The 57671-nt window shown below is 72.4% G+C and carries 43 protein-coding genes, 2 tRNA genes and 4 pseudogenes (2 of these 49 only partly in view); 30 read left to right on the top strand and 19 right to left on the bottom strand.

The features are described from left to right. A protein-coding gene (locus ACTMS2_RS15490; protein ID WP_441175986.1) for a GH1 family beta-glucosidase crosses the window boundary here: on the bottom strand, positions 1-674 show its beginning. Its footprint begins 784 nt before the window's first position; 674 of the gene's 1458 nt are visible here — the first part of the coding sequence; the start codon lies at positions 672-674; its stop codon lies off the left edge, out of view. A 958-nt stretch (positions 675-1632) separates the two neighbouring features. On the opposite strand from ACTMS2_RS15490, the gene ACTMS2_RS15485 reads away from it, so the two are divergent. Further along, positions 1633-4524, top strand: a complete 2892-nt coding sequence (locus ACTMS2_RS15485) for a glycoside hydrolase family 48 protein (protein ID WP_441176023.1) — start codon at positions 1633-1635, stop codon at positions 4522-4524. Between the two features lie 285 nt (positions 4525-4809). Here the strand turns inward: ACTMS2_RS15485 and ACTMS2_RS15480 are convergent, their stop codons facing one another. After that, positions 4810-5502, bottom strand: a complete 693-nt coding sequence (locus ACTMS2_RS15480; protein WP_441175985.1) for a DUF3159 domain-containing protein — start codon at positions 5500-5502, stop codon at positions 4810-4812. 84 nt (positions 5503-5586) lie between these two features. On the opposite strand from ACTMS2_RS15480, the gene ACTMS2_RS15475 reads away from it, so the two are divergent. Beyond that, positions 5587-6483, top strand: a complete 897-nt coding sequence (locus tag ACTMS2_RS15475) for a phosphatase PAP2 family protein (protein WP_441175984.1) — start codon at positions 5587-5589, stop codon at positions 6481-6483. A gap of 4 nt (positions 6484-6487) precedes the next feature. Here ACTMS2_RS15475 and ACTMS2_RS15470 read toward each other — a convergent pair whose 3' ends face one another. Then, a complete protein-coding gene (locus ACTMS2_RS15470; RefSeq protein ID WP_441175983.1) occupies positions 6488-6940 on the bottom strand; it encodes a YbhB/YbcL family Raf kinase inhibitor-like protein in 453 nt (150 codons plus the stop codon). A 109-nt stretch (positions 6941-7049) separates the two neighbouring features. On the opposite strand from ACTMS2_RS15470, the gene ACTMS2_RS15465 reads away from it, so the two are divergent. Further along, positions 7050-7718 (top strand): maleylpyruvate isomerase N-terminal domain-containing protein, encoded by a 669-nt coding sequence (locus ACTMS2_RS15465; RefSeq protein ID WP_441175982.1) that lies wholly within the window; start codon positions 7050-7052, stop codon positions 7716-7718. A gap of 73 nt (positions 7719-7791) precedes the next feature. Here the strand turns inward: ACTMS2_RS15465 and ACTMS2_RS15460 are convergent, their stop codons facing one another. Genes ACTMS2_RS15460 through ACTMS2_RS15450 form a run of 3 tightly spaced genes read right to left on the bottom strand, consistent with a single transcriptional unit; the run spans position 7792 to position 10179 of the window. Next, positions 7792-8676 (bottom strand): DUF1028 domain-containing protein, encoded by an 885-nt coding sequence (locus ACTMS2_RS15460; RefSeq protein ID WP_441175981.1) that lies wholly within the window; start codon positions 8674-8676, stop codon positions 7792-7794. A 10-nt stretch (positions 8677-8686) separates the two neighbouring features. Further along, entirely contained in the window at positions 8687-9451 is a 765-nt protein-coding gene (locus ACTMS2_RS15455; protein WP_441175980.1) for an ABC transporter permease, read from the bottom strand. Continuing rightward, complete coding sequence (locus ACTMS2_RS15450) at positions 9448-10179, bottom strand: ABC transporter ATP-binding protein (RefSeq protein WP_441175979.1); 732 nt, start codon at positions 10177-10179, stop codon at positions 9448-9450. Before ACTMS2_RS15450 ends, ACTMS2_RS15455 begins: the two co-directional genes overlap by 4 nt. Positions 10180-10291: 112 nt before the next feature. Here ACTMS2_RS15450 and ACTMS2_RS15445 point away from each other — a divergent pair, with 112 nt between their 5' ends. The 4 genes from ACTMS2_RS15445 to ACTMS2_RS15430 all read left to right on the top strand — a co-directional run bounded on the left by ACTMS2_RS15445 (position 10292) and on the right by ACTMS2_RS15430 (position 14010). Next, the gene (locus ACTMS2_RS15445; protein ID WP_441175978.1) at positions 10292-11398 is read left to right on the top strand and encodes a sensor histidine kinase; all 1107 of its coding nucleotides are present in this window, start codon (positions 10292-10294) and stop codon (positions 11396-11398) included. A gap of 53 nt (positions 11399-11451) precedes the next feature. After that, positions 11452-12096, top strand: coding sequence for a response regulator (locus ACTMS2_RS15440; protein WP_441175977.1), 645 nt, complete (start codon positions 11452-11454; stop codon positions 12094-12096). A 151-nt stretch (positions 12097-12247) separates the two neighbouring features. Then, positions 12248-13222, top strand: a complete 975-nt coding sequence (locus ACTMS2_RS15435) for an LLM class F420-dependent oxidoreductase (RefSeq protein WP_441176022.1) — start codon at positions 12248-12250, stop codon at positions 13220-13222. Continuing rightward, positions 13219-14010, top strand: a complete 792-nt coding sequence (locus ACTMS2_RS15430) for an SDR family oxidoreductase (protein ID WP_441175976.1) — start codon at positions 13219-13221, stop codon at positions 14008-14010. Before ACTMS2_RS15435 ends, ACTMS2_RS15430 begins: the two co-directional genes overlap by 4 nt. A gap of 53 nt (positions 14011-14063) precedes the next feature. Here the strand turns inward: ACTMS2_RS15430 and ACTMS2_RS15425 are convergent, their stop codons facing one another. Further along, the gene (locus tag ACTMS2_RS15425) at positions 14064-15824 is read right to left on the bottom strand and encodes a substrate-binding and vWA domain-containing protein (protein ID WP_441175975.1); all 1761 of its coding nucleotides are present in this window, start codon (positions 15822-15824) and stop codon (positions 14064-14066) included. Positions 15825-16468: 644 nt separating this feature from the next. On the opposite strand from ACTMS2_RS15425, the gene ACTMS2_RS15420 reads away from it, so the two are divergent. The 4 genes from ACTMS2_RS15420 to ACTMS2_RS15405 all read left to right on the top strand — a co-directional run bounded on the left by ACTMS2_RS15420 (position 16469) and on the right by ACTMS2_RS15405 (position 21440). Then, positions 16469-17290: a DedA family protein gene (locus ACTMS2_RS15420; RefSeq protein ID WP_441175974.1), complete on the top strand. Its 822-nt coding sequence runs from the start codon at positions 16469-16471 to the stop codon at positions 17288-17290. A 53-nt stretch (positions 17291-17343) separates the two neighbouring features. Beyond that, positions 17344-19548 carry an MMPL family transporter gene (locus ACTMS2_RS15415; RefSeq protein ID WP_441175973.1) on the top strand — a complete coding sequence of 735 codons (2205 nt, stop codon included), beginning with the start codon at positions 17344-17346 and terminating at the stop codon, positions 19546-19548. Between the two features lie 81 nt (positions 19549-19629). After that, the gene (locus ACTMS2_RS15410) at positions 19630-20805 is read left to right on the top strand and encodes a sensor histidine kinase (protein WP_441175972.1); all 1176 of its coding nucleotides are present in this window, start codon (positions 19630-19632) and stop codon (positions 20803-20805) included. Next, positions 20796-21440, top strand: coding sequence for a response regulator (locus ACTMS2_RS15405; RefSeq protein WP_441175971.1), 645 nt, complete (start codon positions 20796-20798; stop codon positions 21438-21440). The genes ACTMS2_RS15410 and ACTMS2_RS15405 overlap by 10 nt, the downstream gene beginning before the upstream one ends. A 61-nt stretch (positions 21441-21501) precedes the next feature. On the opposite strand, the gene ACTMS2_RS15400 is transcribed toward ACTMS2_RS15405, so the two are convergent. From ACTMS2_RS15400 to ACTMS2_RS15375, 6 genes are all read right to left on the bottom strand, one after another. Continuing rightward, positions 21502-22569, bottom strand: coding sequence for a DUF2855 family protein (locus ACTMS2_RS15400; protein ID WP_441175970.1), 1068 nt, complete (start codon positions 22567-22569; stop codon positions 21502-21504). Positions 22570-22657: 88 nt separating this feature from the next. Further along, on the bottom strand, positions 22658-24895 hold the full coding sequence (locus ACTMS2_RS15395) for a transglutaminaseTgpA domain-containing protein (RefSeq protein WP_441175969.1): 2238 nt from the start codon (positions 24893-24895) through the stop codon (positions 22658-22660). A 170-nt stretch (positions 24896-25065) separates the two neighbouring features. Then, positions 25066-26232, bottom strand: a complete 1167-nt coding sequence (locus tag ACTMS2_RS15390) for a DUF58 domain-containing protein (RefSeq protein ID WP_441175968.1) — start codon at positions 26230-26232, stop codon at positions 25066-25068. 12 nt (positions 26233-26244) lie between these two features. Further along, on the bottom strand, positions 26245-27240 hold the full coding sequence (locus ACTMS2_RS15385) for an AAA family ATPase (RefSeq protein WP_363900769.1): 996 nt from the start codon (positions 27238-27240) through the stop codon (positions 26245-26247). Positions 27241-27267: 27 nt separating this feature from the next. Beyond that, positions 27268-29841 carry a fibronectin type III domain-containing protein gene (locus ACTMS2_RS15380; RefSeq protein ID WP_441176021.1) on the bottom strand — a complete coding sequence of 858 codons (2574 nt, stop codon included), beginning with the start codon at positions 29839-29841 and terminating at the stop codon, positions 27268-27270. A gap of 219 nt (positions 29842-30060) precedes the next feature. Beyond that, positions 30061-30852 carry a fibronectin type III domain-containing protein gene (locus ACTMS2_RS15375; RefSeq protein WP_441176020.1) on the bottom strand — a complete coding sequence of 264 codons (792 nt, stop codon included), beginning with the start codon at positions 30850-30852 and terminating at the stop codon, positions 30061-30063. Between ACTMS2_RS15375 and ACTMS2_RS15370 the strand changes: the two genes are divergently transcribed. Beyond that, complete coding sequence (locus ACTMS2_RS15370) at positions 30830-31912, top strand: hypothetical protein (protein ID WP_441176026.1); 1083 nt, start codon at positions 30830-30832, stop codon at positions 31910-31912. The genes ACTMS2_RS15375 and ACTMS2_RS15370 overlap by 23 nt on opposite strands. Positions 31913-32640: 728 nt before the next feature. Here ACTMS2_RS15370 and ACTMS2_RS15365 read toward each other — a convergent pair. Then, a pseudogene (locus ACTMS2_RS15365) lies at positions 32641-33090 on the bottom strand (tetratricopeptide repeat protein); the annotation flags it as partial. 221 nt (positions 33091-33311) lie between these two features. Here ACTMS2_RS15365 and ACTMS2_RS15360 point away from each other — a divergent pair. The 10 genes and pseudogenes from ACTMS2_RS15360 to ACTMS2_RS15315 all read left to right on the top strand — a co-directional run bounded on the left by ACTMS2_RS15360 (position 33312) and on the right by ACTMS2_RS15315 (position 40466). Next, positions 33312-33395 (top strand) — tRNA-Leu (locus tag ACTMS2_RS15360). A gap of 298 nt (positions 33396-33693) precedes the next feature. Further along, positions 33694-34047, top strand: coding sequence for a nuclear transport factor 2 family protein (locus ACTMS2_RS15355; protein WP_441175967.1), 354 nt, complete (start codon positions 33694-33696; stop codon positions 34045-34047). A 211-nt stretch (positions 34048-34258) separates the two neighbouring features. After that, positions 34259-34475 (top strand): annotated as a pseudogene (locus tag ACTMS2_RS15350) (hypothetical protein); the annotation flags it as partial. Between the two features lie 235 nt (positions 34476-34710). Beyond that, positions 34711-35094 carry a PadR family transcriptional regulator gene (locus ACTMS2_RS15345; protein ID WP_441175966.1) on the top strand — a complete coding sequence of 128 codons (384 nt, stop codon included), beginning with the start codon at positions 34711-34713 and terminating at the stop codon, positions 35092-35094. 29 nt (positions 35095-35123) lie between these two features. Then, complete coding sequence (locus ACTMS2_RS15340; RefSeq protein ID WP_441175965.1) at positions 35124-35987, top strand: hypothetical protein; 864 nt, start codon at positions 35124-35126, stop codon at positions 35985-35987. A 445-nt stretch (positions 35988-36432) separates the two neighbouring features. Next, on the top strand, positions 36433-37269 hold the full coding sequence (locus tag ACTMS2_RS15335; protein ID WP_441175964.1) for a lysostaphin resistance A-like protein: 837 nt from the start codon (positions 36433-36435) through the stop codon (positions 37267-37269). Continuing rightward, positions 37266-38423 carry a sensor histidine kinase gene (locus ACTMS2_RS15330; protein ID WP_441175963.1) on the top strand — a complete coding sequence of 386 codons (1158 nt, stop codon included), beginning with the start codon at positions 37266-37268 and terminating at the stop codon, positions 38421-38423. The genes ACTMS2_RS15335 and ACTMS2_RS15330 overlap by 4 nt, the downstream gene beginning before the upstream one ends. After that, complete coding sequence (locus tag ACTMS2_RS15325; protein ID WP_441175962.1) at positions 38420-39079, top strand: response regulator; 660 nt, start codon at positions 38420-38422, stop codon at positions 39077-39079. Before ACTMS2_RS15330 ends, ACTMS2_RS15325 begins: the two co-directional genes overlap by 4 nt. 11 nt (positions 39080-39090) lie before the next feature. Further along, positions 39091-39312: pseudogene (locus ACTMS2_RS15320) on the top strand (ISL3 family transposase); the annotation flags it as partial. 821 nt (positions 39313-40133) lie between these two features. Continuing rightward, positions 40134-40466, top strand: a complete 333-nt coding sequence (locus ACTMS2_RS15315) for a hypothetical protein (RefSeq protein ID WP_441175961.1) — start codon at positions 40134-40136, stop codon at positions 40464-40466. A 330-nt stretch (positions 40467-40796) separates the two neighbouring features. Here the strand turns inward: ACTMS2_RS15315 and ACTMS2_RS15310 are convergent, their stop codons facing one another. Together ACTMS2_RS15310 and ACTMS2_RS15305 are read right to left on the bottom strand one after the other, a co-directional pair. Further along, positions 40797-41018 (bottom strand): hypothetical protein, encoded by a 222-nt coding sequence (locus ACTMS2_RS15310; protein ID WP_441175960.1) that lies wholly within the window; start codon positions 41016-41018, stop codon positions 40797-40799. 105 nt (positions 41019-41123) lie between these two features. Continuing rightward, the gene (locus ACTMS2_RS15305) at positions 41124-42173 is read right to left on the bottom strand and encodes a sporulation protein (RefSeq protein ID WP_441175959.1); all 1050 of its coding nucleotides are present in this window, start codon (positions 42171-42173) and stop codon (positions 41124-41126) included. A 511-nt stretch (positions 42174-42684) separates the two neighbouring features. Between ACTMS2_RS15305 and ACTMS2_RS15300 the strand changes: the two genes are divergently transcribed. The 5 genes from ACTMS2_RS15300 (at position 42685) to ACTMS2_RS15280 (ending at position 49538) form a co-directional block, all read left to right on the top strand. Beyond that, on the top strand, positions 42685-44055 hold the full coding sequence (locus ACTMS2_RS15300) for a hemolysin family protein (protein ID WP_441175958.1): 1371 nt from the start codon (positions 42685-42687) through the stop codon (positions 44053-44055). After that, on the top strand, positions 44052-45116 hold the full coding sequence (locus tag ACTMS2_RS15295; protein WP_441175957.1) for a hemolysin family protein: 1065 nt from the start codon (positions 44052-44054) through the stop codon (positions 45114-45116). The genes ACTMS2_RS15300 and ACTMS2_RS15295 overlap by 4 nt, the downstream gene beginning before the upstream one ends. A gap of 440 nt (positions 45117-45556) precedes the next feature. Then, the gene (locus tag ACTMS2_RS15290) at positions 45557-46642 is read left to right on the top strand and encodes a serine hydrolase domain-containing protein (RefSeq protein ID WP_441176019.1); all 1086 of its coding nucleotides are present in this window, start codon (positions 45557-45559) and stop codon (positions 46640-46642) included. A 548-nt stretch (positions 46643-47190) separates the two neighbouring features. After that, positions 47191-47263, top strand: a tRNA-Ala gene (locus ACTMS2_RS15285). 139 nt (positions 47264-47402) lie between these two features. Next, positions 47403-49538 carry a hypothetical protein gene (locus ACTMS2_RS15280; RefSeq protein ID WP_441175956.1) on the top strand — a complete coding sequence of 712 codons (2136 nt, stop codon included), beginning with the start codon at positions 47403-47405 and terminating at the stop codon, positions 49536-49538. Between the two features lie 642 nt (positions 49539-50180). Here ACTMS2_RS15280 and ACTMS2_RS15275 read toward each other — a convergent pair. Together ACTMS2_RS15275 and ACTMS2_RS15270 are read right to left on the bottom strand one after the other, a co-directional pair. Then, positions 50181-51548 carry an RICIN domain-containing protein gene (locus ACTMS2_RS15275; RefSeq protein ID WP_441175955.1) on the bottom strand — a complete coding sequence of 456 codons (1368 nt, stop codon included), beginning with the start codon at positions 51546-51548 and terminating at the stop codon, positions 50181-50183. A 437-nt stretch (positions 51549-51985) separates the two neighbouring features. Beyond that, entirely contained in the window at positions 51986-52294 is a 309-nt protein-coding gene (locus ACTMS2_RS15270; protein WP_441175954.1) for an AAA family ATPase, read from the bottom strand. Between the two features lie 385 nt (positions 52295-52679). Here ACTMS2_RS15270 and ACTMS2_RS15265 point away from each other — a divergent pair, with 385 nt between their 5' ends. From ACTMS2_RS15265 to ACTMS2_RS15255, 3 genes and pseudogenes are all read left to right on the top strand, one after another. Beyond that, positions 52680-54980: an ATP-binding protein gene (locus tag ACTMS2_RS15265; protein ID WP_441175953.1), complete on the top strand. Its 2301-nt coding sequence runs from the start codon at positions 52680-52682 to the stop codon at positions 54978-54980. Positions 54981-55335: 355 nt separating this feature from the next. Continuing rightward, positions 55336-56667: an MFS transporter gene (locus ACTMS2_RS15260; protein WP_441175952.1), complete on the top strand. Its 1332-nt coding sequence runs from the start codon at positions 55336-55338 to the stop codon at positions 56665-56667. Positions 56668-56722: 55 nt separating this feature from the next. Further along, positions 56723-57342, top strand: a pseudogene (locus ACTMS2_RS15255) (response regulator). A 141-nt stretch (positions 57343-57483) separates the two neighbouring features. Here the strand turns inward: ACTMS2_RS15255 and ACTMS2_RS15250 are convergent. Continuing rightward, positions 57484-57671: the 3' end of a GNAT family N-acetyltransferase gene (locus ACTMS2_RS15250; RefSeq protein ID WP_441175951.1), read on the bottom strand. It continues 370 nt past the right edge of the window; the window shows 188 of its 558 coding nt (coding positions 371-558); its start codon lies off the right edge, out of view; its stop codon occupies positions 57484-57486.

Here is a 57671-nt window from a genome sequence, read left to right as displayed (position 1 = left end):
TGGCCCACGAGGTAGCCGTTCTGCACCACGGTCTTCGGCTCGTTGACGGTCAGCCAGACCGGGACCTGGTCGCCGAGCGCGCGGAAGACGATCTCGGCGTAGTCGGCGAAGCGGTGGGCGACGTCGCGCGACTCCCAGCCGCCGGCGTCCTGGAGGGCCTGCGGCAGGTCCCAGTGGAACAGCGTCGCCATGGGTGCGATGCCCCGCTCGTGCAGCCCGTCGACGAGGCGGCGGTAGAAGTCCAGCCCGCGCTGGTTGGGCGCGCCGGTGCCGTCGGCCTGCACGCGTGGCCAGGAGATGGAGAAGCGGTAGCTGTGCAGCCCGAGGTCGCGCATCAGGTCGAGGTCCTCGGCGTAGCGGTGGTAGTGGTCGGCGGCGACGTCGCCGGTGTCGCCGTTGCGCGTGCGGCCGGGCGTACGGCTGAAGGTGTCCCAGATGGATTCGCCGCGGCCGTCCTCCTTGGCGGCGCCCTCGATCTGGTAGGCGGAGGTGGCCGCGCCCCAGCCGAAGCCCGGGGGGAAGCGCAGGGCGGCCGCCGGCGTCGCGTCGGGGCCGGCGGGCCGGTCCGCGTCGCCCGCCACGGCGGTGGCGTGCGTGCCGGCGCCGGCCGGGTCGGCGGGGGCGGTGGCGGAGAGCGCGGCGCCGTGGGGCGGGCGCGGGGTGGGCATCGACATCGGTTCTCCTCATGGTCTGCGTGGCCACCGCCGGGCCGGGAGCGCTCCCAGCATAGGGCAGGAGGCCCCGGGCGGTCGCCTCCGCCCGACGCTGGCGGGTGGGGCGACCGAAGGTGGAAGAGGGGTGCGTCGTACGCCCGTGACGGCGGTGCGGGAGCGGGGGCGCGGGTGGCGCGCCGGCGCTCGGGGCGACCGGCCGCGGGACGCCGGGGCGCCGGGGGCGCGGGGCGTCGACCGGGCGGTACGGGCGGACAGCGTGCGAGGCCGGTCGGAACGGCGACACGGCCAGTCCCGTCGGCCTCTTTTCCCATCGTGCAAGGGGGTTTAGTGTGGGGACGGGGGAGGGCAACCCCCGTCCCCACCATTGCTGCACACGCACGGGCGGAATTGGCGTCCTGACGTGCGTGTCGCGCGGGAGCCGGGCCACGCGAGTGGCTAGAGGATCCACCTCCCTCCGTGTTGGCGGGATGGCTGACGGCGGTGTCCGGGCTGGCCCGCCGTCAGCCTCGGGCTGACTCCCCGGGTTCCGTCGTCCGACGGACCCCGGGTGATCTTCTAGTTGCAACTCCGTCGATGGAAGCGCTCCCATCGACCGATGCTGCGACTGTAACGCCCGTCACGGCTTTGTGAAAGCCCCAAAACGAGATCGAAACATGTTGCTGCACCAGCGCGCGGCCGACCATTGTGGGAGCGCTTCCATGCATGGCACACTGTCGCCACCGCGACGCGGAGCCAGATCGCGCATGCGTGGGTCGCCGAGGGCAGCCGGTGTCTCCGGTACGGCATCCGACGCACCGGTGGAGTCGCCGCCCCGCACGGGGCGCCGCCCGCCGCACCCCGGCCTCGGGCCGGGGCGACCACCATCCCGGGCGCCCGGACCACCTTCGCGGGCAGGGCGCCCCGCCGGGGCCGCACCGTCCCCGGCCAGGTCCGAGGAGACACCGCGCACATGAGAAATCTGGCAAGACGTCGCCGCCTGGCGATGGTCGCCGCCGCCGCGCTCGCCGTGGGCGGGGTGACCCTGCCGGCCGGCGCCGCGCAGGCCGCCCCCGCCTGCGACGTGGTCTACGCGACGAGCGACTGGAGCAACGGCTTCACCGCCAACGTCACCATCAAGAACCTCGGCGACCCGATCAACGGCTGGACGTTGAAGTTCGCCTTCCCCGGCGACCAGAAGGTCACCCAGGGCTGGTCGGCCAAGTGGAGCCAGAGCGGCAACCAGGTCACGGCCACCAACGAGGCGTGGAACGGCAGCATCGGCACCGGCGCCTCCACCAGCATCGGCTTCAACGGCACGCACAGCGGCGCCAACCCGAAGCCGACCTCCTTCTCGGTCAACGGCGTCACCTGCGGGGGCACTCAGCAGCAGCCGCCGACGGTCGCGCTCAACGTGCCGGCCGGCCCGTTCGAGGCCCCCGCCGACGTGCCGCTGAGCGCCACCGCCAGCGACCCGGACGGCACGATCAGCAAGGTCGAGTTCTACCGCAACGGCCTGCTGGTCAACACCGACACCACCGCCCCGTACGGCTACACCCTCGAAGACCTGCCCGCCGGCGCGTACACGGTGCAGGCCAAGGCGTACGACAACGCCAACCTGACCGCCACCGCCGAGAAGTCCTTCACCGTCACGGCGGCGTCCGGGCCGGTGCTGGTCGCCACCCCGTCGGCGGTGAGCGTGACCGAGGGCGGCAGCTCGACGGTCAACCTCAAGCTCAGCGCGGCGCCCACGGCCAACGTGCCGGTCTCGCTGGCCCGCACCGGCGACACCGACATCACCGTCTCGCCGGCCTCGGTGACGCTGACCCCGAGCAACTGGAACACCGGGGTGAACGTGACCGTCGCGGCGGCCGAGGACGCCGACACGCTCGGCGGCACCGCCACCGTCACCGCCTCGGCCACCGGCTACGCCCCGCTGGCCATCACCGCCACCGAGATCGACAACGACACCGGCGGCGGGGACAACACCTACGTCAAGCGGTTCCTCGACCAGTACGGCAAGATCAAGAACTCGGGCTACTTCAGCCCCGAGGGCGTGCCGTACCACTCCATCGAGACGCTCATCGTCGAGGCGCCCGACCACGGCCACGAGACGACCTCCGAGGCGTTCAGCTTCTGGCTGTGGCTGGAGGCCCAGTACGGCCGGGTGACCCAGAACTGGGCGCCGTTCAACAACTCCTGGACGGTGATGGAGAAGTACATCATCCCGTCGCACGCCGACCAGCCCACCGCGGGCGCGGCCGGCACCGCGCAGTACGCCGCCGAGCACGACCTGCCCAGCCAGTACCCGTCGCAGCTCGAGCCGTCCGTGCCGGTCGGCCAGGACCCGCTGCGCGCGGAACTGCAGAACACGTACGGTACCGGCGACATCTACGGCATGCACTGGCTGCTCGACGTGGACAACACCTACGGCTACGGCCGCTGCGGCGACGGCACCACCCGGCCGGCGTACATCAACACCTTCCAGCGGGGCACCCAGGAGTCGGTGTGGGAGACCGTGCCGCAGCCGTCCTGCGACACCTTCGCCCACGGCGGCCCCAACGGCTACCTCGACCTGTTCGTCAAGGAGGCGAACGCGCCGGCGAAGCAGTGGAAGTACACCAACGCCCCCGACGCCGACGCCCGCGCCGTGCAGGCCGCGTACTGGGCCCTGACCTGGGCCAAGGAGCAGGGCAAGGAGGCCGACGTGGCGGCCACCGTGGCCAAGGCCGCCAAGATGGGTGACTACCTGCGCTACGCCATGTTCGACAAGTACTTCAAGAAGATCGGCAACTGCGTCGGGGCGTCCACCTGCCCGGCCGGCACCGGCAAGGACTCGGCGCACTACCTGATGTCCTGGTACTACGCCTGGGGCGGCGCGTACGAGCCGAACCAGAACTGGTCGTGGCGCATCGGCTCCAGCCACAACCACTTCGGCTACCAGAACCCGTTCGCGGCCTGGGCGCTGACCAACGTCAACGAGCTGAAGCCGAAGTCGCCGACGGCCGTCACCGACTGGACCAAGAGCCTGGAGCGGCAGCTGGAGTTCTACACCTGGCTCCAGTCCGCCGAGGGCGGCATCGCCGGCGGCGCGACCAACAGCTGGGGCGGGCACTACGGCCAGCCCCCGGCCGGCACGTCGACCTTCTACGGCATGTACTACGACGTCGACCCGGTCTACAACGACCCGCCGTCGAACCAGTGGTTCGGCATGCAGGCCTGGTCGATGCAGCGCATCGCCGAGCTGTACCTGGAGACCGGCAACGCCAAGGCCAAGGCCCTGCTCGACAAGTGGGTGCCGTGGGCGATCGCCAACACCACGCTGGGCACCAACTGGTCGATCCCGTCGGACATGAAGTGGACCGGCCAGCCGACCACCTGGAACCCGGCCAACCCGCAGCCCAACACCAACCTGCACGTCGAGGTCACGGTGAAGGGCCAGGACGTCGGCATCGCCGCCGCCTACGCCCGCACCCTCATCGCGTACGCGGCGAAGTCGGGCAACGCGGCGGCGAAGACCACCGCCAAGGGGCTGCTGGACGCGCTGCACGCGGCCAGCGACGCGCAGGGCGTCTCCACCGTGGAGAAGCGCGGCGACTACCGCCGCTTCGACGACGTCTACGACGCCAGCACCGGCCAGGGCCTGTACGTGCCGCCGGGCTGGACGGGGACCATGGCCAACGGTGACGCCATCGCCGCGGGCAAGAGCTTCCTCGACATCCGCTCCTTCTACAAGAACGACCCGGCCTGGCCGAAGGTCCAGGCGTACCTCGACGGCGGTCCCGAGCCGGAGTTCAAGTACCACCGGTTCTGGGCGCAGGCGGACGTCGCCATGGCGTACGCCGACTACGGCAAGCTGTTCCCCAACGGCTGAACCGACTCCTCCGGGTGGGCGGCGCGGCCCGCCCACCCGGAGGCCGACCGGGGGCCTGGGGGAGCGGAGCCACCCGGTCGGCGGACGGCCTGACTCCCACGGTCAGGCCGGGGTGGGTCGGCCAACCGGCCGACGCAGCGGGGCAGCCGGCCCACCCCACCACACCCGGATACGCACCGGGCGCGAAAACGCCCGAAAAACCGGCCACCACGGGATCACGTGCGAGGCCGTGACGGAGTAACGTACGTCACCGGAGAGGCCGCTCCCCCCGTGGCGGCCTCTCCCTTACTTTCCCGCCGGCTCCACCGACGCAGTGGCCGGCACGACCGGGTGACGCAGCCCCGGATGGCCGGCCGGCAGCGACCGGCGCACCACCACCCAGCTCACGGCGAGCACCGCCGCCACCAGCGGCCAGGACAACGCGACCCGGGCCACCGTCAGCGCGACCACCTGACCGCCGAGCCACAGCGGCAGGAACACCGCCACCCGCAGCACGTAGGACACCGCCCACACCCAGCTGCCCCGGCCGTACGCCCGCAGCAGCGCCGGATCCCGGCGCCACCGGGTCTTCTGGCCGAGCGCGGCGCCCACCACCACCCCGAGCAGCGGCCAGCGCACCACGATGCTGACCACCCAGGCGAGCGTGCTCGCCGCGTTGGACAGCAACTGGACCAGGAAGAAGTCCTCGGCGCGACCGGTGCGCAACGCGACCAGCGCCGCCACGCAGACGGCCAGCAGCCCGATCAGCACCGAACGCGGCCGGCCGCCCCGGTGCAGCCGCCAGCCGGCCAGCGCCGCGCCGGTGAGCACCGCCGCGCCCACCCCGCCCCACAGCGAGTGCCCGCCGAGCAGCCAGCCGAGCGCGAACGCCACCGGCGGCAGGCTGGCGTCGACCGCGCCCCGGCGACCGCCGAGCAGGTCAGCGAGCGTCTCCGGCCGGTCCGCCGGGGCCGCCGCACGCTCCGGTGTACGCGTCACCGCACCCTCCTCACGTCCGCCACCAACCTAGCCGTCCCCGACCGGCAGGCCACCCGCCGACCGGGGTGCGCCTGCCGCTACGGTGTGCGGGTGCGAGCGACGCCGAGGGGTTGGACCGCGGTCTGGTTGGTCGTCCTGGCGATCGTCCAGGCGGCGGCCTTCATCGCGGTGTGGCGGGTCGCCGTGCACGTCGAGATCGGCCAGTGGGTCGACACCGTCGCCCTGACCGGCAACCGGATCGGGCAGGACCACATCGAGGAGCCGGTGGACCGGATCCTCAACGCCATGTCGGTCGTCTCGCTGCTGGCGGCCACCGCGGTGATCGGCTTCATCGCCCTGATCCGCGGCCGGGTCGCGCTGGCCGTCACGGCGACCCTGCTGATCGCCGGCGCCAACGCCACCACCCAGCTGCTCAAGTACGGCCTGACCCGGCCCGACTTCGGTATCGACCCCGAACGGATCTACGCCGGCAACAGCCTGCCCAGCGGGCACGCCACCGTCGCGGCGTCCGTCGCGGTGGCCCTGGTGCTCGTCCTGCCCCGCACCGTACGGGTCTTCGGCGCGTTCCTCGGCGCCGGCTACGCCGCGATCGCCGGGGTCGCCACCCTCTCCGCCGGCTGGCACCGGCCCAGCGACGCCGTGGCCGCGTTCCTGGTCGTCGGGGTCTGGGCGGCGCTGGCCGGGCTGGTGCTGCTGATCACCCAGCGGGAGCAGGCGCAGGTGGAGTCGGCCGACGCGCACCGCGTCGCCGCGACGGTGCTCGGCGTCGGCGGCGTCCTGGCGGTGGTTGCCTGCGGGTTCGCCCTCGCCTGGCTGGTCGACCTGCGCGGCGACCCGCCCGTGCTGCCCGCCGAGCTGGCCCGCCGGCCGCTGCTCGTCGGCTACGCGGGCAGCGCCGCCGGGATCGTCGGCACGATGGGCGTGGTGATGGCACTGGTGCTCGCCGCCGTGCACCGGCTGGTGCCCCGGGTCAAGGGCTGACGCCTCAACGGGAGTAGGTGCCCACCATCGTGCCGCTCGCGACGTCGCGCTGCACGAGCAGCCGGTGCACCTCGTCGGCCTGCGGCGCCCCGGGCAGCTCCAACGGTCGGTCCAGGGCGTAGAGGCGGAAGAAGTACCGGTGGGGATCGTCGCCCTGCGGCGGGTGCGGGCCGCCCCACCCGGTCGTGCCGAAGCCGTTGGGCCACTCGCGGCCGCCCTGGGGCACGCCCCCCTCCGGCGAGCCGGCGGCGCTCGGCGCGATCCCGGTGACCAGCCAGTGCAGGAACGGCGTCTTCCCCGCGTCCGGGTCCTCGACGAGCAGGACCAGCTCGGCCGCCGACTCCGGCACCTGCGCCCACTCCAGCGGCGGCGACACGTTGCCGCCCTCCTTCGAGAAGCGGCTCGGCAGCATGTCGTGGTCGTTGAACGCGGTGCTGCGCAGCATGATCCCGGCCATCCTGGCGCTCCTCTCGTCGGCCCGCCGCGCGTACCCGCCGGGCGGGCCCCGAAACGGCCGCGCCGGGTGTGAGAGGGTCGGGCGGGCGTACGGGCCGGGGGAGGGGACCGTGGAGGGCGTACGGGCGGCGTTCCGGGACGAGTGCGAGCGCCTCGGCGAGGTGCTGCGCGGCGTCGACGAGGCGGATCTGGACCGCCCGACCGACTGCCGGCCGTGGACCGTACGCGAACTGCTGGCCCACGTACGCACCGGTGCGGGCCGGCTGGTCGACATGCTCGCCGCGCCGGCCCCGGGTGAGGCGCGGGTCGACGCCGCCGCCTACTTCGGCGCCGCCAAGTTCACCCCGCCCGTGGACGCCGCCCGCGTCGACGCCGGCCGGCGGGAGGCCCGGGAACTCGACGGCGCGGCCCTGGTGGCCGACTTCGACCGGGCCTGGCGCGCCGCCCTCGACGCCGTCGACGCCGCACCGCCGGACCGGGTGGTACGCACCCGGCACGGCGACGCTATGGCGCTCGGCGAGTTCCTGCGTACCCGCGTCGTGGAGGTCGGCGTGCACGGCCTGGACCTGGCTGCGGCGCTCGGGCGGCGGCCGTGGCTGACGCCCACCGCGGCGCAGGTCGTCGCCGACCTGCTCACCGGCGGGCGGGCGGTCCCGCCCGGGCTGGGCTGGGACCGGCTCACGCTGATCCGCAAGGCGACCGGCCGGGCCGCCCTCACGGCCCGCGAGCGGGCCGTCGTCGACGCCGCCGGCTTCCGCTGGCTCTCCTTCGGCGGCTGATCCGGGCAGGGCCCCGATCCCGGCCCCGGGTACGCCGCCCCGCCAGGCCCGGACCGGCACGGCCCGGCGCGGGTCAGGCGTCGGCGGCGAGCGGGTCAGGCGCCGGACGCGGGGCGGGCACGTGCGGCACGGCCTTGCGCAGGTGGTCCAGCACGACCGGGTCGATGCGGCCGGGCACCAGGCGCTCCTCCAGGTTCTCCAGGCCCGCCCAGGAGAAGAGCGCCTCCTCCGGGCCCGCCGGATCGACCGGATGCCCGAGCGCGCTCAGCAGCGCGCCGACCTCGGCGGCGACCGCGCCCGTCAGGTCGAGCAGGGTGGCCGGGTCGGGCCGGGTGAACAGCAGGGTGTGCACCGCGAGCAGCCGCCCCAGCTCGGCGACCGGGTCGGGATGGTCGTCGACCCGCAGGTCGACCAGGACGTCGCCGGTGCCGTCGTAGCCGCCGCCGCGCTCGACCACGACCAGCCCGGCGCTCTGCCGGCCGCGCCGGTCGCCGCCGGCCTTGTCCCCGGCGCGCAGCGCGGCCAGCAGCCGGTCGGCGAACGGCAGCGCGGCCCCGCCCAGCCAGGCGTCGCGGACCGCGTCGATGACCTGCGGACCGACCAGGATGTTGCCCTGCGCGGCCCAGCCGTCCCCGGACTGGCCGCCGGCCCAGGGGTGGCAGGCGGGGCCGGTCCAGGTGGCGCCGGTGCCGGTGGCGGCGACCACACCGAGCTGGCGGTGGTCCCGGTCCGGGTCGGCGGCGACCAGCCCGGCCACCACGTCGGCGGCAGCGACGCCGGTGCGCAGCAGCGCCAGCCCCTGCGGCCGGTAGGCGAGGTTGACGTGGGCCTGGGTGGCGAGCGCGCCGACCTCGGCCTCGGCGGCCGGGACCAGCGCGCCGGCGGCCAGGAACCTGCTCGCCACGACGACGCCGTGGCGGCGGCCGTCCGCCGAGCGGGCGACGAGCGAGAAGGTCACGCTCTGGAGCCTAGTTCCAGCGGAACAGCAACCCGGCGACGCCCGCACCGACGACTGCGGTGATCGCCAGGCCCGCCAGGTTCGACGCGTCGACCGAAGCTCCCGCCCAGGCGCTGGAGAGTGCCTCGACGGTGGCGCCGAACGGCAGCCACGAGGCGACCCGGGCCACCGGTTCCGGCAGGGAGGAGGTGCCGCCGAACAACCCGCCGAGGGCCCCGAGGGCGAAGAAGGCGACCAGGCCGATGGCGACCGCCGAGTTCGGGGTGGGCGCCACCGAGGCGACGATCATGCCCAGCCCGTACATCGCGGCCACCGAGAGCCCGGCCACGGCGAGCGCCATGCCGACGTCGGCCGGCGGACGGGCGCCGAAGCCGACGACGGCGACGGCGTACGCCAGCCCGATCCCCACCATCACCTGCACCAGGCTCACCACCATCTGGGCGACGAGCACCATCGCCGGCGACGCCGGGGTGACCGCGAGCCGCCGCAGCAGCCCGCTGCGGCGGTAGTAGGCCAGGAAGCTCGGCATGTTCACGATGCCGATCGTGGCGAGGACGATGGTGAAGACCAGCGGAAGGACGAAGAGGTCCAGCGCGGAGCGCCCGTCGGCGACCTCCTGGTCCCCGGCGGCAGCGGCGTTCATGACCAGGATCAACAGCGGCAGCCCTATCGGTACGACCAGCCCGGCCGTGTCCCGGACGACCATCTTCGCCTCGCACCCGATCAGGGTCAGCCACGAGCCCACCCCGGGCCGCCGTGCGGTCATTTCGCTCATGCGTACTCCTCCGTGACGAGTTCCTTGCCGGTGAGGCGGACGAACGCCTCCTCCAGGTTCGCGACGCCGGCCCGGGCGACCAGCCCGGCCGGTGTGTCCAGGGCGACGATCCGGCCGGCGTCGAGCAGCACGACCCGGTCGCAGAGCCGTTGGACCTCGTCCATCGCGTGGCTGACCAGCAGCACGGTCTCGTCGCGCAGCCCCTCCACACCCGCCCACATGCGTCTGCGGGCGCGGGGATCCAGCCCGGTGGTGAGTTCGTCGAGGATCACCACCCGCGGGCGGCCGACCAGGGCGAGAGCGATGGAGAGGCGCTGCTGCTGGCCGCCGGAGAGCTTCTCGAACCGCGTCCTGGTCTGCCCCCGCAGCTCGACCAGGTCGAGCAGTTCGTCGGCGGGCCGCGGGTCGGGGTAGAAGCTGCGGTAGAGGCCGATCAGCTCACCGACGGTCAGGGCCGCGTGCAGCTCGGCCTTCTGCAACTGCACGCCGAGCAGTTGGCGTACGGCGGGGCGGTCGCGGCGCGGGTCCAGGCCGAGCACCCGGACGCTGCCCCGGTCGGGGACCCGCAGGCCGGCGATCAGCTCGATCATCGTCGTCTTGCCGGCGCCGTTGACGCCCAGGACACCCAGCACCTCACCGGGGGCCACCGTCAGGCTGACGTCGTCGACGGCGACGACGTCGCCGTACCTTTTGTGGAGGTTCTCGACCTCGATGGCGGGTTGCGTCATGCTTCCCATGCTGGTCGGTGCCACCCGTCCGCCGCCCGTGCCGGAGGTCAGCCTCTCCGGCCATGACTTTCGGCACCCGAGGCCCGCCGGCCGCGGCGGCTAGGGTGGCCGCATGCGTCGGCTCGGCCTCGATGAGTGGTCCGGCCTGGTGATGCTCGTCGTGTGCGTGGGCGTCGGGTCGCCGGTGATGCTCGGCCTGGTCGACCCCGACATCCCGGCACCGGTGTGGGTGGGGCTGTTCGTGCTCACCCTGGGCGCGGCGCTCGTCGCCGTGGCCGAGGTGGGCCGTCCGGTCCTGAGGTGGGCGGCCTACGGCACGGCGGTGGTCGCCGGCTGGGGCGTGGTCGCGACGGCCCCCCGCGCCGGCATGCTGCCGATCCTGCTGGTGGTGATCGTCGCGCTCGGGCCGGAAGCCGTCCGGCTGCCGGTCAACCTGGTGGTGGTCGCGCTCAACACGGTCGTGATCGCCCTGACCGTCAGCCGGGTCCACGACGGCCCGGTCGAGCCGCTCGCGTCCGGGGTGTTCTACGGGCTGATCCAGATCGCGACGGCGTTCAGCGTCACGGCGGTCCGACGGGAGCAGCAGCACCGTCGGGAGCTCACCCGGGCGCACGTGGATCTGCGGGCGGCCAGCGTGCTGCTGGCCGGGTCCGCCCGCACGGCGGAACGACTGCGCATCTCGCGCGAGCTGCACGATCTGCTCGGCCACCAGCTCACCGTCCTCACCCTGGAGCTGGAGGCGGCCCGGCACCGGGAGGGCGACCCCGCGCGGGAGCATGTCGAACGGGCCGGCAGGGTGGCCCGGGAGGTGCTCGCCGACGTCCGCGACACCGTCAGCGCGCTGCGCGCCGGGGGCGCCGCCGACCTGGCCGAGGCGCTGCGCGACGTCGGCCGCGACATCCCTGGACTCGCCGTGACGGTCGACGTGGGGGAGGACGTCGAGGCGAACGAGGAACAGGTCGCGGCACTCGTCCGGGCCGTACAGGAGATCACCACCAACACCCTGCGCCACGCCCGTGCGCGCGGGCTGGCGGTCACGGTCGTCCGCCACGGTGACGCGATCCGACTGACCGCCGTCGACGACGGGCAGGGCGCTCGGGACGTGATCCCCGGCAACGGGCTGCGGGGCCTAGCCGAGCGGTTCGCGGCACTGGGCGGGGAGGTCGCGTACGACGGCGGCGCGGGTTTCCGGGTGACCGCCCGGATGCCGGCCCGGTGACCGGCATGGTCCGGCCGGACGCCCCGGGCAGCCGGAACGACCGGAGTGCCGGGGTGACCAGGGTCGTCGTGGTCGACGACCAGACGCTGGTCCGGCAGGGCATCCGCACCCTGCTCGAGATGGCCGGCATCGAGGTGGTCGGCGAGGCGGACGACGGCGAGGCGGCCCTGGACGTCATCGACGCGACCCGCCCCGACGTCGTCCTGCTCGACCTGCGCATGCCGCGTCGGGACGGCATCTGGGTCCTTCGACGGCTACGCGAGCGCGAGGCGGACGTACCGGTGCTGGTGCTCACCACCTTCGACGACGAGGCCCTCGTCCTCGACGCCCTCCGGGCGGGAGCGCGGGGCTACCTGCTCAAGGACGTCACGCTGGAGCAGCTGACCCGGGCGGTCGAGACGCTCGCCGCGGGCGGGACGCTCATCGCGGTGTCGATCACCGATCGGCTCCTGCGCGCCATCCGCTCGGCGCCGTCCCCGGTCGGGGTGAGCGCTCCGCCGTCGCAGGAACTCACCGAGCGGGAGCTGGACGTGCTGCGACTGGTCGCCGAGGGCTACACGAACCGGGAGATCGCCGGCCTGCTCTTCCTCGCCGAGGGGACGGTCAAGAACCACGTGTCGGCGATCCTGCTCAAGCTCGGCGCCCGGGACCGCACCAACGCGGTGCTGCGGGCGCTGCACGAGGGCGTCCTGAGGTAGCGCCGACCGAGTCTCGTCCGTCGTCGCGTCCGGGCCGACGGTCGCCCCACCGCGTTAGTCGGCTGGCTTCGATGGATGTGGGATCCTCAACGGGATCTTGCTCTGCGGCCCGGCGAGCGGGCACCATCGACCGATGACGACGCGATGGGGCATGACCGTGCCGCTGGACGGCATCCCGCTCGCCGAGCACGCCGCGATCTACGCGGCCCTCGACGGGGCCGGCTTCACCGACGTGTGGTCCTCGGAGGTCAACGGGGCCGACGCGTTCACCCCGCTGGCGCTCGCCGCCGCCTGGCAGCCCCGGCTGCGCCTGGGCACCGCGATCACGCCGGTCTTCACCCGGGGTCCGGGTCTGCTGGCGATGAGCGCGGCGGCGCTGGCCGACGCCGCCCCCGGCCGGTTCGCGCTCGGCATCGGCGCGTCCTCGCCGGTCGTGGTCGGCAACTGGAACGCCGTGCCCTTCGACCAGCCGTTCCGGCGCACCCGCGACGTGCTGCGGTTCCTGCGCGCGGCGCTGGCCGGGGAGACCGTGGACGAGAAGTACGACACCTTCGCCGTGCGCCGCTTCACCCTGGACCGCAGGCCCGCCGTGCCGCCGCCGCTGCTGCTCGCCGCGCTGCGCCCCGGCATGCTGCGGCTGGCCGGCGCCGAGGCCGACGGCGTCATCCTCAACTGGCTCGCCGCCACCGACGTGCCCCGGGCGCTCGCCGAGGTGGGCCAGCGGCGCCCCGGCTTCGAGGTGGTCGCGCGGATCTTCGTCTGTCCGACCGAGGACGCCGCGCACGCCCGCGCCCTGGGCCGCCGGCTGATCACCAGCTACCTCACCGTCCCGGCGTACGCCGAGTTCCACCGCTGGCTGGGCCGGGAGGGGGTGCTCGGGCCGATGTGGCAGGCCTGGGCCGCCGGGGACCGGCGCGGCGCGGGTGCGGCGGTGCCCGACGAGGTCGTCGACGCGCTGGTGCTGCACGGCTCGCCGGAGCACTGCCGAGAGCAGGTCCGCCGCTACGCCGACGCCGGCGTGGACGTACCGGTGCTGGCCCTGCTGCCCACCCCCGAGCTCGCCGCCGGTGGCGCGGCGGCGCTGGGGGACCTGATCACGCGCCTGGGTGGGGGTGGGTCGCGGTGAACCTGACCGACCGGGTGGTGGTGATCACCGGCGGGGCCGGGGGGATCGGCTCGGCCCTGGCCCGCCGCTTCGCCGCCGAGGGTGCCGCCGCCGTGGTGGTGGCCGACCTCGACGCCGACGCGGCCCGCGCGGTGGCCGACGGCCTCGGCCCGGTCGCCCACGCCGTCGGGCTGGACGTCACCGACGAGGAGCGGGTCCGCGCGCTGGTCGCCGACACCGAGCAGCGGTACGGGCGCATCGACCTGTTCTGCGCCAACGCGGGCGTCACCTCCGGCGGGGGGATGGAGGTCGACGACGCGGGCTGGGACCGTGCCTGGCGGGTCAACGTGCTCTCCCACGTCTACGCGGCCCGCGCGGTGCTGCCGGCGATGCTCGCCCGGGGCGGCGGCTACCTGCTGCACACCTGCTCGGCGGCGGGCGTGCTGACCTCGGTCGGCGACGCCCCGTACGCGACGACCAAGCACGCCGCCGTGGGCTTCGCCGAATGGCTCTCGGTCACCTACCGCGACCAGGGCGTCCGGATCAGCGCGCTGTGCCCGCAGGGCGTGGACACGCCGATGCTCGCCGACGGGCTGGCCGCCGGTCACCTGGGCGCCCGCGTCGTGGCCGCCTCCGGCGCGGTGCTCACCGGCGACCAGGTCGCCGACGCGGTGGTCGCCGGCCTCGCCGAGGAACGCTTCCTGATCCTTCCGCACCCCGAGGTGGCCGACTACGCCCGCCGCAAGGCCGAGGACCCGGACGGCTGGCAGTCCGGTCTGCGCAAACTCGTCCGCCGCCTGCGTTCCTGAACCCGGCCGCGCGGATCGCCGCCGCACCGCGTGCGGGGCGCTGTCGCGTGGCGCTAGAAGCTGCTGACGAGCTTGACGAACGCGTCGTCGATCTTCGCCGGGTCGCGGGCGTCGAACGCCTTGCCCGCGGACGCCTTGGCGATCCGGTCCAGCGTCCCGAAATCGGACTTCTCATCGAAGGCGATGCAGAAGATCTTGATCGGTCGTTCCGGATCCAACGCGACATCCTCCAGCAGCCGGGCGAGGTTGTTGTCCTTGGTGTACTCGTTCGTGCCGTCGGTCAGCACGACCACCGCGTTGATCCGGGACTGGTCGTAGTGATCGAGCATGTGCCGGTGTGCCGCCCGTACGGTGGCGTACAGCGCGGTGCCGCCCTCGACGTGGAGATTGTCGATCTCTCTGGTGAGTGACTTCTGGTCGAAGGGTGACAGCCGGACCTCCTCGCTGTACGGCGACTTCGGCCGCTGCTGGGTCTCGGACGAGAACGACCAGAGCGCGACCTTGTCCTCGGAGTTCAGGAGGCCGAAGCCCTTGGTGGCGGCCCTGGTCGCCACCTGGAACCTGGTCCGGTCACCGATCTTCGCGTTCATCGACCCGGACGTGTCGACGGCCACGAGGATGTTGGCCTTCTTCCGGAGCGTGCCCCAGCCGGTGAGGATCGCCTTGACCACGGTGGGATCCGGCGGGTCGAAGTAGGTGAGGTTCTCGGCCCCCCGCCCGCCGACGGCGGCGATCAGCGGGCCGGCCGCGTTCCGCTCGTGGTCGCGGAACCCGTGCCGGCTGAAGCTCTGCTGCTGCGGCGGCTCCTGGAGGAACTTCAGGAAGTCGGCGGCGGCGTCGCGTTGCTCCGGGCTGGCCGAGGGAAGCACCACGTACGGGTGGTCGAGGTTGAACGTGCCTTCCTTCGGATAGATCGCGACCAGCGGGACCCTCGGCTTCTCGCCCGGGGTCGGGCTCAGCTTCCCCTCGTTGTACTGGTAGACCAGTTCTTCCTGTGTCACCACGGCGCTCATGTCCGTCGGTGCCGCCGTGTCGGCGCTGGACAGGTCCGCCTCGGCGCGGTCCTTCAACAGGTCCACGATGTCGTCGCTGTAGTGGGACACGTTGGCCTCGATGCGGCGGACGAACTGGGTCACCGCCGGATTCGCGACGTCGCTCTCGGTTAGGTCGCTGGCCCGGTTGATGGCCGCGTAGTAGCTCGCGATCGTGGCCGCCAGTCCGGAGGTGGACAGGTTCGGGTTGACCTTGCCGAAGCTGAACCGTCCCCAGTCGGGGCGACCGAAGGTGGCCCAGCCCGTGCGCCCGGACGAGCCCAGGACCTCACCCCAGCCGAGTGGACCCTGTTGCTGGAGGTGCTTCCCCTTCGGCTGCGGCATCGCGATCACCAGCGGGCTGTTCGCGATCGACGGGTACCGGCCGGGGGTCTGCGCCGGGCGTCCGGCGGCCTCGTCCAGCAACTTCAACTGCCCGGTCCACAGGCTCGACGTCGGCAACCACACCTGCGGCCGTGGCAGGTTGGGCTGCTTGACCGCCCAGTCGCCGGCCAGCGCGTCCGTCGAGGCACCGGAGGCGAGTCCGTGCACGGTCACCATGGCGCACCGGCCGCCGGCTCGCCGATCGCTCTTGTTGTAGCGTTCTGCCAGCTCGCCGAGTAGCACGTCCTTCTCGATCGACGAGCTGACCTCCAGCGGCGTGCACCCGACGTCCGCCGCCGGCCGGGCGATCAGGTAGGCCGCCGCGATGACCGCGGATCCGGCCACGATGGCCGCGGCGTACGGCAGCCACGGCCGGGCAGTCGGTCGACCTGAAACCATCTGGTCCCTCCAGGGGTGCGGTGGTGGCGTCGGCGATGGCCTGCCGGGGCGGCCGCTATCCGGCAGGCGTGTCCGTCCCTGCCCCGGTGGACGACGCCTCGGCCGCCCACGCCCGGCCGCCCGATGGGCTGGCAGGGCCCCGCCGTGCGCGGATCACACGGACCCAGCGGCGTGGTGCCCGGCATCGCTGCCCCTGTCAGCCCAGCCATCGTGACTCCACCGAAGCCTTGACGAGCCGCGCCGAGGCGACGGACGACAGAGGTATGGTGTCACGGCTCGGCGGCACGAAAGCCACTCGCCTTCGGCGTGTCGTGTCGTCTCGCAGTACGACCGGAAGTAACGACGGCGGTGGATTCGTCGCGCAAGAGGGCGTGAGTGGCTCGTCCGCGAGCAGCCGGTCGCGGGGCTGACGCCGCAGCGCCGCTCACAGTCGGACGATCTGACCCACGCGTGCCGGCGTACGGCTGGCGGGAACCTCCAGCCAGGCGCGCTCCAGGGCGTCGGGCCCGGATCCGGTGCGGACGGGCCTGCTACGGCCGTCGGTGGGGGTGCGGTTTTCCGCACCCCGGCGGTTGCGGTCTAACCGCTGAGGCCGGCGGTCGACCTCATGGTCCGGGCCGTAACGAGTTCATAGCGTCATCAGCATGATCCGTTTGTGGCACGTGTCGATGCACGCTGGCCGGTTGGCCGAGGAGTCTGATCCGTCGCAGGGCGGTCTGGTCGGGTTGGTGACCGAGCTGACGGAGCGGCTCGGCGCCCCCGGTGTCGGCCTGGCGGTCGCGTTGGAGAACCTGTTCCCGCCGATCCCGAGCGAGGTGATCCTGCCGTTGGCGGGGTTCACCGCCGCGCAGGGCAGGATGAACCTGTTCGCCGCGATCCTCTGGAGCACGATCGGTTCGGTGGCGGGCGCGGTGGCGCTGTACTACGTCGGCGTGGCGCTCGGGCGGGACCGGGTCCACGCCATCGCGGCACGGCTGCCGTTGGTCAAGGTCAGCGACATCGACCGGACGGAGACGTGGTTCGCCCGGCACGGGGTGAAGACCGTCTTCCTCGGGCGCATGATCCCGATCTTCCGCAGCCTCATCTCCATCCCGGCCGGTGTGGAGCGGATGCCGCTCGCCACGTTCCTGCTCTACACCACGTTGGGCAGTCTGATCTGGAACACCCTGTTCGTGATGGCCGGCTACCTGCTCGGGGAGAACTGGCACGCCGTCGAGCCGTACGTCGGGACGTTCCAGAACGTCGTCATCGTGGCCTGCGCGCTCGCCGTCGGGTACTTCGTCGTCTCCCGGCTGGTCAGGACGCGCCGTCCGCGACCGGCGGCGGGGAACGAGGTGGAGGCGGACAGGTGCGGACCGTACGGGCCGGTCGCACCTGTGGAGCCGTACGGTCACTCCGGCGTCCCGGCGCGAACCGTACGCGGCACGGTGTACGGAACCCCGCGCCGGTCGGAGGACGGCCGATGACGGGCGTGGGCAACCCCGCACCGGCGGGTCGCCGCCGACGGCATGCCGTCCGCGTGCCGTTCACCACGCGGGTCGGTCGGTGGAGCGCCAACCATCCCTGGCTCGCGATCACGGCCTGGCTGTGTTTCGTGGTGGCCAGCGTGGTCGGTGGCAGCCTGGTCGGCACGGTGAAGGCCACCACGCAGGACAGCCTGCACGGGGAACTGGCCCGCGCGGACCGCATCGAACAGGCCGGCGCGTTCCCCGCCGCCCCGGCAGTGGAGAGTGTCCTGATCACGGCGCGGACCGGCGAGCTCGATCTCGAAGGTGCCCGGGCGGTGGCGGCCGGCCTGTCGACGCAGCTGCGCACGATGCCCGAGGTGGCGAGGGTCGCTGACCCGGTCACCTCCCCCAACCGCGACGCGGTGCTGGTCGAGGTCGAGATGACCGGTGTGGCGAAGGACGCCGACGCGCGGGTCGGACCGCTGCTGGAGGCCATCGGGCGGGCGCAGCAGCGGCATCCCGACCTGTGGGTGGAACAGGTGGGGTCGGCGTCGCTGTCGAAGGCGCTGACCGAGACGCTGGCGGCGGACTTCGTCAAGGCGGAGCTGATCAGCGTGCCGGTGGCGCTGGTGATCCTGCTGTTCAGCTTCGGCGCGTTGATCGCCGCCGGAGTGCCCGTCGTGCTGGCGTTGTCGGCCGTGGCCGGCGCCATGGGACTCGCGCAGTTCGCCTCGCACATCTTCCCGGCCGGGGAACTGGTCAGCAGCATCATCCTGCTGATCGGCCTGGCGGTCGGCGTCGACTACTCCCTGTTCTACCTGCGCCGCGAGCGGGAGGAACGAGCACGTGGGCGTGACCATCGCAGCGCGGTCGAGATCGCAGCCGCCACCTCGGGGCACGCGGTCCTCGTCTCCGGCGTCGCCGTCATGGTCGCCATGGCCAGCCTGTTCCTGGTCGGCGACAACGCGTTCAGCTCGATGGCGACCGGCTCGATCCTGGTCGTCGGGGTGGCGGTGATCGGATCCCTCACCGTCCTACCGGCCATCCTCGTCATCCTCGGGCGATGGGTGGACCGGCCACGGGTGCCCTTCCTGGGGCGGCGGATCCAGAGGGCGGAACGCAGCCGCTTCTGGGCGGTGGTCCTGCGTCCGGCGCTGCGCGCGCCGCTGCCGACGTTCGTAACCTCCGTCGGCGTGCTGGTCGTCGTCGCCATCCCCGCACTGGAGATGAACCTCAAGCGGCCGACCTCCACCGACCTGCCCCGCTCGATCCCGATCCTGCGCACCTACGACCGCCTGGCGCAGGCGTTCCCGGGCAACGACCTGGGCACCAGCCACGTCGTCGCGATCCGTACCGACGCCGCGGGCGGGCCGGCTGTCGAGCGGGAGATCGCCGAGCTCGCCGCGCGGATCGAGGGGGACAGCCGGTTCGCCCAGGACCGCCCCCCGACGGTGCGCAGGTCCGCCGACGGCAGGGTCTTCCTGGCCACCGTGCGCGTTGCGGGCGCCAGCGACAGCAGCGACGCGACGCTGTCGCTGCGACGGCTGCGCGACGAACTGGTGCCGCAGACGGTCGGCACCGTCGCGGGCACGGAGTGGGCGGTGGCCGGGCGTACGGCGAGCGATGCCGACTTCCGCGACCGCATGGCGGCGGCGCTGCCGCCGGTCGTCGCGTTCGTGTTCGGCATGGCGTTCCTGGTCATGCTCGTCACGTTCCGGTCGGTGGTGGTGGCGTTGACCTCGATCCTGCTCAACACGATCTCGGTGGCCGCCTCGTACGGGCTGCTGGTGCTGGTCTTCCAGCACACCTGGGCGGAGGACCTGCTCGGGTTCACCTCCAACGGCGCGGTCGTGTCCTGGCTGCCGCTGATGCTGTTCGTGATCCTCTTCGGGCTCTCGATGGACTACCACGTGTTCGTGGTGAGCCGCATCCGCGAGGCGGTCCAGCGCGGCGTACCGACCCGGCAGGCGATCGAGCAGGGCATCGTCTCGTCGGCGTCCACGGTCAGCAGTGCCGCGATCATCATGGTCGCCGTCTTCTGCATCTTCGCGACCCTGTCGATCGTCGAGTTCAAGCAACTCGGCGTGGGGCTCGCCGCCGCGATCCTGATCGACGCCACCATCATCCGCGCGGTCGTCCTGCCGTCACTCATGCGACTGCTCGGCGAGGCGAACTGGTGGGCCCCGCGATTCCTCACCCGCCGCCGCAGGAGCGATGTCACATCGCGCGACAGCGACGCCGACACGCAGGTCATCATGGTCGCCGGTGACCGGTAGCCAGGGTGGGCGGGCGGACCCGCGGGTGCACGCGACCGCCCGCCACCGAACGGGACGACACGAGCTACGGAGGGAGGCAACGTGCCAGAGCGCGAGGCGTACGGTCGGTGGTCGTGGATCGAGGCCGTGGCCCGCAGGGGCCGGCCGGTGGCGGGCGTGGCGGTCGGTGTCCTGACCGCCGGGGCCGAGTTGCTGTTCCTGCTCCTCGCCGGGCTCGCCATGGTCGCGGTCTCGCCGGCGTCGGCGGCGCGCCACCGCGTCGGCGCCACCACCCTCCGGTACGCCCGAGGCTTCGCCGGGTGGGAGCGGCGCCGCCTGGCCGCCATCGCCCTGGAACCAACCCCGCCACCGGTCCGGGCGAGCGGACCGCGGGTTCTCGGCTATCTCGCCGCCCGGCTCCTGCCGGCGGCGCTCGGCGCGCTCACCGTCGGCCTGCTCGTGGTCGGTGCCGTGCTCGCCGCCATCGTGGTGCGGTCCTTCGTGGCGGGCACCATGACCCTGGCCGGTTTCCTGTCGCAGGGGCTCATCGGGGCAGCCCTGCTGGTCGTGAACCTCCAGGCGATGGCCAGCGTGGCCACACTGGACCGGTGGCTGGCCCGCAGCCTGCTCGAATCCCACACGCGCCAGGCGTTGCAGCGGCGGATCAGCGAACTGGCGGTCAGCCGGGCCGGCGTCATCGCCGCGGTCGACGCCGAGCGCCAGCGCATCGAACGCGACCTGCACGACGGGCTGCAACAACGCCTCGTCGCCCTCGGCATGCTGCTCGGGCGGGCACGCCGCAGCCGCGACCCCGACAAGGCGCGCGCACTTCTCGCCCAGGCGCACGAGGACGCCCAACGCGCCATCGACGAGCTGCGGGACGTGGCCTGGCGCGTCTACCCCGCCGCACTCGACCACACCACCCTGGACGAGGTGCTGAGCATGGTGGCGCAACGATCGGCGACCCCCGTCAAGATCAGCTATGACGTGCCCGTCCGGCCCGCCCGACCGATCGAGACCGTGCTGTACTTCGTCGCCTGCGAAGCGATCACCAACGCCACCAAACACGCCCGGGCTACCCTGATCGCCATCGACATCGAGGCGCGGGAGACGACGATCGAGATGCGCCTACACGATGACGGCATCGGCGGCGCCGACCCGCACGGCAGCGGCCTGCAGGGCCTCGCCCGCCGGGTCACCGCGCTCGACGGCCGGTTCGACCTGCACAGCCCACCCGGTGGCCCCACGACGATCCGAGCGGAACTGCCGTGCGCATAGTCCTCGCCGAAGACTCCACCCTGCTGCGCGAAGGGCTGGTCCGCCTCCTCGCCGACGAGGGACACCAGGTGCTGGCCGCCGCCGCGGACGCCGACCAGCTCGTCACCGCCGTCGAACAGCACCGTCCCGACGTCGTCGTCACCGACGTCCGCATGCCGCCCACCAACACCGACGACGGACTGCGGGCCGCGTTGGAGATCCGCCGCCGCTGGCCTGACATCGCCGTGCTCGTCCTGTCCCAGTACGTCGAGAAGCGCTACGCCGCGAAGCTCCTCGCCGACCGGTCCGAAGGCGTCGGCTACGTCCTGAAGGACCGTGTCGCCCAGGTCGAGGACTTCCTCGACGCACTCGACCGCGTCGCCGCCGGTGCCACGGCGCTCGACCCCGAGGTCGTCCGGCAGCTCATGTCCGCCACGAGCCACAGCGACCCGCTCAACCGCCTCACCCCGCGGGAGCGCGACGTGCTGCACCACATGGCTCAGGGGCACACCAACGCCGCCATCGCCGAACGCCTGCACGTGTCGCAGAGCGCGGTCGAGAAGCACATCAACACCATCTTCGACAAGCTCGACCTCTCCCACGTGACCGGCTACAGCCGCCGGGTTCTCGCGATCCTGCACTACCTCGGCAGCTAGTCGTGCAGGTTCGCCGGCCCGTAGCGCGACGGCTGCGTGCGGGCTCGCGCCGCGGCGTCGTTCACAGTCGGACGATCTGACCCACGCGCGGTGGCGTCCGGCCGGCGAGGACCTCCAGCCAGGCGCGCTCCAGGGCGTCGGGCCCGGATCCGGTGCGGACGTCGAGCCACCCGCTCACGACTCCCGTGAACCGTTGCCAGGCGTCGGTGAACCGCTGGTCGAGCCCGTCGCGACCCCAGTCCTGGCGGCGCTTGCGCATCTGCACCGGGGCGAAGAACACCTCCTCGGCGGCGTCGGCGTTCGGGGTCTGGGTGGTGAGCCCGACCGCGATGTCGCGGACGAGCCGGTCGCCGAGGCGCCGCCGCAGGGCCGCGCGGGTGGCGGGCGCCCCCGACAGGTCGAGGTAGACGGTCGGTACGGCGTCGAGGGCGTCGATGTCGTCGTAGGAGACGACGTCGTCGTAGCAGCCGAGGGACCGCGTGAACGCCAGGTTGCCGGGGGAGGTGAGCCCGACCAGGCGCGGGCCGCGACCGTGCAGCTCGAACGCGGCGGCGTACGCGGTCTTGCTGGACGCCGACGACAGCACCAGCGACTGCGCCCCGTAGAAGTCGTTGTCGACGACCTGGTCGGCCAGCATGAAGGAGGTGAAGAACAGCGGCCGGAACAGGACCAGCAGGTCCTCCTGGCCTTCCCGGTATGCCGGGTCGCCGGTGGTCGCCCGGTACGCGTTGTACGGCGAGGGCAGGTCGGCCCGGTGCCCGCTCGCGTCGCGGAACCCGGAGGCGTCCACCCGGTCCGGCCGGACCACCAGGTGGCCCGCCGGCGGGAGGTAGCCGTAGACGCGCTGCCCGGCCGTGACCCCGTCGACCGTCGACTCGACCACCTCGGCGAAGCCCCACAGTGGCGGCAGTCCCCACTGCGGTCCGAGTCCACGGGGGCCGGGCGGGAAGAACTGCCAGTACCGCATCGAGTCGCCGAGCACCGCGTAGGTGACGTTGTTGGCGGTGAGGCCGACGCGGTCGACCCGCAGCAGTGCCTCGCCGTCGGTGAGGGCGGGCGTCGCGCCCTCGACGAGGGTGGTCCGGCTGAGGTCGTCACGAGCGACGGCGAAGGTCCAGGAAGCAGGCATGGGCCGACGCTAAGCAGACCGCAGCGCCGAGACAAGTGCACTGTGAGTGCAAAATCCCACTCGCCGGCCGGGTTGACGGAGCACCGGTTCAGCGGGACCAGCGCAGGGGACCGGGGCGCACCGACCAGAGGAGCCGGCGCCACCAGGGCCGGGCGGCGCGCAGCGCGGCGACGTAGTCGCCGGCCGTCGTGGCGGCCCGCGCGGCCTGCTCCGCCGTGGCGGTGCCCGGGGCGAACGCCGTCCGGTTGAGCAGCCCCGCCAGCTCCTCGACGTCCGCCCCGACGGGGAGCACGGCGCGGGCGCGGGCGGCGACCTCGGAGGCGGAGAGGTCCCCGCCGACCGGGTGACCGGCCAGGCGCAGCGCGTCGGTGACCTCCCGCCAGGCGCCGGCGATTCGCTGGCCGGGGTCGCCCCGCTCCAGCCGCCCCCGGGTCAGCGACCGGCGCATCAGCAGCAGCGCGAGCAGCGCGGCCACGACCAGCAGCAGCATGCCGCCCGTACCGCCGCCGACCAGCAGCGCCGTCGACGGCCCGGCGTCGGCCGGCCCGCCCGGCGCGGCCACCGGCTCGGGCGACGCCGTCGGCTCGACCGTCGGCTCCGGCACCTCCGACGGGGGCGGGTCCTCCGGCGCGGGGCGGAAGTCCTCCTCCACCGGGCGCGGCTCCTCGTCGGGCCGGGGCAGCGGGTCGAACGGCACCCAGCCGAGCCCCTCGAAGAGCACCTCCGGCCACGCGTACGCGTCGCCGGCCCGGACGGGACCGTCGCCGGCGGCGCGGAAGCCCACCACCACCCGGGTCGGCAGCCCGGTCAGGCGGCCCAGTACGGCGAACGCCGCCGCGAACTGCTCGGAGGTGCCCCGTTGCCCGCCGGCGTTGCGGGGTCCGAAGAGGAAGAAGGTCAGGTTCGGGTACGCGTGCCCGCTGGGCGCGTCGGCGACGAGGCGGTAGTGCTCGGCGAGGAACTGCTCCACGGCGGCGGCCCGCGCGTACGGGGCGCCGTTGGACTCGGCGAGCTGGGCGGCGAGGCGGCGCAGCGGATCGGGCGCCCCGTCGGCGACCCGCAGCACCCGGGCCACCTCCTCGCCGGCCGGTACGTCCGCCGTGGCGAGCAGGTTGGCGTCCGGCGTCTCCAGCGCCGACGTCACGCTGTAGCGCAGCCCGGGGGTCAGGCCCTCCGGGCGGATCAGCGTCCCGGTCGTGGGGTCGTACGCGACCCGTGCGCCGGTGACCTGGCGTGGGGTGGCGACGGCGGGCAGCAGCCGGCCGCTGAGCCCGGCGACGGTGATCTCCTGCCGTACCGTCTCCACGGTGCTGTCGGGCGCCGGCGCCGTCACGGGCAGGATCCGCCCCGCGTTGCGGTACGTCGCGCCGACGCGCCAGGTCACCCCGTCGTAGTCGCTGAGCACCGCCAGCCGGATCGGCACCGGGCGTCCGGCGGCGCCCGGCCCGCCGTCCGGGGCGGGCGCGGAACCCGGCGGGCCCGGGCGCTGCGTGCGTACGTCGAGCAGCTGCTGCCCGGGGTTCAGCGCCCAGCCGGAGATGCGGATGAGCGGGTTCTCGTCGAGGGTCTCCACCTGCGGCGGCTCGACGTAGCGCCGGGGATCCACCGGCCGGCCGTCGACCTGGCCGGCGACCAGCGGAGCGAGCAGCGCGACCAGCCCGAGCACCACCGCGAGGCCGGCGGCGGAGGCGGCGGCGAGCCGGGCGCGGACGGCCGCGCGGACCGCCGGGGCCAGCCCGGCGGCCGTGTCGGCACCGGCCGCGCCGCGCGCCGGCACCGCCAGCCCGAGCACCGCCACGGCCACGAGGGCCAGCGTCGGCCCGATCGCCGGATCGGCGTTCGGGCCGACGACGTAGAGCGCGGCGGCGTAGAGCAGCACCGGCGGCAGGTAGCCGAGCAGCACCCGGCCCGCCCGCATCGCCACCTCCGCTCCGGCGAGGCCGGCCAGCCACGCGGCGACCAGCGGCACCAGCACCGTGTCGGGGGTCGGCTCCACCGGGATCATCGCCGTCAGCAGCCGGGGGATGCCGTTCGCGGCGGCGTCCGCGGTCACCTCGGCCAGGCCCCCGGGCAGCTCGGCCCGGGTCGCGGTGAGCCGCAGCGACCAGGCCGTCCAGCCCACCATCGCGAGCACCGAGACGGGCGCGACCAGCCACGAGGGCAGCCGGCGGGCCGCCACGCTGACGAGCACCGAGCCGACCGCCGCGCCGAGCACCAGCCAGGTCAGCAGCGGCCCGGCGTACACCCGGCCGAGCACCGCGCCGGCCAGGCCGATCATCGCGACCAGCGCCAGCGGCACCGGGACCGCCCGCAGCGCCCTCCCCACCGCCCGCGCCGCCCCGGCGGCCCCACCGCCACCTGCCGCCCCGGCGGCCCCACCGCCACCTGCCGGCCCGGCGGCCCCACCGCCACCGCCACCTGCCGGCCCGGCGGTGTCCGTCGCGACGCCGCCGGTGCTCCGCCCTGCCGGACCGTCGGGAACGCCCCCGGCCACCGTCACCACCTGCGCACCCCGTCCCACTCGGCGGCGAACGCCGCCCCGTCGGCGGCGTCGATCACCACCAGGCCGGCCGCGCCCGACGGTGCCGGCTCCGTCGCCCCGAAGACCCCCACGACCACCGACGGGTACGCGGCCCGCAGCGCCCCCACCGCGCCCAGGTCGTCGCGGCCGCCCGGCCCGGTGAGGAAGACCAGCGTGTCGCCGAGCCGCTCCCGGCGCAGCCGGGCGGTGGTGGGTTGAAGGTCGCCCGCGTCGGCGAGTTCCGCCGCCGCGAGCCGGTCCAGCGGCCCCTGCGCCGCCGCGTCGCCACCCGCCGACGTGTCGTCCGACTCCCGGGCGACCAGCAGCAGCACCACCGGCAGGGCCTCGCGGTACGCGGCGACCAGCACCGACGCGGCGGCCTCGCACGCCGACTCGAACGACTCGGCGACCCCGTCGACGCGCTGCGGGTGGGCCGCCGCCCGGTTGTCCAGCAGCACCACGATCCGGGGCAGGCTGGTGTCCACGTTCTCCCGCACCATCAGCTCGCCCACCCGGGCGCTGGTCCGCCAGTGCACCCGGCGCAGCTCGTCGCCGACCACGTACTCACGCAGCGAGTCGAAGGTGATCGACCCGTGCGGCACCTTGTCCACCCGGCCGTCCAGGCTGCGCCCCGCGCCCGTGGGCACCGCGTTCAGCGGGTGCACGCGCGGGTGCACCCAGACCGGCACCGTGCCGCCGTACGGGCGGGACAGCGCCACCAGGCCCAGCGGGTCGCGCCGGGTCACCCGCAGCGGCCCCACCGGCACCACGCCACGTCGGGAGGTCGGCACCTCGTAGCGGACGGTGCTGTCGCGGCCCGGCCGCAGCCGCAGCAGCGGCACCGGAACCGACCGGCCCCCGCAGCGGTCCTCGGCCACCAGGCTCGCCGCCCGCAGCCGCCCCGCGTTGCGCACCGTCAGGGTCATCATCGCCGGTTCGCCGCGCGCCACCCGGTCCGGATCCGCGCTGCGGGTCACCTCCAGGCGGGGTCGCCAGGCCGCGGTCAGCGCGGCGTAGCCGACGGCGATGCCGGCCGCCGCACCGAGCAGCGTCAGCTCCGGGTACGCGAAGCGGAAGCCGACGCCGAGCAGTACGACGGCGGCGACGAGCAGCCCGAAGCATCGGGCGGTGAGCGCGGACACCGGCGTCGCCGGTCAGCCCTGGGCCGGGGCCGGCTGGCCCGAGGGGAGCGGCACGGGCACCGAGGCGACGGCCTGGCGCAGCACCTCGGCGGCGCTCACCCCGCGTACCTGCGCGTCGGGGGTGAGCAGCAGCCGGTGCGCGAAGACCGGCTCGGCCAGCGTCTTCAGATCCTCCGGCATGATCCAGCCGCGCCCGTCGATCAGCGCGTACGCGCACGCCGCCCGCGTCAGCGCGATCACGCCCCGGGGGCTGACGCCGACGCGCACCTGCGGGTGGTTGCGGGTGGCCGCGGCCAGCCGCACCGCGTACGCGTAGAGCGGCTCGGCGATGTGCACCCGGCGGGCCATGCGCACCATCTCCCCGACGGTGGCCGTGTCGGTGACCGCCGTCAGCGCCTCGGGGGAGCGGACCGTCGCGCCGCGCAGGACCTCCACCTCGACGGCCTCGTCGGGGTAGCCGACGGAGAGCTTCACGAGGAACCGGTCGAGCTGGGCCTCGGGCAGCCGGTAGGTGCCGTCCATCTCCACCGGGTTCTGGGTGGCCACCACCAGGAACGGCTGCGGCACCGGGTGCCGGACGCCGTCGACGGTGACGGTGCGCTCCTCCATCACCTCCAGCAGCGCCGACTGGGTCTTCGGCGACGCCCGGTTGATCTCGTCGGCGATGACGATGTTGGCGAAGACCGGCCCCGGGTGGAACTCGAAGCCCCGGGTGGCCTGGTTGAAGATCGTCACCCCGGACACGTCGGAGGGCAGCAGGTCGGGGGTGAACTGGATGCGCCGCCACTGCCCCTTCACCGTCGCCGCGACGGCCCGGGCCAGGGTGGTCTTGCCGACCCCCGGTACGTCCTCCAGCAGTACATGCCCCTGGGCGAAGAGAGCGGTCAGCGCGAGCCGGACCACCTGGGGCTTGCCCAGCACCACCGCGTTGACGTTCTCGGCCAGCCGGGCGGCGAGGGCGGCGAAGCCCTGCACCTCCGGCTGGGTGAGCGGTTCTGGGGTGTTCACGGCGGTGGTGCTCCTTGCCTGGGTGGGTCAGCAGGTGGGCAGATCCTTGATGTCGTCGCCGCCCTCCAGGTTCAGCCAGGCCCAGGGGATGTAGTTGCGTCCCTTGTAGTCGACCTGCACCCACCAGGTGCTGCGCTTCTCGTTGTTGTAGATGTAGGCGTAGACCTCTTCGCCTTGTTTCTTGCAGTGGGCCTTGAGCCGGGTGCCGTTCGCGACCCAGCCGGCCTGCCGGTCGTTGTCCTGCCTCGTGACCTCGAAGATCTCGTTGCCGTTGCGTTCGCCAGGGATCTCCCGGCTGCAGTAGCTGGCCTCGGCGCCGGAAGAGCCGTTGCGGCAGGTCGCGATGCCGTAGAGGGCGCCGGTGGCCTGGGTGCGGGTGGCGGTGCCCTCGCCGGCGGCGTTGCTCGCCGTCACGGTGAACGTGTACTTCGTGCCCGGCGTCAGGCCCGTCATCGTGATGCTGGAGCAGCTCCCGGTCTTCGCCGGCTCGCCGCCGGTGCTCAGTGAGCAGGTCGCCTTGCCGCCCCCGGCGTCCACGGTGAACGTCACCGTCGCCGAGGTGGCGGTGGCCGAGGAGCCCGTCACGGTGACGCGGGGCTCGGCCACCGTACGGGCCGTGGTGGTGGCCTCCGGGCCGGGGCCGGCCTCGTTGACCGCCCGCACCTTCACGGTGACGTTCTGGCCGTTGCCCAGCCCGTCCACCGTGGCCTGCGTGTCGGTCACCTCGCTGCTGCGCCCGCCCACGTCCACCACGTACTTCGTCACGGGGCGACCGTTCGCCGCCGCCGGGGACCACCGCACCGCCACGGCGCCCGGCCGGTCGGCCACGGTGCTCGCCCGCAGCTCGCCCGGGCGCTCCGGCGCCGCGTACGGCACGACGGTGTTGCTCACCGGCGAGGCCGCCGAGCCGGCGCCCCGGTCGTTGACAGCGACCACCGTGAACGCGTACTGCGTGCCGTACTCCAGCTCGCCCGCCGGCACCACCAGCTCGGTCCGCCGGGACTCGCCGGCGGGGGCGTTGGTGCCCGCCGACGTGGCCGTGACCACGTACTTCGCGATCCTGTTGCCCTGCCCGTTCGCGGCCGGCCACTTCACCAGCACCGTGCCGTCGGGGCGCTCCTGGGCGGTGACGGCGGCCGGCGGGTCCGGCACGGCGGCCGTGGGCGTCACCGGGTTGCTGGTGCGCGCGGGACCGTCGCCCTTCGCGTTGACCGCGTGCACCGAGAACCGGTACGTCTCGCCGTTGGTCAGGCCCTTGATCTCCACGGCCCGCTGGTTGGCGCCCACCTGCACGCGCTGGCCCGCGCCCTGCACCACGTACCGGACGATCTCCGCCCCGTTGGCCGGGGCCGGGCGCCAGCTCACCCGGGCCTGCGCGTTGCCGGCGGCGGCGGTGACGCCGCGCGGCGCGCCCGGCTTGCCCACCTCGGGCTTCTTCGGCGGGGGCGGCGGCGGGGGAGCCGGCGGCGGGTCGCCGCCGAGCACGTCGTTGGCGTACTTGTCGACCTCGCGGACCTGGTGCCTGTCGTTCACCACCTGTGCGGTCGCCGAGTCGGGGGCGTTGATGAACAGGTGGTTCTCCCGCACCTCCAGCTCCAGCGGCCCGGTCCCCCGTCCCCGGATGGTGTCGACGAGCTGCCCGCCGGAGTCGAACGCGTAGACCGTGCCGGACGCCTCGTCGGCGCAGTAGTAGCGGCCGGCCCACGCCACGGCCGGGCTGATCTTGTCGCCCGCGCCCGGCACGGTGAACGCGCGTACCGCGCCGTCGTCGTCGACCACGTGCACCCGCCGCTCGCCGGGCACCGTCACGGGCACGTCCGGCCCGCTGGTGCGCGCCGGCAGGGCGCCCGGTGCGGTCATCGTCAGCGGTGTGGTGCGTACCTTGCCGCGCTGCACGGTCACCAGCGTCCCGGCCGTACGGTCGAGCACCGCGACGCCGTCGTCCAGGGTGGAGACCACCAGCTCGTGGCTGGCGTCCGCGACGTCGTACGTCTCGACCTTCTTCGGGCTGAGGCCGGCCCCGGCGGGCGCGGCCGACGCGGGCGCGGACGGCAGCGGCGCGGCGGTGATCGCCGAGACGGTGCCCTCGCTCGGCACCGCGATCCACAGCCGCCCCTCGCCGTCGAAGGACCCGCCGGTGATGCCCGGCGGGTAGCGCACCGGCTCGCCGACCGGCGTCAGCGACCGCGGGTCGAGCTGCCGGACGACGCCCTGCACGGCATCGACGACGAACGCCGCGTCCTCGTGCAGGGCGACGTTGACGCCCAGCCCAGGGGTGGTCCGGGTGGTCGCGGTGATCTGGAGGGTGGCCAGATCCAGGGAGCTGACCTGCCCGGTGTTCAGGTCCCGCAGGACCAGCAGCCGGTCGGTCTGGGTGACCTGCATCGGGCGCCGGCGGGCACCCGGGACCCCGACCCGGGTGTCGACCCGGGCGGTGATCCCGTTGACGCGGGCCAGCTCGCTGCGCGCCGCGCTCCACAGCCAGGAACTCGCGTCGTGGCTCGCCACCGCGTTGTCCGCCGCGCCGAGCCCGTGCACGGTGAGCCCCATGGCGGCCAGCAGCGCGGCGACCGTCGCGATGGTGACGACCCCGCCGCGCATCCGGCGGGGCCGGGGACGCGGGGGACCGGTGCCGGCGTGCCCGGCGTCGTCGATGGTGGCCACTACCGGCTGCCTCCCGTGTCGTCCCTGGCAGGTGGCGCGCCATGTCCGGCGACCCTCCCCTGAGCCGGCTGCCATCATATGGCCCGGTCGGGGGCGGGGGAACCCGCACCGTCCCCCTGTGGACACCCAGCGTGTGCGCCACGCCGCGACGACGGGTCAGCTCGACGGCGTGTCGCCCTCCCGTTCCGTGCAGACCTGCCCCGACGTGGCGAACGAGTCCGTCGAGTAGACCGCCAGCACCGTGAAGCAGTAGTCCACCCGCGAGTTCAGCCCGTTGACCGTGTAGCTGGTCCGGCCCGGGTCCACCGTGGCCATCACGCCAAGCGCCTGCCCGACCCGGCCGCCGGCCACCATGAACGGCACCCCGCCACCCGCCGGGTCCGTCCACTTCAGGGTGACCGTCGCCGAGTCGTCCGTCAGCGTCAGCCCGCCCGGCGGCGGGCCGGCGGCCGACGTCGCGGCAGCCGCCACGGGCGTCGCGGGGCCCGCCGGCGGCGCCGCGTCGCGGGTGAGCACCAGCACGCCCACACCGACGAGCGCCACCACAGCCAGGACCGCGACGACCACCGCGACGATGATCGCCGTCCGGTTGCGGCCGCCCTCCTCGGGCTCCGGCATCATCGGGTACGCCGGTGGCGGCGGGAAGGCCGGCGCCTGCTGCTGTACGGGGTGCTCGGCCGTCGGCCGGGCCCGTACGGGCTGCGCCTTCATCGGGAACGTCTCGTCGATGTCGAGGTACGCCGGCGGCAGGTCGTCGACCCGCTCCCGCTCCGGCTCCGCCTGCTCCACCTCGTCGCGCTGCCGTTGCGACTCGGCCCGCTCCAGCTCCTCCTCGACGTCCGGCTGCTCGGCGTCGCTGTCGGCGTCGGTCGTCGGGCCCGTGAGCGCCTGCGGGGGAGCCGTGCTGCTCCACGGCGGCGCGGACATGCTCCACGGCGGCGCGCTCACCGGCGACTGCACCCCGGGCGGGGCGCTCACCGGCGGTTGGACGCCGGGGGGTGTGCTGAACTGCTGCGGAAGAGCGGGCGGTGCGCTGACCGGCGGTGGCACCACCGGCGGGGGCGGGATCGGGGGCAGCGGGGGCACCGGCGGCGTACTGACGCCCCGCGGCGGCGCGCTGACGGGCGCGCTGCTCGTCCCGCGCGCGGGTGGCGCGCTGACCGGCGGCGCGGGCGGCGCGCTGCTGGGCGGGCCGCTCGTGGGGTGGGCAGGGGGTGCGCTGACCGGCGACCTGCTCGTGGGGTGGGCGGGCGGTGCGCTGATGGGTGGGCTGCTCGTCGGTGGCGCGGGCGGTGCACTGACCGAGGGCGTCGGCGGTGCGCTGATCGGCGGTGCGCTGATCGGCGGCGCGCTGACCGGCGGTGCGCTGACCGGCGTGGCGTGCGCCGCCGCCGGTGGGGTGCCGGGCGGCGACGCCTCGGACGACCGGGCGGGGCTGAGCGGAACGTCCGGTTCGGCGGGAGTGCCGGCAGCGCGAGCGATCTCCTCGGCGAGCAGCGGTTCGATCTGCTTGACCTGGATGGTCGGCTTGGCCCACCCGGGGGCCGGCCCCGCCGGGCGCTCCGGCACCTCCGGCGGTGCCGCCGCCTCCGACGTCGGGACCGCCGCCTGCGACGTCGAGGCGGCCGCCTCCGGCGCGGATGCGCGCGGGGCCTCTACGGTCGGCCTTGCTGCCGTCGATGACTGGACGTCGGCTGCGGCAGGTTCGGGAGCGGCGGCCACCTGGCGTGGAGGCGGCGGAGCGGGCGGGGCCGCGGGCGGCGTCACGGCAGGCGGGGACGACACCGGGGCCGCCGTCGTCGGCGCTGGCCTCGGAGCCGGAACGACCGAGGCCACCCCGGCCGCCGCCGGCGGCGCGGGACGCGGCGGCGCCGGCGTGGCGGGACCCGGCACCGCCGGCGGTTGGGTCGCCCCGGGGGAAGGCGCCCAGGCTGACTGCGGCGACGCCGGCGCGGGGCGTTGCGCCGGGACGACCGGGGGCGGTGGCACGGGCGCCGGCGGCACCTGAGGGGCGGCCGTAGGCACCGACGGCACGACCGGGGGCGGCGGGATGGGCACCGGCGGGGCGTACGGCGGCTGCGCCGGGACGGCCGTCGAGGGCGGCACGGCCGGAGGCGGGGGTACGGCGGCGCGGGCCGAACCCGGCGGAGCGGGCACGACCGGCGGCGGCGGGATGGTCGGCGGCTGGGGGATCCGCTGCGGCGGAGTGGCGTACGGGGTGGCCTGTCCCCGCCCTGGGGCATGCGGTGCCTGCGGTGGGGCCGGAACCTGGGGCGGCATCGGCGGGGCCCACGCCTGCCGGGGCGGAACGGGCACCACCGGCGGTGGCGGCACGTGGGCGCCCTGCGGGGGCGGCGGAATCTGAGCGCCCTGCGGTGGGAGCGGAACCTGTGCGCCCTGCGGCGGTCCCGGGTACGGCTGCGGTGGTGCGGGCGGCACCTGTGGCGTGTGGCCGGCAGGGCGGGGTGGCTGCGGTGACACCGCAGGGTGCGGCGTCGGGGCGACGGGGGCGGCCCGTCCCACGCCGCGTACGCCCGGAACGGGTGGCGGCGGGATCGGCGGAGTGTGCGGGGGTGCCGGTGTGGCCGGCGGGCCGCTCGCGATGGGCGGCGTCGGGCGCGCGGCCGGCGGCTGCGGGGGGCCGACGGCGGCCGGCTCGTGCGGCCGCCAGGTGGTGGAGAGGACCGCCAGCGACATCGTTGGCTCGGAGAGCGCAGACATGTCGGGCCGCGCGACGGGTGCGGGCTGAGGGGCGGGAGCGGCGTCGCCGAGGTACTGCCGTGCCGTGCGTACCGCCGGGTGGTCGACGCCGAGCACGGCGGGCCCCAGGGTGGCGACGCGGGTGTAGTTGCGGCGGGCCTCGTGCCGGTTGCCCAGCTCGTCCGCCACCGCGGCCAGCTCGAAGGAGAGCGCCAGCATCAGCGGGTCGGACGGCGGCCAGAGCCGCTCGCCTGCGGCGAACGCCTCCTCCAGCACGCGCCGCGCGGCACCCGGGTCGTCCGCCTCCCGGTGCAGGCGGGCCAGCAGGTGCGCGGTGCTCAGCACATCCGGGTGGTCCTTGCCGTACGGCGGTCGGGCGGAGCCGACGGCGTCGTTGAGCAGTCGACGGGCGGAATGGAGATCGCCCGCGGCGCGCAGGGCGAGGGCCCGGTGCTGCACGGCGGCCAGGGGGGAGGGATGGGACACGTGGCCATGCTGCCGCGTGAGGCCCGTCGGACGCTACCCAGCCCCTCCGGTTTGCCACGGTTCGCCCGGGGCGAGACGCCTTCCGACCTGCGTCGGTCCAACCGCCGGAAGCCGATGTGCATGATCCACCCCGGGCGTGTACAGTAACTCCCCGTGCGGCCCACCAGGGCGGCCGACGGGCGGAAGACCGCCTTGGTCGACACGGTAGGCTGGACGAGCAGGTCCGGGTGGCGGAATGGCAGACGCGCTAGCTTGAGGTGCTAGTGCCCGTATAGGGCGTGGGGGTTCAAGTCCCCCCTCGGACACGAACCGAATCCCAACGGTGCGCGGCAAGGTCAACACTTGCCCGCACCGTTCGTGTTTCCGGGTCGTACGACAGGTGCAGCCCGAGGCTGCGGTAGACCTTCAGCTTGTGTTCCGGCTCGGCGTCTCGCAGGGCGTGCACGAGGTCGCCTGCGCATGGAGAGCGGTCGCCGTGCCCGCGAGGTCGGCACCGGGTCCGTGGCGGTTCCGGAAGCGACGGCGTCCTGGCGGGTCTCCAGCAGGGTTCTGCCGCGAGCGAACCCGCTTGTCTTGTTGCGGCGCGCTGCGGAGGATCGGTGGATGGATCTCCGCACCGCGGAACGGCAACTCCAAGCCGCCCAGCGCGCTGCCGACGTCGAGTCCCTCGACGTGCTACTGCACCCGCAGGTGGTGGGTGCCGGACCGGACGGCACGGTCTTTACGAAGGAAGACGACTTGGAGAGCTATCGCTCCGGTGCACTGCGAATCACCAGGCTGGTGGAGGAGTCGCTCGGCGTCCAGGATGACGGTCAGACTGGGGTGACTCGCATGGTCGCTGCGGTGGATGCCGTTCAGGGCGGTGTCGCTATGTCCGCGCGGTTGCGCTACACCCGACTTTGGGTGCGTGAGGACGGCAACTGGCGGGTGTTGGCCGCCACCTTCGTCCCGGTCTAGGGAGCCTTTTCAACTGCGGTGTACCGCGTTCTCGAGGTGATGAAGGACGAGGATGGAGTGCACGATCGGTGGCGCGGCGTGGGTAGCAGCGCAGCTTTGTCAGGACTTTCAGGTTTTGGAGGTGGCGTTGGCGCGTTCACCGATGGCGCGGATGCGGGCGTGAGCGGCGGTTGACCTTCTTCTGCCAGGGCGCTGCGGGCCGACTTTCACCCGGAATTTGTCACCCCTCGCCAACTCCCTGGACACCATGCTCGCCGAAGCCCGCTGTGCCGGCTGTCCCTCGTGCTGTCCCACCAGGACCTTGCCCAGTTCCCAAAGATCTCCTCGCCGCCGCCTCGGCCAACGCCCGCAACAAGATCTACTTCTCCTGCGCCCCGGAGGACGCACGCGTTCTTACCCGCCACACCCTGCCGGAACTCGACGAGCACGGTTCTTTCGGCTGCCGAACGTTGTCTGCGCTGGTATTTACCGAGCAGTGAGGGGCGCCGACCTCGCGCCTTGTCTGCGGCAGACCCGCGCACGAGGCTGGTCACTCGATGTCGTGCCGGGGTGGTGCGCGCCCCGGACGTCCGGCGTGCGCGTCTATTGGGGACGTTCAGGTGGGTCGGCGAGGGCATACGGTCACCTTGCTTAGATATTCATGTTGCTTGTATATTCGGCACCATGCGATCGACTTCGCGTCCCGCGCTGCGGGAACCGTCGTACTTCGTCCTTGCTGCCCTACTCGGTGGCCCTCTCCACGGGTATGCCGTGATCAAGCAGGTGACTGAGCTGTCTGATGGGCGGGTGACACTCGCTGCCGGCTCGCTGTACTCGGTGATCGATCGGCTGCTCGGCGAGGGGCTCATCACCGCTGACGGTGAAGAGATCGTCAATGGGCGTGCCCGCCGCTACTACCGGCTCACCGACGAGGGCCACCGCGTACTCGCCGAGGAAGCCGACCGGCTCGCCCGGGCCGCCCGGGTGGTCATGGATCGCCTGCCGCACCGGAGCTTCCCGCAGGGAAGCACCCATCAACCTTCTATCGCGAGGATCAGACCAGCATGAGTTCTGATGTTCTGGAGAAGCGTTACCGCATGCTGCTGCGGGCCTATCCGGCCGGTTATCGCCGCGAACGTGCCGACGAACTGATCGACACGTTGATCGGCGAGGAACCGACCACCCGCCGCTGGCCCAGCGTCCGGGAGACGGCCTCGCTGATCCGGGGCGCCCTACGGGTGCACGGTGGCAGCACCGCGGCCCGGCCCACCGCCGTGCTGCTCTGGCAGGGCATCCACCTGGGTGCCATGGCGGTGCTGGCGCTGGGTGCGCTCATCGGCCTGGACGACCTCGTCGAGGCGTTCCAGTTCGGCGGATTCTTGGACCCCCTGGCCGTCCTGCGGGATCAGGGCATCTACGCGGTCATGGTGATCGCGGCGCTGGTGGCGCTCGTCGCGGGCCGCACCCGCACCGCCGCCGTCCTGGTGGTAGCTGCGGTGGTGGTGCCGACCGCAATCTCCCCGTACCTGTTCCTCAACGGCCTGCCGCAGTGGTGGGCACCGGTTGTCGCCACGCCTTTGATCATGGTGGGTCTGCGGCGTCCGGCGGACGTGCCGCCGACGCCCCGGGCCAACGCCGTTCTGGTCACCGCCGGCATACTCGCCCTGCATCTGATCCCTGCGGAAGGCTTCCGCAGGGTCGACATGAGCTCGCAGATCGTTGCCGCCACCATGGTGATAGTCGGGGTAGTCGCCTTCCTGTGGGTGGCGACGGCCGACCAGCGACTGCTGATTGCCGTCGTTCCCACCCTCCTGCTGGGCACGCTCTACCAACTGGGCAAAGCCGGGTCGACGGGGGAACTGCTGCACCGGCCCGACGCCCTGCCGTCCCTGGTCGTCGCGGTCCTCATGGCAGTCGGCGCGGTCATTTCGACCCGGCTGCGTCAGCGCACCCGCGCCTGACCGACACCTTTCACGCCGCAGGGGCGGCAGTTCGGACGTAATAGAGCGACACGGAGCTGCACTCGGCTGCTCTTCAATGGTCGTTGGCTGCGTCGCTGATCTCTCACGCACCCGGGCCGGCACTCCGCGCCTCCCGCAAATGCCGTGCCAGCAGCTGCTGTGCACCGCCACAGCGGCCGTTGCCGTGAGCTCGTGGATATGGTGCTCGCCGGCCAACCGGGCGGACGTGTTCCGCACCGCCTGGGACAACGGCTGGCTCTGACGGTGCCGCTCAGATGAGCACGCTGCACGTCACCTAGGTCCCACTGCCGGACTCCGGAGGGAGTCTTGTCCCCCATGCGAGCTACCTGCAAGTGTCCACCGCACGGGGACGATTGTGGCGGCCGAACTCCATAGGTTTCTTTGTGTCCGCGGCGCTCCGGTCGCGGTCTGCGAAGGAGTCATCATGCGCTTCGTCAAACAGCTTCTCGCCGTCGCCGTCGTCGCTCTCGTCGGCGGGCAGAGCATAGCCGCCGTCGAGGGCAGTTTCTTCCTCACCTTGGTGATCGGCGCTGTGACGGCGGTGCTGGGCGTGGTCGTCTATCGGTTGGTCGTGCGGCGCACCGAGCGCCGTGAGCCGACCGAGCTCGGCCAGGACGGTTGGGGCGGGAAGCTGGGCCGCGGGACGCTCATCGGCTTCGCCATGTTCGCGGCCGTCATCGCCAACATCGCGTTCCTCGGCGGCTACCACGTCGAGGGCTGGGGTTCGCCGACGCGAGCGCTGGGTCTGCTCGGGCTCATGGCGGCCATCGCGGTCGCCGAGGAGCTGCTGTTCCGGGGGGTGCTGTTCCGGATCATCGAGGAGCGTACGGGCACCTGGGTAGCTCTCGCCCTGACCGGCGTGGTGTTCGGCGCGATGCACCTGGTGAACCCGGACGCCAGCCTGTGGGGGGCGACCGCCATCGCGATCGAGGCCGGGTTCATGCTGGCCGCCTGTTACGCCGCCACCCGGAACCTGTGGGTCCCGATCGGCCTGCACTTCGGCTGGAATTTCGCCGCCGGCGGCATCTTCAGCGTCGCCGTGTCGGGTAACGGCGAGTCGAAGGGGCTGCTTGAGGCCTCGACGTCGGGGCCGGTCGCGCTCAGTGGCGGCGCTTTCGGGCCGGAGGGCAGCCTGTACGCGGTGCTGGCCGGCGTGGTGCTGACCGTGGTGTTCCTGTGGCTGGCCAAGCGCCGCGGGCGCATCGTCCCGCGCCGCGGTCGCAAGGCTCAGGCCCCGGCAACCGCTACGGTGTCCCAGTGAGCAAGTTCCGGAGGCTCCCGGATCTGTGGCGGCAGTGGCCGATCACGGTCCGGGACCTCCCGTTCGCGCTGGCCTTGGCCCTCGCGGCGGTGGTCCCGGCCCTGGAGCGGCAGGGTACGCAGCTCGGTGACCTCCCGGACCGCCCGTACGACGCGCTGACCGTCGGCGTCGTCGCCCTGGAGTGCCTGCCGCTGGCCGTACGCCGTCGGTGGCCGGCCGTCTGCCTCGGGCTGGTGTCGCTCGGCTTCGCGATCGACCAGCTCCGCGGCTACCACACCATCGCGGGTACGGGACTGGCCATCGCGCTCATCAGCGCCGGCGCCCACCTGGAGCGGCACCGCTGGGTCGTCGCGGGTCTCGCCTCGGCGGCGTACGTGCCCCTGGCGATCTCCCTCGACCGGCTCGGATCGGGTGAGGGCGTCGCCGGGTTCACCACCTTCTACCTGTTGCTGGCGCTCGCGTGGGGCATCGGGGCGTGGCTGCGCCAGAACCGGGCCGCCGAGGCGGAACGCCGCCGCCATGTCGAGCAGGCCACCCGCACTGCGGAGCGCACGCGCATCGCCCGGGAGCTGCACGACGTCGTCACCCACCACGTGACGGCGATGGTCGTGCAGGCCGAGGCGGCACGCTACCTGACGGGCGCCCCGGACAAGCTGGACCAGGCCTTGACCGCGATCACCGGCACCGGCCGCCGGGCCGTCGGCGACCTGCGGCAGCTGCTCGACCTGCTCAACCCGGATCACAACGAAGGCGACCCTCGTACGCCGTCCGTCGGCGACCTGGACACCCTCGTCGACCATTCCCGGCAGGCCGGGCAGCCGGTCGAGTTCGTCCGGGAGGGCACGCCGACGACGGCCACCGGCAGCGCCGAGGAGGCGGCGTACCGGGTGGTGCAGGAGGCGCTGACGAACGCGCTGAAGCACGCGCACGGCAGCCGGACCAAAGTTCGCCTTCACCACGGGGAAAGGGAGACGACCGTGGAGATCAGCACCGACGGCTCCGGATCCGCCAGCGCGTCCCCGGGCGGCAGCGGGCGCGGCCTCTCCGGGCTCCGCGAGCGGGTCACCGCCCTCGGTGGCGACTTCAGCGCTGGCGCGCAGACCGGCGGCGGCTTCCTCGTGCGGGCCCGGATCCCGGCCGGGTACCCGTCGTGACCGCGCCGATCCGGGTGCTGGTCTGCGACGACCAGGAGCTGATCCGCGCCGGATTCGCGACGATCATCGACGCCCAGCCCGACATGGAAATCGTCGGCGAGTGCGGCGACGGGCGCGCGGGGGTCGACCTGGCCGCTCGTCTGCGGCCGGACGTGGTGGTGATGGACGTCCGGATGCCGGTGCTCGACGGCATCGAGGCGACCCGCCTGCTGGCCGGCGCCGGGGTCCCCGAGCCGGTGAAGGTCCTCGTGGTGACGACGTTCAACCTCGACGAGTACGTCTACGAGGCACTGCGTGCGGGTGCCAGCGGCTTCCTGCTCAAGGACGCCCCACCGGCGCAACTGCTCCACGGCATCCGCACAGTCGCGACGGGCGCCGCGCTGCTGGCCCCAGAGGTGACCCGGCAGCTGGTGGGCCGCTACGCGGCCCGCATCCGCCCGGCCGAAGGCGACCCGAACAGCGGCGCGCTGACCCCGCGCGAGACGGAGGTGCTCCGCCTCATCGCGGAGGGCCTGTCCAACAGCGAGATCGCCGCGGCCCTGGTGATCAGCCAGGAGACGGTCAAGACGTACGTGTCCCGCATCCTCACCAAGCTCGACCTGCGCGACCGGGTGCAAGCCGTGGTGTATGCGTACCGTCGGGGCCTGGTGACCTGAGGTGGCCGCTACTCCTGTCGGCGCTGGCGGTGCCGCTATCGCGGCATTCCCCGATCCGGGCGCTGCTGCGGATACCGTATGCCGCGCCTGTGGTCCCACGGATGCTGGGCGTGGATGATTTCGCGCTGCGGCGACGCAGCCGCTACGCGCCCGTGCTGATCGATGCTCAAACACGGCGGCTGGTGGACGTGCTGCCCGACCGTAACGCTGACACGCGACGCGCCGATTTGCGCCACATCTGCATGAAGACCTTGTCACTGATCGACGGAATCGTTGCCCGAACACGTCCGCGCCATACACCTCAGCCGGGGTGGGCCTGAATCTCACCGGTCGCCAAACCCTTGGCCGACAACGAAATCATGCGCGCTCAGCTTCCGCCAGGGGAGGCCCGCCACGAATCGGCTCATGATGCCGATGTATGACTGCACCTGGGCCGGCTCGTCGGAGCAGAGGACGTGCACGTACTCGCCCTCCTCACGTTCAGACAGAACGATTCTTACGTTCTGAGGATACGCCCAACATCATTTCGTGAGGATTGCTAAGCCCATCTCGTCCCGACCGGCGCAAAGGCCGCTGGCACTCGGTCCGGCCGCGACCTCTGAGGAAAGGCGCCGGTAGCAACACTTCGAGAGCCGTTAGCGTGATACCGACTGCTGCCTGGTCGAGCCGCCGCCCTTCAGGTACGGGCAGCGATCCGGACACAGATGGGCGGTCGGCGATGAAGTCAGGGGTGTCCTTGAGGTTGCTGCTGGCTTCGCGTCCGCCACGTCCCGATGCCGAGACGGGACGTCGGTTAATGAGCTGTACCGAACTCACGGTGTAGTGAGGGCGCCGCAGGAGACTGCGGGAGAGTGGGTCAGCTGACGATGCCGAATCCGCCGTTCCAGGAGACCTTCTCGGTCGAGGCCATGCTGATTTGCAGGAAGCCGAGGGCCTCCATCTCTCGGGCGCGCTTGACCGACAAGCAGTCCGCCACCCGGGTGCGCTTAGTACTCCAACCGGAGATCGTGATCAAGGATCGGCGGCATGAGCAGCACGCCAGTACCATGCGGGGATGGGTAGATTCCTTGCACTCTTCAACGGCGCGGCTGATGAGGTCAGCAGGGCCGAACTCACCGAACAGCAGCAAACCGAGTTCATCCACGCCTGGGCGTCATGGGCGCAGGCCAACGAGAAAGCTCTCATCGATCCCGGCGCTCCGTTGAACGCGAAGAGGCTGGTCACGGCGCAGGGGGTCGAGGATTTTACCGACGCCATGACTGGCTACACCATCGTGGAGGCGGACTCGCACGATGAGGCAGTTCAGATCTTCTCCGGACATCCGCACCTGCGGCTGTCCGCCGGAAACTCGATCGCAGTCCTCGAGTGTCCGCCTCCGCCCGGCTGATACTGCCGCCTGCAAGTTGATCCTGGCTGAGCTCTTCGTTATTGCCGCGGGTGTGTTCATGACCGCCGTCGTCCTCGCCGGCATGCTGGTCGCCAACCTCGCGGCTGGGGTCGAGTGGGCTTCGAGGGTGTCCTGCTGCCGGGCAACTACCTCGCGATCGTCGCTGTCCTGGCCACCTGAATCCGACCGCCTGCGCAGCCGTCGGCTCGCTCGGGCCGGGAAGTGCTCGCCGCACGTGGGACGCGAAGCCCGAGGCGACGGCCGGGCCGGTAGCGCACACCCACACCATGCGGCGTGGCGCCGGAAGCCCGGCACCACGCCGCGAGGGAACTACTTGCCGCCGGCGAGGGCGACCAGGGCGTTGGCGGTGCGGAAGTACGGGTTGCGGCCGAGGTCGCCGACGGTGGTGATGTTGAAGGCGTCCTTGAGCAGCTTGGCGTCGCCGTCGCTGACCCCGGCGAGGGCGGACACCGGGGCGTCGACGATCTCGGTGAGGGTCTTGTCCTGGTAGGTCTTGTCGACCAGCTTGGTGAGGTCGGCGGTGACGGGCATGCACACTCCTTCGAAGTGCCGGTCGGGCAATCCGACTGGCTATGGACAAACCTGCTGAATTAGATCATGGAGCGGGTGCGTGTATCCACTGTGGACACGGGCGGTTCACGCCTCCTCGTCGTCGCCCTCGTCGTCGCCGAAGGAGTCGAAGACCTCGTCGGCGACCATGCCGCCGGCGAAACCGAGCGCGGCGCCGCCGACCACGCCTGCGGCGACGGCACCCATGCCGGGGCCACCGTGCCGCTCGTGGTGTTCCTCCTTGTAGTGGCCGCCTGGGTGGCCGTATGCGGCGTGCCCGTAGCCGGGCGGCGGAGGCGGGTAGCCCGGCGCGCCGTAGCCCTGGGCGGGCGGGGCGTAGCCGTGGCCGCCGTGCAGGCTCTGGTAGCCGTCGAGGGCCTGGCGGACCCAGCCGTCGACCTGCGCGGCCCAGTCGACGCGGTCGGCGTCGGCGTGCGCGGCGTGGTAGCGGCCGAACGAGTCGTGGCCGCCGGTGAACAATCCGCCGCGCTTGTCGAACTCGAGCACGACGTCCACGCCGTGCTCGTTTGCGACGAAGGTCAGCTCGACCTCGTTGACGGCGTGGGCGTACTGCGGGGCGGCGTAGTACTCAATCTCCTGGTAGAACGGCAGACCCTGGTGCAGGCCCGAGATGTGCCCGCGCTCCAGGTCGGCGCCCTTGAACCCGAAGCCGAGCCGGCCGAAGGCCTCCAGGATGCGTTCCTGCACCGGCAGTGGGTGCACGGACACCGGGTCGAGGTCGCCCTTGTCGACGGCGCCACGAATGGCCACCTCGGTGCGCAGGCCCATGGTCATGCCGTGCAGGTGCTGCCCGTGCAGGTCGGTCACCGGGGTCTCCCACGGCATCGCCACCTGGAACGGCAAGGACTGCCGCTGCCCCTCGCGCAGGTGCAGGCCACCCGCGACCTGAACGCGATGGAACTCGACGAGGGCGTCGTACTCCTCCTCCACGCCCTCCATCTCCACCCGGGTGACCAGGCCGACAGTGATGTGGTCGATCTCCACATCGTGGCTGCCGCCGGTCAGGTTCACCTGCCCGCCCAGCATCAGGCCAGGGCGGGTGCTCGGATTGGACAGGACCGTATCGACGCTGGGGCCGCCCACCCCGAACGCGCCCAGCATCTTCTTGAACACCACGAACCTCTCCCTCGACGACCACCGAACGCGCGACAACCGCAGATCCGGTGGAACTTCCGCATAGAACCCTTGTGCCGCAACGAGATCAGCGACGTCCATAATGGAAATCACAGCGCCGGGAAAATACCAACGCCACCTGAGAAGTAGCTGAGTGCATCCGCACCGTTACTCCTGGGTGGTGCCGTGTTCACCAACACCAACACGAACACCAGCGTGACCTGCACGCCATAGCCACCACGGCCTGTTTGACGCCTCCCTCTACCGGCCCCCCCGGAGCACCACCGGATCGGCGGTCGGGTGCCGTCTACACCAACGATCTGGCGCAACGGGCAGCCGACGCCTGCTCGCCTTCAGGCGAAGCGCGACCTCTCACCGCGCGGTGTTCCCCAGCTCCGGCGTGGCGGTGAGCACACAGAAACGTCTCAGAATGCCTGCCTAACCTGGCCGGCATGTCCCGCGACGGTGAGCCTCCCAGTCCTAACCAATCCGAGGTCCGGAAGGTGGCGTGCTGGTGACCGAGTGGCTGTTGCTGGCCGTCGCGGTCCTGCTGATCGCGGCGAATGCGCTGTTCGTGGCCGCGGAGTTCGCCTTCGTCACGGTCGACCGGGCGACGGTCGAGCGCCGGGCGCAGGACGGCGACCGCCGCGCCGCCGGACTACTGGCGGGGTTGCGAACGTTGTCCACCCAGTTGTCCGGGGCGCAACTGGGCATCACGGTGACCAGTCTGGTCGTCGGGTTCCTGGCCGAGCCGTCCCTGGCCACGCTGCTGCGCGGCCCGCTCGGGCTCACCGGCCTGTCCGACTCCGCGGTGACCGCGGTGTCGGTGACGCTGGCGCTGGCTCTGGCGACGGGCTTCCAGATGGTCTTCGGTGAACTCGTACCGAAGAACTGGGCGATCTCCGAACCGCTGCGCGTCGGCCGCGCCGTCGCCGGGGCGCAGCGCGGCTTCACCACCGGCGCCGGCCCGCTGATCCGTTTCCTCAACGGCACCGCCAACCGGATCCTGCGCCTGATGGGCGTCGAACCGACCGAGGAGCTGGCCTCGGCGCGGTCCCCGCAGGAACTCGCCTCGCTGGTCAGCCGATCGCGCCGCGAGGGCACCCTCGACGCGCGGACCGCCGAACTGGTCGCGCGTTCGATCGACTTCGGCGAGCGTACGGCGGCCGACGTCATGACCCCGCGTACCCGCGTGCGGTTCGTCTCCGCCGACGCGCCCGCAGCGGAGGTCCTGGCCCTCGCCGCCGGCACCGGGCACGCCCGATTCCCGGCCACCGGCACCGGCGTCGACGACGTCGTCGGCGCGGTGCACTTCAAGCACGCCCTCGCAGTGCCCACGGCACAGCGGTCCACGCAGCCGGTCCGGACGATCATGTCTGGCCTGCCCGAGGTGCCCGAGACCATGCCGCTGGACCCGCTGCTGGCTGTCCTGCGCGAGCAGGGACTACAGATGGCGGCCGTCGTCGACGAGTACGGCGGCACGGCCGGCATCGTCACGCTGGAGGACCTCGTCGAGGAGATCGTCGGTGAAATCGCCGACGAGCAGGACGCCCCCCACCGTCGCCACCACCGCGCCGCCGACGGGACATGGACCCTGTCCGGCCTGCTGCGCCCCGACGAGGCGTCCCGGCTGATCGGCCTCGACCTGCCGGAAGCGCGGGACACCGACACCCTCGGCGGCCTCGTGACCGAGCACCTCGGCCGCTTCCCGCAGGTCGGCGACACCATCACCGTGCCCGTCGCCGACCGGAACCATTCCGACCCGGACGGTCTGCCGACCCCGACCCACGCCGAACTCACCGTCACCCGGCTCGACGGCCGCCGGGTCGACCGGCTCACCCTGCGTCGTACCGACAACCACCCGAGCGAGGAAGCCCGGTCATGAGCGACCTCACCGCGATCCTGCTGGCCGTGGCGCTGCTGGCCGGTAACGCCTTCTTCGTCGGGGCGGAGTTCGCCCTGATCTCCGCCCGCCGTACGCAGATCGAACCGCGCGTCGCGGCCGGTTCGTCCATCGCCCGGATCACCCTGCGGGCGATGGAGAACGTCTCCCTGATGATGGCCGGCGCGCAACTCGGCATCACCGTCTGCTCCCTCGGCCTCGGCGCGATCGGCGAACCCGCCGTGGCGCACCTGCTGGAGAAGCCCTTCGCCGCCGCTGGCGTACCCGAGGCGCTGCTGCATCCCATCGCGTTCACCATCGCCCTGGCGATCGTGGTGTTCCTGCACATGGTGCTCGGCGAGATGGTGCCCAAGAACATCGCGCTCGCCGGTCCCGAACGCTCCGCCCTGGTCCTCGGGCCTGTGCTCTACGGCATCGTCACCGTCCTGCGTCCGCTGATCTGGCTGCTCAACCAGATCGCCAACGCCGTCCTGCGGCTTCTCCGCGTCACTCCGAAGGACGAGGTGACCTCCACCTTCACCAACGAGGAGATCGCCGGCTTCATCGCCCAGTCCCGTCAGGAAGGACTGATCGACCAGCAGGAGCACGACCTGCTCACCGGCGCGCTGTCCTTCAACGACCAGACCGCCGCCACCGTTGCGCTCCCACTGGCCTCACTCATCACCCTGCCCCAGGACACCACCGCCGCGGAGCTCGAACGCCAGTGCGCGGCAACCGGATACTCCCGTTTCCCGCTCACCGACCCGCAGGGTGGGCTCACCGGGTACGTCCACGTCAAGGACATCCTCGGACTGCCAACGGAACAGCACGACGAGCCTCTCGACCCCGGGCTGATCCGCCCGCTCGCGACCCTCGACGCCACCAAGCCCCTGCGCGACGCGCTCACCGTCATGCAACATCGCGGCGCCCACCTCGCCACCGTCGTCGACCCGACCGGCCAGATCCTCGGCCTGGCCGCGCTCGAGGACATCGTGGAGAAGCTCGTCGGCGAGGTCCGCGACGCCACCCAACACACCACCGACCGCGCCATGGTTCCCTCATGACCCGATGCCCGCCCCCATGAGCCGACTCGTCGCTGCCTGGGACCGGGGTTGACCACGCCGTTACGCACTTCGCGGGCGGATCCAGTGCCCCATTCGCTGTATCGCCCGCAGGCAATGCCCATCGTTCGCCGCAGCGAGCACGGATCGATCACCCTCCTCGGCGACCTGGCCCCGGGTCATCCCCGGTGGGGAGGCCGATATGGGTCCATAGACCGACGTTTCCGGTTGGCGCCCCGTGGCACCATCAGCAGCAGTTACGTCACACGGGAGGCGACATGCACCTGTCACGCCGCAGTTTCCTGCTGGCCACCACCGGTACGGCACTCGCGACGCCCCTGCTGGCCGGTGCCGGCCCGGCACTCGCGGCCGGCCGTCCGCCCGCCGGGTCGCTGCCGGACGCGGCGCTCACCGCCGACCTTCGCGCGATCACCGAGGCCGGCATGCCCGGTGTGTTCGCCGAGGCGCGCGACGGACGGGACCGGTGGCGGGGCGCCAGCGGGGTGGCCGACGTGACGACCGGTCGACCGGTGCTGCCCGGGTTCCAGCACCGGGTCGGCAGCATCACCAAGACCTTCGTGGCCGCCACGCTGCTGCAACTCGTCGGTGAGCGCCGGATCGCGCTGGACGCCCCGATCGGCCGGTACCTTCCGGAGTTCGCGGTCGCCGGGGTGACCGTCCGGATGTTGCTCGATCACACCAGCGGGATCAGCGACTACGACCACGTCATCTTCGCCACCCCGGAGGACATCGAGCGGCACCGGTCCACCACGTTCACGCCGCGCCAACTCGTCCGGGCCGGCCTCGGTCAGCCGTCGACCGGGGCACCGGGCGCGGCCTTCTCCTACTCGAACACCAACTACATCCTGGCTGGGCTGATCATCGAGCGGGTCACCCGCCGGTCTGCCACCGACGAGGTGCACCGGCGGATCCTCCGGCCGCTCGGGCTGCGGCAGACGTACTTCCCCGGCGTGCGTCCCCGGATCGCCGGCCCGCACAGCAGGGGCTACGTCCCGTGGTACGAGGGCGAGCTGCGCGATTTCAGCGTCAGCAACATGTCCTGGGCCTGGACGGCCGGGGCGCTCGTCTCGACCATGGCCGACCTGAACACCTTCTTCCGGGCGCTGCTCGGTGGCCGGCTGCTCCGCCCGGCTCAACTGGCCGCGATGAAGACCACCGTGCCGTTCGATCCGGCCCAGCCGGAGGCCGCCGGCTACGGGCTCGGCCTCTACCGGATGACCTGGCCCACCGGCGACGTCTGGGGGCACGACGGCCTGGTCTTCGGACACAGCACCATCTCGCTGCACACCCCGGACGGTCGGCGGCAGGTGAGCCTCGCCCAGAACGTGACGCACTACGCGCTGCCCGGCGCGCCGGACCCGATCGGCGAGGCGGTCGGGAGGTTCCTGAACACGGCACTGGTCGGTGAGAGCGCCGTCGCGGCGCGGACCGCCACCGCCGCCAGGGTACCGGCGGTCGTCCCGGCGCCGGGCGCACCGACCCTGGTCAGGCCACTGCCGCAGCGCTGACGCTGTCGCCCGGCAGCCGCGACCGGCACCGTACTCCGGTCGTGGCTGCCGGACGGCCGGGCCGTGGCGTTCCGGCCAGGCCGGATCGCCTGGGTGCCGCGTTCCGATTGCGTTTCGGACCCCCGAACCGACGGACGACGCAGACCGGTAGCCGTCAGCCTCGTCAGCCAGAACATCGTGCACGACGAGCATCTCGCCCGCCGGTAGCGGCGGAAGTTCAAACACCTCCGCGACCAACCGACGTTCGCACAGCGTGCGTCGACCCGCGGGCGTGGGCACCCCAGCGGACCCGGACACGTTGCACGACGAGCACGGCGACCAGGATGCTGGACAACGCGGGGTAGCGCCACCACGCTTCGGCGGTTCCACGCTGACCAGAGGCAGGACGGGGTCGGGGGTTAGCCCGTCCGGTCGCCGAGAAACGTGGACCGCCACAGCCTCCGCCTCCGCCATCAGCATTGGCGAGAGTTGGATTGCGACGGTGGGTTCTCGCTGCTTCGGATCTCGGGTGCGTATGCGGCGGTGACTTGCGTAGTGTCTCGCGGCATCAGCGTGTAGCTCAGTGAGGAGAGCACCGGGCTTGCATCCCGGAGGGCGCGGGGGCGGGGCCCGCCACGCTGGCGTGAGCGACAACGACATCCGCGTCGGCGTGGGCTTCCCCCTGGGCCAGCTGGCGCGTGCCCTGACGACCGCCGGGACGCATGAGGACGAGGCCACCCGTCAGCGGGCGGAGCTGCGGGTACGCCGCTGGCAGCAGGTCGTGGACGGGATGGCCGGGGGAGGGCTGGACATCGGTTCGCGTACCCCGGTGAGAGGTCTGCCGGCATGGGTGACGCCGCAGGTGGTCCACGGTGGGTTCGCGACCGGGGAGCCGGCGGCGGGCGGTCCGCTGCGCCCGGACGAGACCGACCGGGCGCAGCGGCTGGGCCTGCCCGCCGACCGCCGGGCGTTGTTTTGGTCCTGGTTGACCGACGCGGGATTGGAAGAGCTGGGCGAGCTGCTCGACAGCGGCCGCTACCGGGTGGAGTACGCGGAGGAGACGGCGCTGCCGGTGGTGGCGTGGTTGCTGCGCGCTGGCGGGCGCGACGCCGCCTTGGGCGTTCTGGAGGAGATCGCACCGTTCGCCGAACGGCTGCGGTTCACCCCGGCTCCGAGCGATCAGCGCGCCGGCGACCCGGACGTCGTGTATCGGCAGACGGCGGGCGACGTGCGCCGGATCCTGGAGCAGCGGCAGCCGAATGCGCAGATCGAGACGATGCGCGAGGCGCTGACGGTGTGGAATCCGTTCGCCGACGAGTTGCTGACGTTGTGGTGCGAGACCCGTGACGGCGGCCGGATCGGCGCGGTGACGCTGGACGGCTGGCTGCCGCGAGCCGTGCAGCTGCTGGCCCGCTACCAGCAGCTCACCGCCGAGCACACCCTCTGCAGCAAGCATCGCAACCCGAAGGGCAGCATCGGCGTACTGCGAACCGCGCTGGAGCGACGCGTGGCCGGAGCGGAGCTGACGCCACGGGAGCGTGGCCTGGTCCAAAGCGCGGTGGATGCGATGCTGCGCAAGCGCGGCCAGCCGGGCAGCCCCGAGCACACCGCGCTACGCGAGCAGCAGGCCCGCGAGGCGGCGCGGCCCCGCCACCATCAGCTGGCGCAGTTGGTCGCCGCCCGGCTGGCCGGCCTACCTCAGGACATCGGGATCGGCGACGTCGACCACGTGCTACGCCCAGTCGACGCTGACGAGGCCCACCCGGAGGGTGTGGTGGCGGGCTGGCCGACACCACGCCCCGTCGCCCGCGTCGTCACCCGCGCCGCCGCCGGAACCCTGGAGCAGCTGATCGACCGCGGCGTCATCGCCTCGGCGGAGGAGCTGGCACGGCTCACCCCGCGGTTGGCGGCGGCGACTGCGGCTTCGGCGTACCCGGACCCGGCCCTGCGCATTCTGATGGACGCCACGTACCGTGCCTTCCGGAATCGCCGGTCCCTGTTGCTGCTGAACCTGCAGCACCAGGTGCGCGTGGCCGAGCTGCCCTGGGTCCAGGCGGTCGCGTCCGCCCGGACCGACACCAGCGACACCCGCAACCAGGCGCGTCGCACCCTGGTCCGGCTGGCCTCCGCCGCGGTCTGCGGGTTCCCGGCCACGGTCTTGCCCAACCCGCTCGTCGGGGAACTGTCGACGCTGTCGAAGCAGGCGAGCCTGCAGCTGCCGTGGGTCGAGGAGCTCGCGGCCGACATCTTCATGGGCACGTTCTCGGCGAAGTTCCTCCAGGCGGCCAAACTCGCTGGCCGGCGGCTCGCGGACAGCCTGTACGCGCGGTACTACGACATCGACTACCCGGCCATCGCCGCGATCGACGACACCAGCAGGCGGCTGATCCGGCGTACTCGGACCTCGGACGCCTTCGATCACCTGTGCCGCGACCGGGCCGGCGCCTCCGGTAAGCGGTCGTGGTTGAACGTCGCGGCCAACGGGATCATCATCGAGCAGGCGCAGATTATGACCACGCACAACCTGGCCACGATCGCCGAGCTCGGCATCGACCTGCCCTCGACGCACCTAGCGAAGCGGTGCATGGATACGGTGCTGCGGCTGACGGCGCGTATCCACCACAACCCTCGGCCGCTGGGCACCGTCAAGAACACCGCGTACGCGTGGCGGCAAATGCTGTTCTTCCTGTCGCTGTCCTCCTGGGAGGGGCAGAAGGCCTTCGCGGCCTACGCCGAGAAGCGGTTGGCCACCCAGCCAGACCACGTGCGAACCCGGCTAGCGCCGGCCGTGACCGGACTCGCGCACGTGATCAGCGGTGGAAAGTTCGACGCGGACGGCAGGGCGGGCACCGGCCGACGGCTGCTCGGCTGGACCACGACGGAGCACTGGATGCTCGACCCGGGACCGCGGGACTGAGGTTCAGCGAGGCAGGGGCTCCGTGTGGTGGCTACACGCTCCTGCTGGCGAGTGCCGACGTGGACGCCCGCGACGGGCGAGGGCGGCCGGCGGTGATGTACGCAGATTCGATCCTTGGCGCCCGCCAGCACGCTGCTTACCACCATGGCGACTACCTGCGGCTGAACGGCTACAGGTCGGTCGTGCCACCCATCCGATCGGTGCAGACCCGCCAGAGCGGCGGGGCCCCGGCTGCCGACCGGGACACGCGATGGGCGTACCGGTTGGCGGACCTGCTCACCACCAGCAGAGGCGGCCGCTGTACCCGAGCCGGTGGTTGTTGCAGGCGAGCGCACCGTACCTGCGGTATGTGGGGGGCGTGCGGGTCGGTTTTCAAGCCCGCCCCCATCGCCGACTGGTGGTCCGAGCTGCTGGTCGATGATGGTGCCGGTGAGCCGCCCGGCACGCCAGCCCTGTCGCACGAACGCGAGCGGGTGGGGGCACGACGCCGCGCAGCTCACCGCCCAACCACGCGAACTCGCACGGCTGCTCGGCCAGGGACGTACGGCTGCGGTGGTCGCTCTGGGGCCGGGGTCGAACCTCCGCGCACAAGAAGAAGGCCCGCACCGAGCCGGTGCGGGCCTTCTTCTTGCTGTCATCCGGTCAGAGCTTGCCCCAGATCTGGTTGGCGGTGCCGGCGCAGTCCCACAGTTGCAGCGCGGCGCCGTTGCTACCGACCCAGTCCTTGATGTCCACGCATCGGCCGGAGGAGACGTTCACCAGGGTCCGGGCGGAGGTGAGGGTGAATCGCTGCACCGGGTTGGTGTTGCAGGCGGTCAGCTGGATCGGCGTGCCGTTGGCGAGGGCGCCACCGGCCGGGTCCATGCACTTGCCCATCGCCCGCAGCGTGCCGTCACCGTGGAACGCCCAGCTCTGCGCGGCGCTACCGTTGCAGTCGAACATCTGGAGGCGGGCTCCGTCGACCGGGTTGCCGCCCGGGATGTCGATGCAGCGACCGCTGAAGTTGGACTGCAGCATCGTCGCGCCGACCGGCGGGGTCGTCGGCGGGTTGGTGCCTGGGGGTACGCCGGGGTCGCAGTCGTTGGTGGTGACGACGCTGTCGACGTGCACGGTGCCTCCGGACCGGTACCCGTTGATCGCCGCAGCCGCCTGCGTCGGGCTCAGCACCTGCTTCTTGGCGTGGTACACGTAGTCGACCGACTGGATCCAGGTGCTGGTGCCGACCCCGGTGTGCCCCGTCAGGTCGATGAACCACTGGTTGAAGTCGATCGACATGTTCTGCCGCGGGTAGAACTTGCCTGAGTGGTCACCGACCAGCGCGCCGTCGATGTAGTACTTCACGTGGCCACCGGAGACCGTCGCCATGACGTCGTGCCAGCCGTTGATGCTGCCGGCCTGCTTGCTGTGCTGGTTGTCGGCGTACCACGGATCGGCCACGTAGGTGTACCAGCTGGTCTGGTAGTTGATCGGGCCCGGCTCACCCCAGCCGCCGTTGGGCAGGTACTCGGAGAAGTCCAGCTCGGAGTACATCGGGTCGCGCGGAGCGGCAAGCGGGGAGATGGCGTAGAAGGTCTGGTTCACGTGATCGCCGTCCGGGCCGCTGACCGGGGCGTCGGCGAACTTTATCCGGGCGAGGTAGGTGCCCTCGAAGAAGCGGCGGTTGCTCTGCGAGAACTCGGCGTGCGACGTACCGCCCGCGGTGCCGTCGGTGACCGCTCTCAACTGGGCGACCTTCTGCCCGTCGACGGTCGGGAACGACACGTTGTCAGCGAGCCAGCGCGCACCACTCACGCCCGGGCCGCCGGGACTGCTCCGGATGCGCCAGCCCCGCTGGCCAAGGGCCGCGTCCGTACGGGATGAGTAGTTGAAGTCATCGAAGAGCACGCCGCAGCCGACCGCGGCGCTGCTGCTCGGCGCGGCGACGATACCGATGCCGGTGAGGGCTGCGACGGTTGCGGCGAGGGTCGCACCAATGGCGACCTTGCGGATTGGCGTTGGCGTAAGCCCCATGGGGGGTGGGCTCCTTCGCATGAGAGGCGCCGGCCGGCCTGGGGCCTGCCAGGACTGAGGCGGACGACGACCTCAGCACCGAACTGACCAGTGGTGTGGCAATCGGCCGTCTGGATACCCTCACCCATACCAATGATCTACGTCAATACCCGCACGTGTGGGCTTCCGACCCTCCAGCGCGGGCCGTCGCGCCTGGGGGTGGGCAACCGGCCCACCCGGGCCATCGAGGACCTCGCTCACGCTGTCCCGTTGTCCGCCACCCGCTGCACCGACGGCTGCCTGGTGCCGACCGGACAGCAGGCTCTCGACATGCCAGCCGGACGGCCCGGTCCAGAGCCACACCGTATCCGGAACCGCGTCGCCGATGGCCGACGCAGGCGCCGGGGTCGCCGGTGATCGCGCCGGCAGCCGGGCCCACGTACAGGGCGTGGGTGCAGTCAGTCGGCCCGGCTGACCTCGTCGTTCTTCGTCGAACATGGGCCGCGTCGTGTGTGGAGCGTCGGCTTGACGCTGATCGAGTCGTCTGCGCTGTTCAGCAGGGGAAGTTTGAAGTACCGCAGGTGCACCGTTGTGTCGAGTTCCGCTGCGGCCTGGCGTAGGGCGGAGCGCTCGTCGCGGCTCCGGAGGCCGAAGTCGATCACGACGTTGGTGCCGGCGTCGAGGGCGCGCAGCCCGATCTGGATGAGCCGTCCTTCGATCACGTCCTGAGCCGATGGTGCATTCTCGTGCCCGGAGAGAGCCAACACCCATTCGTCCTTGGTTCACTGATACCGCCGGCCGGCCGACGTAGCGCTCGGCGCGGCAACGGCCTGTCGTCGCGGCGATTCGCCTCGGGCCAGGTCGGGGAGCGGCCGTTTGGCTCACTATCGGCGATGACGCCAGGCCATCGCTCACGCTTCAACCGGTCGTCCCGACCGGGCGAGACGGCCCTGGCGCGGGTACCTCTCCGGTCGACCGGAGCTGGCATCATGGCCGCATGCCAAGCGGTCTCTGGGTGTCGATGGCTTCGGGTGGTGGCGTGGTCCTCGCCTTGCCCGACGCGGCCAGGGCGCCGGTCGGTTGAGCGACGACAGGTGGCACGGTGGTCCGGCCCGGGTCCCCCCGGACAGGAAACGCGACCGTCGCCGGAATGTGGCCCTGCTGCTGGTGACGGTGTCGAGTCTGCTCTCGGTCGTGCTGGCCGTCGTGGTCAACGTCGCGACCGGCGGTGAACTGCCCGAACCGGTCGCGGCGTACGGCTGGCTGGCCTGGCCCACGGTCGCCGCGCTGGCCCTCGCCGGGGTCGGCCTCGCTCTGTGGCAGCACCGGCTGGGACAGGTCGACCACCCTTCCACGTCACCCGCTCTCCCGCCGGCGCAAGCCCCGTCACCGCCGAGCGAGCTTCCGGTCGCGCCGCGCCTCACCGGCCGGGAGACGGAGCTGGCCACCGTCGAGGAACTGGTCGCGGACGGCGCACAGGTCGTCAGCATTTCCGCGGTGGCGGGCACGGGAAAGTCGGCGCTGGCCGTGTTCTACGCCCATCGGGTCCGCGAGCTGTTCCCGGACGGCCAGTTGTACGTCGCCCTGGGCGGCGCCGGCCCCGATCCCGTGCCGGCGCAGGAAGCGTTGATCCGGATGCTCAGGGCGCTCGGCCGCGACGTGGAGGAACGGCGGGGCACGCTGGAGGAGCTGTCGTCACGCTTCCGGTCCGTGGTCGCGGACCGCCGGCTACTCGTCGTACTCGACGATGCGTGCGACGCGGCGCAGGTACGGCCGCTGATCGCGGCGGGTGCGGGCTGTCTCACCCTGGTCACGAGTCGCCGGTTGATCGCCGACCTGCCGGGGGGCGCCGTCCTGACCCTCGGCGCGCTGCCGTCCGGGCAGGCGCTGGAACTGCTGACCGCGACGGTCGGCGCGGACCGGGTCGCCGCGGACCCCTCGGGCGCCCGACGGCTGGTCGAGTTCTGCGCGGGGCTGCCGCTCGCGCTGCGCATCGTCGGATCCCGGCTCCGGGCCCGACCCGGCTGGACCCCGTCGGCCCTGGCCGACCGGCTGGCGGACGAGAGCCGCCGGCTCGACGAGCTACGGCTGGGCGACCGGACGATCAGGTCGGCCTTCCAGTCCACGTACGAGGAGTTGAGCGACGTGGACCGGCTGGTGTTCCGACGAGCCGGGTCGCATCCGGGTGTGCTGTTCGGGCTCCAGTCGGCGGCGCGTCGGTGCGGGCTCGATTCGTCCGTGGTGCGGGACGCCCTGGACCGGCTGGTGGACGCCTTCCTGATCGAGGCGCCGACACCGTCGAGCTACCGGCTGCACGACCTCCTGCGGCTGTTCGCCGGAGAGATGATGGAGCGGCAGGAGACGGCCGGTGACCGTGCCGCCTGCCTGATCCGGCAGCTGGACTGGTTAAGGGACCGGGCCGGGTCCGCCGGGGGTGTCGCGGATGAACGCGACAACATCCTGGCCGTGCTGCGGACCGCGGTCGCGGAGGGGCTCACCAACCAGGCGTGGGCACTGGTGGAGGCGGTGCACCCGCTGCTGACCGCGGCCGACGACCACAGCTACCGATTGCAGCTGTGGCGATCCGCGGAGCAGGTGGCGGCGTCGGCGGGCGACGACCGGCGACGGGTGCGCGCGTTGCGGTGGGTCTCGCACTCCTTCGGGCTGGCCGGCGAGGTGGAGTCCGAGCTGGCTGCGGCGCGGGAGGCCGTCGCTCTCGCCGAGCGACTCGGCGACGCGGAGGAGTTGGCACAGACCGTTCGCCGACTGGGCGAGGCGCTGCGGTCGTACGGACGTCCGGATGAGGCGGAGGAGTCTCTGCTGCGGGCTCTGCGCCTGTTCCAGCGGTCGCACGCGGTCGAGGAGGAGATCGAGGTCCGCTCCGCCCTGGGGGTCCTCTACAACACCCTCGGTCGTCCCGAGCGCAGCATTCCCACGCTGGAGCGGGCGGCGGCACTCCTTCCGGCGAAGGAGACGGCACTGCACGGCTACGTGTTCCTGGGGCTGGCTGCCGGCCACAAGATCGCCGGCCACCCGACGGAGGCCGCTGCTCTGACGAGGCGCGCCGTCGACATTGCCGACCGGCTGGACGACGAGTTCCTCCGCGGATACTGCTTCCACGAACGGGGCTGGCTCGCCGTCGAGGAAGAGCGGCACCGCGACGCCGAACAGGACTTCCGCGCCATGCTGGAGATCTTCACGCGGATCCGGCACGGCGCCGGGGTGGGCGGGGCACACCACGCGCTCGGCGCCGTCGCGGCCGCTCAGGGTCGTCCGGACCAGGCGGCCACGGCGTACCGGGCGGCGATCGGAGTGTACGAACGGCTGGGCAACGTGGAGTTCGCGAACAGGGTCCGGAGCTCCCTGTCGGCGCTCAACTCGACCCGACCGAGCGCCGATGGCGACCGTATGAGCCACGACGACACCGACCCGAGAACGTCGAGTCGGCCCTGAGTACCGACGGGTGAATATCCGTGGCTCTCGCTGGCCTGCCGGACTGCATCCGCAACTGACGATGGGCGGAGGAGGCGGAGCCAGCTGATGCAGGCCGATAAATCGACGGAAGCGCGGATCTTCAGCCGCTAGAGTCGGAGCTGTTGCGGAACGGTCTGCCCGGGAATCGAGGAGCACTGATGTCTAGGTCATCGGCTGGAGCCTCCACTCGCCCCTCGGCGACCGCAGTTGCAGGCTCGTAGCGCCGCTCGTGTAGCGAACCCAGCCCACATCCCGGTCGACGAGGCGAGGTGACACCTGTCACCGGCCCTTGGCGCTTTTCGGCGTCTCCGTTCGCCCATCCGGGAGCTCTGCTGTGTCCGCTCGGCATTCCTCGAACCACCGGCTCCTTCTCGTACTCCAACGCCTGATCACTTCCCCGTTCGCCAGGAGAGCTCGACGGCTCAGGTCGGCTCCGGCTGCTTCGAAGCATGCTGACGAGGCCGTCAGCCGCAACGTCCGCCTGCTGGGCTGGTTCAACTTCCTCGGCGACTTCCGCATGTACGGGCCGATCATGGTCATCTACTTTGCTCAGGTCACCGGCTCGTACACAGCCGCCGCAAGCCTGCTGGCGCTGAAGAAGCTGTCCTGCGCGGCGTTCGAAGTCCCCACCGGCGTGCTCTCCGACCGGCTCGGGCGTCGTGGCACGATGATCGCCGGTGCCGTCGTCATGGTGGCCGCCCACCTCGGATACGCCGGAGCTTCCGGCTATGGTCTCCTCCTGGCAGCCGTTGTGCTGGAGGGATTGGCGGCCTCACTGTGGAGCGGCAACAACGCCGCGCTTCTGTACGACACTCTGCTCGCAGCCGACCGGGAAGCGGAGTTCCCCCGGCACTCGGGCCGTGTGAACTCGATGTTCCAGCTCGCGCTCGCGCTGGCGGCAGCCGTAGGTGGCGTGGTCGCCGGCGTGTGGTCGCTGCGTGCGGTGGTCGTGCTGTCGGTCGTGCCGCAGGTGCTGTGCGTGCTCGTCGCCCTGCAGGTCCGGGAACCGCGGGTGCGCGGCCCACTGGAATCGAGCGTGCTGGTGCATCTCGGGTCGGCCCTGCGCGGCATCCGCCGTAATCCGGTGCTCCGCCGGATGACTTTGGTATCGGCGCTTCGTTACAGCAGCGAAAGCGCGGCTCAGTTGTCGCCTGTCTTCGTGGCAGGGTTGTGGCCCCTCTGGGCACTGGGCGTGTGGCGCACCTTCGGCCATGGCGTGGCCTTCGTCGGCTTCCGCGTCAGTGGTCGGGTGATCGGCCGAGTGGGTGCCGCCCGCACTCTGCTGTTCGGTGAGTCGTTCAACAACCTGGCGAACTTCGTGGCGCTGGTCAAGCCGACGGTGTTTTCGCCCGTGCTGCTCGGGTCACCGGCCTACGGCATCTCGACGATCGCTCAGGAGACGTTACTGCAGCGCGAGTTCACCGACCGGGAACGCGCGACGATGGGTTCGCTCGGGTCGCTGCTCGGCAGCGTGCTGTACGCGTTCGTCGCCGTGGGGGTCGGCCTGGTGACAGACCGTTGGGGAATCGTCGCGGGGTTGCTCGCGATCCAGGCAGTGGCCCTGGTCGCGCTTCCGTTCGCCTGGTCGGTGCACGCACAGGCTCTCCGACCGCCCGTTCGCCCCGACGCCCCCTCGGCCGCAACGGCGCCGAAGGAGACGGCATGAGCGCCTTCTCAGCCCTGGCGGGCCTGCTGCGGAGAAGCTCGTCGACGACCAGCCACTGCTGCGGGGCGGATTCCGCGCGCTGCTCGCCGCCGAGCACGACATCGAGGTCGTGGGCGAGGCCGCCGACGGCAGCGAAGCCGTTGCGCTGGTCGCTCGGCACAGGCCGGACGTCGTGCTGATCGACATCCAGATGCCCGTCATTGGACGGTATCGAGGCGACCCGACGGATCGCCGCGAACCCCGATCTGACCGGCGTACCCGTCGTGGTCCTGACCAACTACGGATTCGACGAGTATGTCTTCAACGCCCTGCGCGCCGGTGCCACCGGGTTCCTCGTCAGGACCATCGAACCCGCCGACCTACTTCATGCCGTACGGGGCGCCGCCCTGCTCGCGCCGTCCATCACCACGCAAACTGATCAGCGAGTACGTGTCCCGGCCGATCCAAACACAAGCCGACTCGACCCTCGAGCGACTGACGAGCCGGGAGCGCGAGGTTGTCACGCTCGTCGCGCGAGGGATGTCCATCGAGGAGATCGCGCAGCACCTGGTGATCAGCCCGATGACCGCCAAAACTCATGTCAACCGCGCGATGGCCAAGCTCCACGTTCGTGATCGCGCCCAACTGGTGATCCTCGCCTACGAGACCGGGCTGGTCACCGCGCCGCAGTCGTGAGCGTCGATCCCGTTGGCGGCGTCTCGTTGCCGGCCGGCAGCCACTGCTTGCCCCGGCTCACCCGCGCGACGGTGATACCTGGACCGGGCTGGCCGTCGGGTTCGCCGCCAGGCTGAGGAGGGCTCCACGCCTGGTGGATGGTCATCGGCGCGAGTACACCGGCAGCGGGATCTCGAAGTGCACCGTCTGGTGGGTGTCCGGGCGCCCGTCGCGGGCGTCGTGGACGGGCACGGCCACCGACCGCCAGAACCCTTCGGCGCCCTCGATACGGGTGTCGGTGTGCAGGTACAGCGCCCGGTAGCTGGCCTCAGAGGCGACGAACTCGGTGG

Origin of the sequence: Micromonospora sp. SD12 (assembly GCF_052068495.1) — a bacterium.
In the GTDB taxonomy this organism is placed as follows: Bacteria; Actinomycetota; Actinomycetes; order Mycobacteriales; family Micromonosporaceae; genus Micromonospora; species Micromonospora echinofusca.
Note: the sequence above shows the minus strand (reverse complement) of the source record. Positions and strands in the feature narration are given on the sequence as shown.

What these genes read in the sequence shown, in the direction of transcription:
- ACTMS2_RS15310 (WP_441175960.1), bottom strand. Translation starts at nt 41,018, where the DNA reads ATGCCCGTCACCGCCGACCTCACCAAGCTGGTCGACAAGACCTACCAG.
- ACTMS2_RS15450 (WP_441175979.1), bottom strand. Translation starts at nt 10,179, where the DNA reads ATGACGCAACCCGCCATCGAGGTCGAGAACCTCCACAAAAGGTACGGC.
- ACTMS2_RS15370 (WP_441176026.1), top strand. Translation starts at nt 30,830, where the DNA reads ATGCTCCACGGCGGCGCGCTCACCGGCGACTGCACCCCGGGCGGGGCG.
- ACTMS2_RS15355 (WP_441175967.1), top strand. Translation starts at nt 33,694, where the DNA reads ATGGATCTCCGCACCGCGGAACGGCAACTCCAAGCCGCCCAGCGCGCT.
- ACTMS2_RS15295 (WP_441175957.1), top strand. Translation starts at nt 44,052, where the DNA reads ATGAGCGACCTCACCGCGATCCTGCTGGCCGTGGCGCTGCTGGCCGGT.
- ACTMS2_RS15425 (WP_441175975.1), bottom strand. Translation starts at nt 15,824, where the DNA reads ATGGTTTCAGGTCGACCGACTGCCCGGCCGTGGCTGCCGTACGCCGCG.
- ACTMS2_RS15290 (WP_441176019.1), top strand. Translation starts at nt 45,557, where the DNA reads ATGCCCGGTGTGTTCGCCGAGGCGCGCGACGGACGGGACCGGTGGCGG.
- ACTMS2_RS15470 (WP_441175983.1), bottom strand. Translation starts at nt 6,940, where the DNA reads ATGGCCGGGATCATGCTGCGCAGCACCGCGTTCAACGACCACGACATG.
- ACTMS2_RS15340 (WP_441175965.1), top strand. Translation starts at nt 35,124, where the DNA reads ATGCTGCTGCGGGCCTATCCGGCCGGTTATCGCCGCGAACGTGCCGAC.
- ACTMS2_RS15455 (WP_441175980.1), bottom strand. Translation starts at nt 9,451, where the DNA reads ATGAGCGAAATGACCGCACGGCGGCCCGGGGTGGGCTCGTGGCTGACC.
- ACTMS2_RS15335 (WP_441175964.1), top strand. Translation starts at nt 36,433, where the DNA reads ATGCGCTTCGTCAAACAGCTTCTCGCCGTCGCCGTCGTCGCTCTCGTC.
- ACTMS2_RS15435 (WP_441176022.1), top strand. Translation starts at nt 12,248, where the DNA reads ATGACCGTGCCGCTGGACGGCATCCCGCTCGCCGAGCACGCCGCGATC.
- ACTMS2_RS15420 (WP_441175974.1), top strand. Translation starts at nt 16,469, where the DNA reads ATGATCCGTTTGTGGCACGTGTCGATGCACGCTGGCCGGTTGGCCGAG.
- ACTMS2_RS15445 (WP_441175978.1), top strand. Translation starts at nt 10,292, where the DNA reads ATGCGTCGGCTCGGCCTCGATGAGTGGTCCGGCCTGGTGATGCTCGTC.
- ACTMS2_RS15345 (WP_441175966.1), top strand. Translation starts at nt 34,711, where the DNA reads ATGCGATCGACTTCGCGTCCCGCGCTGCGGGAACCGTCGTACTTCGTC.
- ACTMS2_RS15400 (WP_441175970.1), bottom strand. Translation starts at nt 22,569, where the DNA reads ATGCCTGCTTCCTGGACCTTCGCCGTCGCTCGTGACGACCTCAGCCGG.
- ACTMS2_RS15275 (WP_441175955.1), bottom strand. Translation starts at nt 51,548, where the DNA reads ATGGGGCTTACGCCAACGCCAATCCGCAAGGTCGCCATTGGTGCGACC.
- ACTMS2_RS15315 (WP_441175961.1), top strand. Translation starts at nt 40,134, where the DNA reads ATGGGTAGATTCCTTGCACTCTTCAACGGCGCGGCTGATGAGGTCAGC.
- ACTMS2_RS15380 (WP_441176021.1), bottom strand. Translation starts at nt 29,841, where the DNA reads ATGCGCGGCGGGGTCGTCACCATCGCGACGGTCGCCGCGCTGCTGGCC.